We start from the raw sequence: 56,002 nt of genomic DNA, 5'->3' as shown, positions 1-56,002 counted from the left end.
TGCACGTCGGGATCCTGGGCCAGTTCGGCGCCGATCCTGTTCAGGAGGGTGACGGAGCCCATCATCTCCGCATAGGCGGCGGCCGAGAGGGCATCCTTCTTGAAGGCGGCCGAATAGACGCCGACGCCGAGCGCCTTCGTCAGGATCAGCGCATCGCCTGCCCGCGCGCCGCTGTTGCGGCGAACCTCGCCGGGCTTCGCCGTTCCGATCACCGCGAGGCCATAGACCGGCTCGGGGCAGTCGATGGAATGGCCGCCCGCCACCGGGATTCCCGCCTCGGCGCAGATCGCCGCGCCTCCTTTGAGAATCTCGCGGATGGTCGCAGGCGCAATCTTGCCCAGCGGCATGCCGAGGATCGCGAGCGCCATGATCGGACGGCCGCCCATCGCATAGACGTCCGAAATGGCGTTGGTGGCCGCGATGCGCCCGAAATCGAACGGATCGTCCACCATCGGCATGAAGAAGTCCGTGGTCGCGATGATGCAGGTCTCGTCGTTCAACTGCCAGACGGCCGCGTCATCCGCCGTTTCGGTGCCGACGAGGAGGTTTTGAAACGGTCCGGCCGTCGGCTGCTCCGAAAGGAGCTGCTGGAGAACGGCCGGCGCCAGCTTGCAGCCGCAACCGCCGCCATGGGACAAATGACTGAGCCGAACGTCTTGCGTGACCATCTGAATCCTCCGCTCTCCGGGTGATGGTTCCAGAGCTTCGCGGATTATGCAAATGCCAGGGCGCCAGTCGGCGGCTCCCCGCCGGGCTCGTTCGGGTGAAGAACTTGCATTCCGATGCCGAGATGTCCCTAATGCAGGACCAAGACGCACGTCCAAGAAGGCGCTCGAGCGGATCGACCGGAGAGGAGCGTATGATGCCGGGTGATCACACCAAGTCCGAGACGCTGATCGTCGCGCCGAGGAGCAGCGGGCCGCAGGCTCCGGATGGCGAGCTGAGCCATTCCACGGCGGTGGACATCCCGGCGACCGTGATCTCCTTCGAGGGACGCGATCCGCTCGACATCGCGAGAGCCATTCCCTCGGAGGTGCCGGTCAACCTGGTCTATGGTGGCATCCCGTTTGCCGTCATGATGACGACGCCGTCGGATCTGGAGGATTTCGCGGTGGGCTTCAGCCTGACCGAGGGCGTCATCCGGGAGCCGGAGGACATCCGCGGGATCCGCATCGAACCCGAGGAGAACGGCCTTCGGCTCGCGATCGAGCTGAAGCCGAACAGGCTGCATGAGCACCTCGCGCGCAAACGCGCCCTGTCGGGGCGAACGGGCTGCGGATTATGCGGAATCGACGATCTGAAGGCCTTGCCGCAGGCCCGCGCTCCGGAAGGGCGGGCGCCGGTCGTCGCGGTGTCGGCCATACGCTCGGCTCTTCTGCGCCTCGATCGCGAGCAGGCGCTCAACGAACGCACGCGAGCCGTGCATGCGGCCGCCTGGGCCGATCTCGACGGAACGATCCGGTGCGTGCGCGAGGATGTCGGCCGGCACAATGCCCTCGACAAGCTCATCGGCGCGGCCTGCCGGGCCGGCACAGAGCCGGACAGCGGTTTCATCCTCGTCACGAGCCGCTGTTCCTTCGAGCTGGTGGAGAAGGCGGCCGCCTTCGGCGCACGGACCCTCGTGGCGATCTCGGCGCCGACCTCCCTTGCCGTCGAGCGGGCCCGGCGCCTCGACATCGCGCTCATCGGCATCGCCCGCCGTGACTCCATGACCGTTTTTCACGGACTCGATCGGATCGCGTCCTGAAGAAAGGTGCCCGGCCTGTTCCCGAACATAGCGGTGGAGGAAGACATCTGCGTCGTCTCATCCTTGAGGCCGCCGAGACGCTCATAGGACGCGGTGCCAGATCGCTTTCGGCTACGGGGCCTCAAGCTTGGGCTGAAAGAAATAAAGAGCTAATCCGGAAAGGTCTGGCCGGAATGAGTGTCAAGGCACAACCCTGACAAAGTTGTCGGGTCTTTTCAAGCATCTCTGACAGCTTCTCGGTCTTGGCACTCAAACTATTTCGGTACTCCGCAGGCATTGCGCCTATCAACAGTCCCTTGGGGAACTCCCATGATCCCACAATGCAGTTCGCTTCCAGGTATCTCGGGCTACAGCAAGCAGGATTCGAAGGCGTTATGGGCACGGTGGGCTTCTATGCCATTCGCCATTGCGTTGGGTGCATTGGCATTCTCTTCGCACGGATTCGCATCCGACGCCGCCGGCACAGCAGCGTTCCGCCCGTTCGAAACTGGATCTGGTCAGAGGGAATATCATGCACAACTGGTCTCCGATCCGGCAGAACAGAGCCCTGCAGCGTCTCGGCACAATGGTTCATCACAGAAGGACTGGGCCACCCTTCTCAAGCTCATGGTGTCCGGCCCTGAGAGAACCGAGCTCGCAGCCAATGTTGGGGAGTTGCTGCAGCGGGGGGATTTGACCGGAGCGCAACAGATGCTCTCCGCCGCTGTCGAGGCAGGAACGTTCGCCGTTGCCATCGTTGACAGCATTCGAGATCCGGAAGTGCAGAGGACGTTGCAGGCCATAGCCCGCGAGCGCAGGGGCGTTTCCTTGGAGACGGGCGTTCATACCGGCGATGCGGACGTCGATGGAGCCGAGGAAAGAGAGCCCGGCGATGCTGCCGAACGGGAGAGAGTTCGTGCGGAAGCAGCACTGCAGGAGTTGCACGCTGCACAGGAGCAACTCACGGCTCTCAGGGAAAAGGAGGCTAGAGCATCAGCGCTGGAGCAGGCCTTGGAGCAGGAAAAGGAACGAACGGCCTCGGCCACGCAGGATCTGGACCACGCGCGAAAGCAACTTGCAGCAATGGCGGAACAAGTCACAAGAGCCGCTGACGAAAGGGACGAGCGTGTCCGAGAGGTGGAAGCGGCCAAAGCTGCATTGGTTGACCTGACCATAAGATTGAGGGCAGCGCAGGAGCAACTTGCGATCTTGATGGAAAGCCCCGCGGTGACAGGCGCATCGAGCGCAGATCTCGAGCGGGAAAACGATGCGGCAGACCTTGCTGCCCGCGAGATAGCGGCACTGAAAGAGCAACTTGTCACGCTCCGGACAGGCCAAGTTGACAACAGCCGACTGATAAACTCAGTCGCTCAGGAGAAATCGCGAGCAGATGCCGTATCCCAGCAGTTGGGTACCCTGCAGGACCAGCTCTCTGCTCTCCGGGCGAGAGAGGCCAAGATCCAGGATGAGCTCAAGCAAGAGAGAGAAAGCAGCGCTTCGTTGACACGCAGGCTGGTGGACACCCAGCGAGAGCTTGCCTCTCAGACCATCAGGGCAGCAAGTGTTGCTGAAGCCCAGGGTAGGCTTCGCCAGGAGAGGGAGAGGACCGCTGCTGCACTCCGTGAGGTGGATGCGCTAAAACGACAAATCGCAGACTTGGGAGCCAGCGCAAAGTTCAAGCCCGCTGCATTGCCTGTCCGAACCACCCCTGTCCCTCCATCCTCGGGGCGCGCGAAACCAGATCGCGGCGCCGATAGAGAGGATGCCGTGCCTCAGCGCCAGTCCCGGCAGGCGGCTCTGCCGCCGCAAGACCAGACGCGGAGCAGGTTGCCCGATGAAGCAGCTGCGCAGGCCCGTCGCCCCAGCGTGCTACAAAAATCTGGAACTGAAGAGGCGGGCAGGCGATCCTCCGGCAGTCTCAGGTCGAGTGCCGCATCAGGGAAAGGCGCCGTGACCAAGCTCAAGCGCCCCTCTCGCGTACTGGCCCGGGAGAATTCCGCCACGGAGGTCCTCATCCCGGATTTGCCTGCAAGCCTACGCCCTGCTGGCGAGCTCTGGTTGTTCTTCTAGCGCTCAGAAAATTGAGTGGCGGCGTCGTATGGTTCGATTGCTTGCCAAAAATTGTACTTTGCGTCGGCACAACGGTTGAGCAGGCCGAGTACATCCATCGGAGCTGCGAAGTGGAGACTGCATGTTTCGGATAGCGCTTATTTCCATCACCGCGCTGGCATTCATTTCAGGAGCCCCCGGTTTTGCCAAAGAGGGCGGTGGCAAAGGGGGTGGTGGAGGCAAGGGTAGCCAAGGCAACGGGAACGGTGGGGGAAACAGCCGCGGCAGTGAGAAGAGCGGCGGCGCTGGTCGCGGGAACGACAATGCTGGTAAAAAGGGTGGCCCAGATGCAGGACGCCAGAACAGCGGCGCCGATACCGGAAACACGACCGGCGCAAAGAATGGTGGCTTGGGTGACGCCGGTTTGGGCAGCGGAGGCAGCCTGAGTGGCACGAGCAGCACTGCGCCTGGTGGAGGGGCAGGCGGATCCACGGGCGGCCTAAGTGGAGGCAATCAGCCTACCGGCAACAGCAGCAAAGGTGGCATTGGCATCAGCGGTGGAGACACCAGCAGGCCTCGCGACGCAATCAGCAGCAGTCTGGGCGTCAGACGTGACGCTGCACCAGCGCCCGCACCCAATCCAGCAGCATCCGAAAAGACGCCTTTTGGAAGTCTACCTTCAGTTCGAAGAGCTCCGGTCACGGTCTTATCCGCACCAATCATTCTCCGGCGGGAGTTGAATGCAGGAGATTCCGAGCCACGCCTGCCGGCCTCTCTTGCCCCTGTTATCGACGGCTTAAACTACGCTGTGGCGAGCTTCGGACAGCCGCTCATGCCACAGCCTGGTGTTCCATCCCATGTTGTCCAACTCTGCCGCACCTCTGTCGTCAGAGCGGCGCTTCCTTATGGAGCCGTGCGGGTGGATGCAGCGAGCGCCGGCAGATTGAGCCGCACACGTGATGGGGGAGCTACGGCCCCCATTGAGGTCCGGGTCGAATATGCTCGCGCGAATGCGCGGCAAGTACGCCAATCCCGCATCGCGTGCCAACTCAGCGCGGAAGGATTGGTTGTTGCCTTCAGGGAGTGATGTCTGCCGAAATAGATTAAGACCCGATATCCAGCTCGTCGAGATCGCTCTGCGGGCGCTGTCCCCGGCATCGACGATCCTTACACGGCGCTCGCGGTTGTCAACCAGCTCGGTGCCGCGCTCGAGGACATCTTCCAACGCTCACTGCCGCCCGTCGTCCTTAGAGATGATGCGGGCGAGGCGCGCATCATTGCCCAGCGCTCGGACCAGCAAGGACTGGTCAAGCTGAACGCCTTCGACTTAGTGGTCACGGTGGCTCTCGGTTCGACGCTTGCCCCGATTCCAGGATCTGGTGAAGAGCGAGCCCACCCTGGTCGCGCATCGGGGGCGGTTTCTTGACGGTGCTCTGCGTATGCAACGAATGACCCGGGATGAGGTCATGGGGACGCTACGGGGCAATGGCGTCTCGGATGCCGCTCAGGTGGCGGCAGTCGTTCTGGAGACAGATGGATCCATCAGCGTCATCAGGACTACGGATCAGGATGCCTCCGCATCGACCCTGTCAAGCGTGCGAAAGCCGTGATCCGGCTGCCGATGGTGGTGGTCGCATGACTTACCGTTGCAATTCATGCTGCGAGCGTTTGCGGGTCAGGGCCGGCGAGGTCCAGTGTTGCCCTCCGAAGACGTTCCTGACAAGGCCAACCGGGCCAGTTTGGTCGCCATCCTGCGGATCTCATCCTCGGCGTAGTCGCTTGCCTCGGTCTGGGGTTTCATAGCGGAGGGTTCCGACAAACGACCATCCTCGATCCGGAAGCTGAAGGAGCGCCCGTCTGGCGTGTCAATGTCTCCCGCTCTTCAGTGAGACTGAACGACACATCGTAGGCGGGTACCCGGCGATATCTCGTACGCTGGCCGGTAGTGTGGACCAAAAGGAAAAACAGCCTGCTCCGAAACCGACCAACCACTGATGCGTTAACCTACGGAAGCTTTGCCGGACGTCGGTCATGCGACTAAGTCCACAAGCGCAAGGAGACGCTGTGGTTACCCTATCTCGTCCAGGTGTTCTGAGGCCGCTGCACCCTGTTCATGCGATTCTTCTAGCTTTTCCGCTCCCGCTGTTCGCGGGTGCGTTGATCAGCGACTTCGCTTACTGGGCGACCTTTCACATTCAATGGGCCAATTTCTCGTCCTGGCTCATTGCCGGAGGCCTAGTTGGCGGCGGCTTCGCGATGCTCTGGGCATTGATCAATCTTTTCCGCCGGGGACCGGCGCACAAGGGGCGGATGATCGTCTATTTCGTCGTGCTGCTCGTCATGTGGGGGCTCGGCTTCGTCAACGCCCTCGTCCACGCGAAGGATGCCTGGGCGACCATGCCGGAAGGCCTTTATCTGTCGGCGATCACGACGCTTCTGGCCGTCGTTGCCGCCTGGATCGGCTATTCCGGTTTTCATGCAGGAGAGGTGAGATGATCCGCTCGACCCTCCTCGTCAGCGCCCTGACCATTGCCCTCTCCGCCTGCAACAGCGAGGCCGCACCGCCGCAATTCGGACCCGACCCGAACCTGCCCGAGCCGGAGCGCGGTCTGCTGCCCAGCATGAAGATTCCGAGACCGGCGAACTGGGGCAACGATCTGCCGAAGGTCCCACAGGGATACAAGATCCAAGCCATCGCCACGGATCTCAAGATCCCGCGCCAGACCCTGGTGCTTCCCAATGGCGATATTCTGGTGGCGGAAGGGTCGGGCGGCTACGCACCGAACCTGCGCCCCAAGGACATCATTGCAGGCTTCATCAAAAGTCTCGGCAAAAGCTCGGTCAAAGGCGGCAATCGTCTGACCTTGCTGCGCGACGCGGATGGCGACGGCACTTACGAAATGCAAGGTGTCTTCGCCGATAATCTCAACGCACCTTATGGGCTCGTGCTGATCAACAACGTCATCTACGTCGCCAACCAGGATGCGCTGGTGCGCTTCGACTATCGGGACGGCGACACCAAAGCGAGCGGCCCTCCGACAAAGGTCGCCGACCTGCCTGCCGTGATCAATCATCACTGGACGAAGGCGATGACCGCCAGCGCGGACGGGCGCTTTCTTTATGTCGGCATCGGCTCCAACAGCAACATCACCGAGCGCGGGATGGATGCTGAGGAAGACCGGGCCATGATCTGGCAGATCGATGCGCAGACGGGTGCGCACAAGCCCTATGCGACCGGCCTTCGCAACCCCACGGCGCTGACCATTCAGCCGGGTTCGGGGCAGCTTTGGGCGGTCGTGAACGAGCGGGACGAAATCGGTCCTGACCTCGTTCCCGACTACCTGACGTCGGTGAAGGAAGGCGGCTTCTACGGATGGCCCTACAGCTACTGGGGCCAGAATGTCGATCCGCGTGCGCAGCCGCAGGACCCCGAAAAGGTCGCCGCAGCCATTCGCCCGGATTACGCCCTGGGATCGCATGTGGCGGCGCTTGGCGTGGCCTTCTCGATACCTGCCATGGGTCCCGAGTTTGCCGAAGGCGTATTCGTGGGTCAGCACGGCAGCTGGAACCGCAGCGTTCCGGTGGGCTACAAGGTGATCTTCGTCCCATTCCGCGACGGTCGTCCTGCCGGCGATCCGATCGATTTCGTGTCCGGCTTCCTGGTCGACGACGGCAACACGCGGGGTCGCCCCGTCGGCGTGACAGTGGACCCGCGCGGGGCCCTGATCGTAGCAGACGACCTGTCGAACACGATCTGGAGGGTTACGAAAAACTAGAAGCACCAAACCAAAAGGGTATTCACCTCGGGGGCCATTCGGTATTCATCATCTCAGGAACGCAACGTCTCCCGAAGGATCGAGCAGCCGGTGCCATATAAAATCGACGGCGGTTTCGGCGGTGGCTGGTTCCTGTCGGACTTCAACTCCAGAAACCCCGCCGCGCAGGCATGACTGCATGCTGCCTAAGTGATCCCCTTCAAGGAAGTGTTCTTCTGACTGGGCTCTCCATTGTCTTTCCGGATGATGCTGATCCTGCCATCACCTTCGATGTAAGCTCTCTTCACCTCGGAGCAGTGCTCGATACCCTGTTGGCGAAGTTGGCTGTTCAACTCCTCGGTCGTGATCATCTCCTGGCGCATGTTTCGGAAGAGCATCTCGCCATCCTTGATCAGCAGGAGCGGCGGCGGCCGTGTCAACCGCTGGAAAGCGGGAAACCGGAAGCCAAGCCAATCGACGGCATAGTTCCAGAAGACGATGGTCACCACCAGGATTGCGCCCTCCGTGATCGATCTATACTCGCTCGCCATCGCATTCTGCGCAGCGTCGGCGATGAGAACGACGACGAGCAGGTCGGCAATGCCGATCACTCCCGATTGTCGCTTAAGGAAGAATCTAAGAATCAGGAACAGCATGATGTATGTGATCGTCCCGCGAAGGATGATCTCAGGGATGGGGTGCACCGGGACGAACAGTTCTTGCCAGTTGAACATTCTGGAAACTTACCTCGTTAGGTCTATGCGCAGGCTGGAAGAATGACGGCCGGTACGCCATGCCAGAGGATTACGACAAGCGATAGACCATTGATCAGAACACCTGACTCGTTCAGGAAAGTATCCGTCGCCGAGGCCGGATGGTCCCGCTGTTGCCGCTCCTGACGAAGCGAGACGATCAGCAGGATGGCAGCGGCAGCGAGAGCTGTAAGGGTCGCCAAGAGGATCGTTATTTGAACGGCGCCCATGCCGAGAAGCGCCGTATCCGCCCATCCACGGCCGCACAAGGTCGATGTCACGCCGTAGATGATCGTGAACTGGATCGCCCAGGCGATCAGGCCGCCAAGCGTCAGACAAACCTGCGCTGTCCGCCGTCCGGTCATGCTAGGCACCCCCGGTCAGCCGAGGAAATCCATGGATCATCAGGAGGCCGGCCAGTCCCTGACCCACAGTGTAGTACCAGAACAGCATGCTGTTATCGAAGGTCGTCCGGCGCACGCTGTCGAGCTTGCCAGCCAGCCAACGGGCAATGGTGTAGAGCCCCATGATCAGGGTCGTCAGAACGAAGAAGATCTGCAGAGACAGGATCGCATAGACGGCGGCCCCATAGGCGTGGGCGGATGGGCTCAGGCCCGCTTGCCATTGCGCCCTCAGGTCGATTGCGGACGCGCCGGCGAGGAGAAGCATCGCTGCGCCGATCAGGATCGGAACGGAGCGCGGGCTCCGCCGGTCATCCCCCTTCAGCAACCAACTGGCGCGCGCGATCAGGATTGCGCTACCGACGTAGAGAACGGTGGACAGCGATGGCCATATCCATTGTGGAAGTTCGACGCCTCGAGGCGGCCACGCCCCCGGGTTCACGAGCCACAGGAAGAGATAGGAGAAGATCAGGCAGGTGAAGACCATGCCTGAGACCACCATGAGGACGATCATCGCCCACCAGGAGTGGTTCATAGGGCCCGTGACATAGACCGGGATCACGATGCCGCCGCCGATATCGGCGGGTGGGCGAACGGGCCCGGGGTCGGTCTCCCAGAGCCACCAGATCACGCATCCGACGGCAAGAACGCCGCAGATGATCGAGGTGAACACGAATTTGACGGTCAGGAGCAGGAAAAAGGCCGCCGTGAACACCGCGGCGAGCACCGGCTGCCAACCTGGTCCAGGGATCTGGAGAATGTACTGGGGCCGCGCATCGAAGGGACTCGTCACCAAGGCCTCACGCCCGCCTGTCGCCGTCCCGGGCAGGTAATAGCGGCCATCCTCCACGTCCTTCGGCAGATTGGGCTGGTCCCACAGGGGATCACGGCTGACGACGCTCGGGATGCTGCGCGTCGCATAATTGCCGTTCGGCAGCCATTCAAGCGTCCCAGCGTTCCACACGTTGCCGGCATTGTCCTCACTCGCGAAGCGGAAGTTGCGGGCCATGTCGAACAGGAAGACCGCGACGCCCGCGGCGATCATGAAGGCCCCGATGGTGGAGACGAGATTGAGCGCGTCCCACCCCATGCCGACCGGATAGGTATAGACCCTGCGGGGCATGCCGATCAGCCCGGTGATGTGCATCGGCAGGAAGGTCACGTTGACGCCAAGGAACATGAGACCGAAGACCCAGCGCCCGAGCCGCTCCGAGAGCGCCCGTTTGCTTGCCACGGGCACCCAGTAGTAGATGGCGGCGAAGAGCGGGAACACCATGCCGCCGATGAGCACGTAGTGCAGATGCGCCACCACGAAATAGCTGTCGTGCGCCTGCCAATCGAAGGGCGCCATGGCGACCATCACGCCGGTCAGCCCGCCGAGGGTGAAGATGAACAGGAAGCCGATGACGAACAGCGACGGCGTCGTCAGCCTCATGCGTCCGGATGCGATGGTCGCAATCCAAGCGAAGACCTGGATGCCGCTCGGCACCGCTACCGCCGTGCTGGCGGCTGAGAAGAAACTCAGGGACATCTTCGGCAGACCCGTTGCGAACATGTGATGCACCCAGAGCCCGAAGGAGAGAAAGCCCGTCGCAATGAGGGCGAGCACCACGAGGCGGTATCCCACGAGCGGTGTCTGCGCCATGGCCGGCACGATCATCGACACCATGCCGGTCGCCGGCAGGAAAATGATGTAAACTTCCGGGTGGCCGAAGAACCAGAACAGATGCTGCCACAGGAGCGGGTCTCCACCCCTCTCGGCGATGAAGAACGGCCAGTCGAACGCGCGCTCCATCTCGAGCAGCAGCGTGCCGAGGATGATCGCCGGGAAGCCGATCACGATCATGACGGCGAAGACCAGCATGGCCCAGGAATAGACCGGCAGCTTGTCGAGGCTCATGCCGACCGCGCGGGTCTTCATGACGCCGACGATGATCTCGATGGCCCCCGCGATGGCGGAGATCTCGATGAAGCCGATGCCGAGGAGCCACCAATCGGCATTCTCGGCCGGCGAGTATTTGGTGCTGGTGAGCGGCGGATACATGAACCAGCCGCCATCCGGCGACAGGCCGACGAAGATTGTGCCGAAGAACACGAGGCCACCGACGAAGTAAGCCCAGAACGCATAAGCCGACAGGCGCGGAAATGGCAGGTCGCGCGCAGCCTGCATGTTCGGCAGGAGATAGACACTCGCCGCCTCCACGGCCGGGACGGCGAAGAGGAACATCATCACCGTGCCGTGCATGGTGAAGAGCTGGTTGTAGAGATCGTGGCTGACGAAATCGCTCTCCGGCGCCGCCAGCTGGACGCGCATGATCAGCGCGAGGATCCCGGCCAGGATGAAGAACAGGAAAGCCGTGCCCACATACCACAGGCCCACATAGGTATTGTTGACCGCCGTGATGAAGCTGAGGCCGCGCGGCGCCTTCCAGGCCTTCTTGAGCGCCTCGAACTCGCCTTCCGGCCGCGGGAGCGGGTTGGGAAGCTCCGCCTCCTGGCGCTCGAAGGATTTCGGGAGCTCGGGTGCGTTCATTTCAAGCTCTCCAGATATCCGGCCATCGCCCGCAGATCCTCGCCGGTGAGCGAGCCATAAGAGGGCATCTTCGCACCCGGCTTGATCTGCTGCACGTTGGCGATCCAGCCCGCAAGCGTGCCGACATTGTTCGGGAACTGCCCCGCACCGATAGTGCGCCGGCTGCCCACATGGGTCAGGTCTGGCCCGAACTGCCCGTTGGCCTCGGTGCCCCGCACCATATGGCAGGAGCCGCAGCCGCCGGCACGGAACAGGTCGCGGCCCCTTGCCAAGTGCGGGATCGCCGGCTCTTGGGCAGGCTGTGCCTGAGACTGGCGCCACACCTCAAACTCCGTGGGCTCCAGCACCATCACGTCGAAGGCCATGCGCGCATGCTGAGCGCCGCAGAATTCGGCGCATATGCCGCGATAGAGGCCAGGACGCTCCGCCGTGAAGTTGAAGCGGTTGATACGTCCCGGGATCATGTCGATCTTGCCGCCGAGATTTGGAATCCAGAAACTATGGATCACGTCGGCGGCCGTGACGGAGACAGTGATCGGTCGCCCGATCGGAACGATGAGTTCGTTTGCCGTTGAAAACTCCGCCTGATCGCCCTCGGCCGGATAGCGAACCCGCCACCAGTACTGTTCGCCTGTCACTTCGATCTGCAGTGCGCCGGGTTGCGGGACGTCGGTATCCCGCATGACGACGAGGCCATAGGGGAGAAGCAGCGAGAGAACGACGATCGGGAAAGCGAGCCCGCCATAAACGATAGTCCTGCGGGTTCCGAGCCAAGCACGGCGCTCAGGCGGAGCAAAGACCGCATAGAGCAGAAGGGCCGTCACGAAAACGAAAATGAGGGTTGCGCCCACCGTCATGACGATTGTGAGCCGATAGAGATCCCACGCATCGCCTCCAGCCGGATCAAGGGCCGACTGCACGCCGCCGCAGCCTGCGACAGGAACAGTCCACAGAAACATGCCTGCGCACCTCGCAACGGAGTTCCACCGCCATCGCAGGCGCATCAGGGTCGATTCGTGGTCCATCCGCCCTAGGTCATCTCTGCACGCGATGAATGGAAAAGCTTGGCCGTGAGACTTGGTTCCCGAAAGGCGTTCCCGAACAGGCCCATCAAGACCAAACTAGGCCCCGCCGCAGGATTGGCCACCATCCTGTTCGACATCCCTGCTTTCGCTCATGGGGCAGCACGTCACGAGGCAAGCGATCTCTGGCATGCATGGCATGCGGACCCGCTGATTTCGGTTCCGTTGCTCGCATCGGGTCTGCTTTTCATCCGCGGGGTCTGGCATCTGCGGCGGCGCGTCGGGCGATTTCCACCCGGCTTTGGCATGCGGCAGATTGTCTGCTTCGTCTTAGGAGTGGTCCTGCTCGTCATCGCGCTCCTCTCGCCGCTTGAGGCGCTGTCCTCAATCCTTCTCTCGGCCCACATGGTGCAGCACATCCTGCTGATCGCAGTCGCGCCGCCGCTTCTCGTTCTCGGCAAGCCTGAGGTTGCGTGGCTCTGGGCGCTGCCGCCCACTTGGCGGCGTGGTGTCGCGCGCCACGGCCCGCTGCGATTCATGCTCGCGATCCTGTCGCCCTGTGCGAGGCCCATCCCGGCAGCTCTGATCCACATGGCGACCCTGTGGGTCTGGCACAGCCCGATGCTGTTCGATGCGGCGGTCGCCTCAGACGGGCTGCACTGGCTGGAGCATGTCCTGTTCTTTGGCACAGCGCTGCTGTTCTGGCGGGCCATCATCAAGGCCCATTCCGGTCGGGAGGCGGCCGCTGCCGCGCTGATCGCCTGCTTCATCACCCTGCTCCAGAGCGGCCTCCTGAGCGCCCTTCTCAGCTTCGCGCGGGAAGCGCTGTATCATGCGCCAGACACGACGGATTGGGGTCTGACGGCTCTGGAAGATCAGCAACTGGCAGGAGCCATCATGTCCCTTCCCATGTGCGCGCTCTATCTCGCGGCAGGGCTCATCATGGCGCTTCGCCTCCTGACGCCGCGCGGATCGGAACGGGTGCGGCCTTCGCCGGTTGCCATGACAGATGTCCTGAAGCCAAGCCGATGATCTTTCGCTCTATCCTCGCCCTGATGCCGATTGTCCTGACGGGACTTGCCGCATGCAGCGACACGCAGGACCAATCCTCGCGCCTCGCGATTGCAGGCGGTGAGCCGGAGCAGGGCCATGCGCTCATTCAAGCCTATGGCTGCGGCACCTGCCATACGATCGAGAATGTCCGAGGAGCGCGAGGCAAGGTGGGGCCGGGCCTGGAGGAATACGCGCAGCAGCATCTCCTCGCCGGCTTCCTGCCGAATACGCCGCAGAACCTGATCGCCTGGCTGATGGACCCTGTCGCCCTGAAGCCCACAACCGGCATGCCCGCGCAGGGATTGACCGAGGCGGAGGCTCGGCACATCGCCGCCTATCTCTATTCCCTTGGGCGCGACGGGATGCGTGTGTATCCGCCCGACCCGCCTCTGCCCCTCCGCGGCGGGGATGAGGTGGCAGCGGACATCCCGGATGCTCCGGTCGTTCCCTCGGAAAACGATGTCCGCACCCGCCGCCTCGTTCCCGATCCCGATGGAAGTGAGCCGAAGAGCTAGGGCTCTTCCGCAGCCTCATCGATATAGGTCGGACGAGCGCGCATGACGGCCGCATAGACACCGACCCAGAGAGCGGCAACCGCGAGGATCAACCCGAGAGCGAACCAGGAAAGGCCCCCGCGCGGCTGCAGCACCCAGATCATATGCGTGGTATGATGCAGGAGCGCCAGCGCGCTGCCGATGAGCATCGCCATGCGGCTCACGCCGGAGGGCACGAGGATGACGATGGCGGCAAGCATCAGCACATAAGACGTTCCGAGGAGGGCCAGGCTGCTGTCGTCCGAGCGCTCCAGATACCACGCGACCTCGTGCGGCAAGTTCGCGAGCCAGACGATCAGGAACTGCGCAAACCATGTCCAGGCCGTCAGCAGCAGCAGGGTCAGCAAGGCACGCTCAAGGCTTGCCATGCGCCTGGGAGACGCGGGCTCCCTCTTGAGGAGCGTGATCAGGATCGCGCTCGCAAGGGCTGCGAGAGCCTGCCCCAGTCCGAATGCGAATCCAAACAGGCTCGACCACCAATGCGGCTCCCGTGAGAGCACCCAATCATAGGCCGAGAAGGTCATGACCGGCGTCAGCAGCGCGAGACCTATGGCGCTGGCGCGTCGCAGGTGGCGAGTGTGCGTCAACCAATATGCAAATCCTATGCAGATCAGAAGATACGCGGCGCTCCGGATCATGAAGAGGCCGGGGCTCAGATAAGTCGCCCGTGCAGAAGGAAGATCGAGTGGGCGGCCAGCCCAAGGGAAAAGTTCGCCGAGACCAAAGGCCAGTACGAGTCCTAGCAGAAGAAGCAGGGGAAGCGTCAAGGCGGCAGCCTCCGCTTCGGCACGCACCGGCGCGAGCCAGTGCTCGTTCATGAGATGTCCGACCATCAGCACCACGAGGCTGCCCATCCCGATGCCTGCAAGGACAACGAAGACGATGTAGAGGGCTTCCATTGCGCTCATGGTTCAGCCCCTTCCTGTCCTGACGCAGCCCCGATGCCACGCTCCTGCAGTTCCTTCACATAGTGGGCGATCGCCCAACGGCCTTCAGGCGGAACACGGTCGGCATAGGGAAACATCCGTCCTCTGCCCTGGGTGATCACCTGCACGATCTGCGCGGGCGTCAGGACCCGGAGGCGCTCCTCGTGATAGGAAGGAGGCGGGGCGAAGCCTTTTGAGACGACGGGGCCATCGCCACGCCCGCTTACGCCGTGGCAGGGGGAGCAGAAAGCCTTGAACTGCTCTTCCCCGCGGGCGAGCAGAGCCGGCGTACGCTCCGGCCCCGGAAGTGCGAGCGCAGCAACCTGCGCGGACGTTCCTCTCGGGACCGTACCGGGAGGAACGGGCACGTAGCCTCGCTGGACCGTGCGCGTCGAAGCAACGGCATCCCGCTCCTCGGTTCCGGTGTCGCAGGCGGCCAGCAGAACAAGGCTCGCGATGGCTGTCGCTAGTCGCACGCCGGAACCTCCTGTACGGCCAGGGGCGAGAGCGCTCCGAAGAACGCGTGCACGGTTGCACTGTCGAACATCGGATCGTCCTGCATGATGCAGAGGAAGAACCGGTCCTCCGACGCGCGTTCAAACCCCGGAAACGCGAAGACCGGATGGTGCAGGCGCGGCAGTCGCAGGATCAGGAGAAGGCCGATCAGGGTTGCTGCGCCCGCCCAGAGGATGGCGACGATCAATGACGCGGGAATGTAAGCTGGCCAGCTGTGAAGGGGTCGCCCGCCCACATTCAACGGATAGTCGACAGCATTCATCCAGTATTGCGAGCCGTACTGAATGGCTGCTCCGACGAGGCCGGCGACGAGCGCAATCCAGGGGATCATACCTGTGCGGACACCGAGTTCCCTGGCGAGGTCTGCCAAGGGAAAGGGACTGAACGCATCGAGCTTCGTATAGCCCGCGCGCTTGGCAGCCCTGACCGCCTCCATGAGGGCCTCAGGGCTCTTGAACTCCGCCATGATGCCATAGGATTGCTGTGTCATGAGGATTTCTCCTCGTGCTCGTCATGGCGTGTCTCGAACATGGAGATCACGGGCAGAAAGCGGACGAAGAGCAGCAGAAGAGCTACGAACAACCCAACCGTTCCCAGGAAGAGGCCTGTTTCCGGCAGCGTCGGGCTGTAGCTGCGCCCGATGGATGGGAGATAGTCGGTCTGGAGGCCGCCGACGATAATGGAGAAACGGTCGAACCAGATGCCGATTCCGATGGAGACTCCGACGAAGACTCCACTCACGGTGCTCAACCGGGCGCTCCTGAACCAGAACAACTGCGGGATCAAGATCGAGTAGACGATTGCCGTCCAGTAGAGCCCCGCATACTCGCCTGTCATGCGGGTGAAGGTCGCCTTCCGCGCCAGTCCTCCCGACAGGAGGGCCGCGGCGATCTCGTCGATGTAGAGATAGCCGGAGACCAGAGCGCTTGCGAGCACCAGCTTGCCCAAAAGGTCGATGTCTCCCTCGTCGATGTAGCGCCCGAGCCGCAGGCCCCAGCGGAGGAGCACCGCGACGAGGAGCACGATGGAGAGGCCCTGCGCTAAGCCTGTCGCCACGAAGTGGAGCGGCTGGCGCGTTTCGTGCCAGTCGGGCACCAGGGTCACCGCAAATTCGAAGGCGACGGTGCTCTGCATGATCAGGATCAGGGGCAGCACCAGGATGGCCACGAGACGGTAGGCGCGCTGGTGATAGGCCCAATGGCGCACGGAGCCGCGCCAACCGAGCGCGAAGACGCCATAGATTCGCTGCACGCTCGGGCGCCTGGCACGGTCGCGAAGCGTCGCCAGATCGGGGATCAAGCCCACGTACCACAGCAGGCTCGTGACGATCACATGAGTGCTGATGGCCCAGAAATCCCAGGTCAGGGTGCTGCGAAACTGCGGCCAGACCTCGAAAGTCGCCGGGTAGGGAAATGTCCAATAGAACAGCCAGGGGCGCCCGAGATGAAAGATCGGAAAGATTCCGGCGCAGATGACCGCAAAGAGAGCAACGCCCTCCGCAAAACGGTTGACCGCCGTGCGCAGATCGTGACGCCGCAGGACCAGGATGGCGGCAAAGAGGCTCGCGCCGTTGGCGATGCCGATCCACCAGGCATAGTTGATGAGATCGAAGCCCCAGACGTAGGGGATGTTCACGCCCCAGACGCCGACGCCGATGATGGTGACGGAAATCAGCGTGTAGCCGAGGAGCGCGACAAGCCCGCCAGCGAACAGAAGCGCAAGCCACCACGCCCAGCCAAAGTGCGGAGAGAGTGGGACATCGGCCACCCGGCTCGTCGCTGCATGGGCGTCGCTGCTCATTTGCCTATCCGTTCCCCTTCGGGTCTTCGACACGCGCGAGATAGGTGGTGCGCGGCTGGGTGTTCAGCGATCCCAGCAGCGCATAATTGCGTGGACTCTGTTTGAGGCGGCTCACGGCGCTGGCGGGATCGTTGATGTCACCAAACACAATAGCCTGCGTCGGACAGGCCTGTTGGCAGGCGGTCATTACCTCGCCGTCAGCCAGACGCCGATCCTCCACGCGGGCATTCGCGCGCGCTTCCCCAATTCGCTGGACGCAGAAGGTGCATTTTTCCATCACGCCGCGATCGCGAACGGTCACCTGCGGGTTCATGGCCTCGAAAGGGGCCGAGACCTCGGTGGCTTGATAGTCGACGAAATTGAAGCGCCGCACCTTGTAGGGGCAGTTGTTCGAGCAGGTTCGTGTGCCGATGCAGCGATTATAGACCATGTCGTTGAGCCCTTCCGAGGAATGCACCGTCGCGTTGACAGGACAGACGACCTCGCAAGGGGCCTTCTCGCAATGCATGCACAGGACCGGCTGGAAATAGACATCCGGCGTTGCGGGGTCGCCGGCATAATATCTGTCAACCCGAAGCCAGTGCATCTCGCGCCCTTTCGCGACCTCCTCAGGACCGACGACGGCAATATTGTTCTCAGCTTGGCAGGAGATTACGCAGGCATTGCAGCCGATGCAGGCGTCGAGATCGATGGCCATGCCCCAGGCATGCTCCTTGTAGGGCCATTCGGGATAAACGGATGGATGTGCAGGCTCAGGAGGCACGGCCTCACCGGGCGCCACCACGCGCACGATATCGCGTCCCTGCAGCGAATGGTGCTGCTGCGTTGAGATGATCGCGACCTTTTCGCCCACACGCCGCATCTCCCCGACCGCCAGCCATAGGGCCTTCGAAGAGCGAACGGTATAAGCGTCGAAGCCGATCCCGTTGCCGATCCGGCCAGCCAGTCGGCGACCATAGCCGAGAGGCAGCGTCACGGCGCCAGGGACATGGCCCGGCAGCACCCACACAGGCGCTCGCACGACGCGCCCGTTGACTGACAGGTCGACGGCATCACCCGAGGCGAGCCCGAAGAGTTCCGCCGTTTCCGGAGCAATCAGGGCGGCATTGCCCCAGACCTGCTTCGTGAGCGGTTTCGGCAATTCCTGCAGCCAGCCATTGTTGGCATAGGAGCCATCCCATACGGACGGATCGGGCGCGAACAGAACATCGATTCCCGAGGATGGGACCGGTGCAGCGGGTTCCAGTCTCCAGTCCGGCCGGATTGCGACATCAACGCTTGGGGCCGCGGAGCCATCGATTACGCCGTCTTCCAGAGATCGTGCCCAGCGTTCGTCGAAGGCCTCGCCCCAGGCCTCGCGCCATGTGGCCTGGACGAGTCCGCGTCCATCCACGGTTTGCCCTGCCATGAGGCCGAGGAGCTCTTCCGCGCTCAAGCCCGGCTTCAGCCGTATCGTCGTCGGCTGACGTAACCCGACCGTTCCGTCGAAGGCCCGCAGGTCACCCCAGCTTTCGAGCGGATGGCTCTCAGGGATATGCCAGTGACAGACGGCAGCCGTCTCATCCCGGTGTTGACCGAGATGCAGGGACAGCGGAACACGTTGCACGAGCGCGGCGAGGTCGATGTCGGCCGGCGCGGTGTAGACGGGGTTTCCGCCCAGGATGACGAGACGCGACACCTGCCCGGCGCTGATCGCCGCTGCCAAATCATCCAGCGACCGGACCTCGCCACCCAGGGTGCGCAGGGGCTCGATGGCGCGTATTGTTGCGCCGAAAGCTCCGAGCCGCGCATTGATGACGAGCGCGAGGGCATGAACGCGGGCGGGTTGCTCGCGTCCTGCTGCAACGAGGCTGCGGGGCGCGGTGCGGCGCAGCGCATCGGCCAGAGCGGGAATGGCGGGATGGGATCCCGATGGCGCAGCCCCCGTATCGAGAGTTGCTGCGAGTGCCTCGGCGAAGGCCTCGAAGTCTCTCGGTCGGAGCGGGATTCGCTCGTCCGCACGGGTGCCCACGAGGCTCATGCGCGTTTCAACAGCGAATAGCCGGGGAAGACCTCGCTCCAGAATCCGCCGTCGCGCCTGATAATCGGCTGCGTAGCGGATGTGGCCCGGCTCCTCAGCAAAGAGATCTCCCCCGAGGGTGACGATGACATCGGCCTGCGTCAGATCATAGACCAGCTCCACGTTGCGTCCGAATACGGCCATGGCCGCAGCCTGGTGGTTGCCGTCGTCGAGCGGTGAGAACACATGCCATTGCGCATGCGGGAAGAGCTGTCGGGCCTGCCCGACCAGCCTGTGCAGACTCGGCGAAGAGGTCGGCGGCATCAGGATGTGGAGCCCTCTACCCTCGTCGACCACGAGTTCGTTGCGCACGGGGCGGATGAAGTTCGTCAACTCCTCCCAAGTCCGCGGCCGATCACCTTGCAGCGGAGTATCCGATCGGTCCGGATCGTAGAGCGACAAGATCTCGGCCTGCGCGAACACATCGGTCGCGCCGAGGCTCGCGGGGTGGAGCCGATTTCCCTCGATCTTGATCGGGCGGCCTTCCTGCGCCTTGACGAGCACGCCCCTGCCATAGCCGTTCAGGGGCAGCGAGGTGGCGATCGTCACCGGCACACCCGGCACATAGCCTGGCATGTTGTGGCTCTGCGACAGGAGCGGTGCCCTTGAGCTGGCATCGCTGCCGTTGCAAGCCGCCAAGCCTCCCAACGCCAGAGAGGCGCCCATCAGCCTCAGCAGCGTGCGCCGATCAACGTGGGACGCCTGCATGATGTCGGGAAACTCGGCCTCGATGTACCGACGCACCTCCGGCACATCCGCGAGCTCCTCGAGGCTGCGCCAGAGACGCGGGCCCTCCTCTGACGCGAGACGGGCCCTCACGGCTTCGAAATCGATTGTCGTTCCCTCGCTCATCGAACCTACCGGTGACATGTATTGCAGCTGGTGAGCCGTCGGGAAGCCTCCCGGTAGAACTCGCGAATGTCTTCGGGCAGTCCATCGCCATGAGGCTGGTAGCCCATGGCGAACACTGCCTCGTGAGGACGAAGGTTCGGCACCGGATCGCGATGGCAGTCCAGGCACCACCCCATGGAGAGTGTCTGGGCCTTCACCGTCTTCGGCATCTGGTCCACACGACCGTGACAGGTTTCGCAGGCGACGCCCTTCGTCACATGAGCCGCGTGATGGAAATAGGCATAGTCCGGCAGGCGGTGAACGGACGCCCACTGGATCGGCTGACCGAGCGCGAAACTCGAACGCACAGGTTCGAGAACGCTCGCTCCCACCCAGACCTGGGAATGGCAGGACATACAGGTCTGGGCCGATGGCATACCCGCATCGGCCGCGTGTTCGACAGTTGAATGGCAGTAGCGGCAGTCGATGCTGAGTTCGCCCGCATGAAGATCATGCCGGAATGGGACTGGCTGAGGCGCGGGCTTGCCGACGTTCCAGGTGCTATCGGCGCGTGCCCATAGATAAGCGGTCACGCCCGATCCCAGGAGTCCAAGCCCCGTGAGCACGATGACCACCCGGAACAGGGTGGTGGCTGCCGGTGTGAAAAGCTGCGCCATCGGCTGTGCTGCGCACCCCTCATGTGTCGGGTCCGGTGCCCGAGGTGAAGCTTCGCTGTTGAACAATCGATTTGGAGCTGGATCGTTCCCTAACGCCTTAGATCCCTTCTGGCTCAAAGCCTGTTATCAGACTTGGCAACCTGTGCCCGACCGGTCGGTCAATCAGGGTAGCATCGCTATTGGAGTTGCCCGGCCTGTCGCCCGCCCAGGCTTTCGATCAACCCCATGCTCTTCGAGGTCGAAGCCACCGTTGTTCTAGAATAGGGCGGTTTCAGATCAGGGTTCGAGTTGCCGAATCCTCGTGAGGGCGTGTAAGTACGTGCCCTTGCGAAGATGAAGGTCGGTTTATGCAAGAACAAGCCTCAGTCAAGAATCAGCCGCTCGCCGGTCGTCGTGAGTGGATCGGGCTCTGCGTCCTGTCGATCGCCTGTCTGATATACTCAATGGACTTGTCCGTTCTCTTTCTGGCGATGCCTGCCATCGTTGCAGATCTCGATCCATCGGCATCGGAACTTCTCTGGATTAACGACATCTATGGCTTCATGGTCGCGGGCTTCCTCGTGACGATGGGAACGCTTGGCGATCGGATCGGTCGTCGGCGTGTGCTGCTCATCGGTGCCTTCGCTTTCGGTCTGGCGTCCGCACTGGCCGCCTTTTCAAGCACGGCTCAGCAGCTCATCGTTGCTCGCGCGTTGCTTGGGATCGCCGGCGCGACCATTGCTCCGTCGACACTGTCTCTGGTGGTTAATCTCTTTCAGAACGAAGCCGAGCGAAACCGGGCGATCAGCATTTGGGGCACCGCCTTCGCCTTGGGCGGGCTGGCGGGGCCACTGCTCGGCGGGGTGCTGCTGCAACACTTTCATTGGGGTTCGGTGTTCCTGATCAACATCCCAATTATGCTCGCGCTGCTGGTCGCAGGTCCCTTCCTGTTGCCAGAATACAAGAATGAGGGCGGCGAAAGGCTTGATCTGCTCAGTGTGGCGTTGTCACTTGGGACCGTACTGCCCGTCATCTACGGCTTCAAACATATGGCAGCCGATGGCTTTGCGCCGCGTCAGCTGCTTGCGATTGCTGCCGGCATGCTGGTGGGTGTGCTGTTCGTGCGCCGCCAGAAAAGCCTCGCGCATCCGCTGATTGACCTCCGCCTGTTCCGCATCCCCGCATTCACCGCCTCGCTGATCGTCAATCTGGCTGGTGTGTTTTTCGTGTTCGGTGTGTTCCTGTTTCAGAACCTGTTTCTGCAACTGGTTCTTGGCCTATCACCGCTTGAAGCGGCCTTGTGGTCTGTGCCATCCGCACTCGTCTTCACGATCATGTCGTTTCAGTCGCACCGTTTCACGAACCGACTTGGGCCGATCAAGACCGTCCTTCTTGGGCTGCTCGTCAATGCCGTCGGCGTATCTGTGATGGCAGCCGCCGCCTACGCCGAGAGCTTGGTCGGCGTTCTTACGGCAAGCATGCTGGTTGGCCTCGGCTTCGTGCCGGTTATCCTCACCACGACGGGTCTGATCGTGGGGACTGCGCCACCGGAGCAGGCAGGTTCGGCCTCCGCAATTTCCGAGACAAGCGCAGAGTTCGGCGGAGCACTTGGCGTTGCTCTTCTTGGAAGCCTTGGGACGCTTGTCTACCGCATGACGATGGAAGGCGTGGACCTGAGTGGGCTGACCACGGCTCAGCAGCTAGCAGTCTCCAACACGCTCGCTGGCGCGGTTGAGACTGCCAAGGCGTTGGGTGGAGCTACACCTGCATGGTTGGAAGTAGCACGAAGCGGCTTTTCGCTGGGCTTTGCAGCTTGTTGTGCTCTCGCATCTGTCACGCTGCTCGGTTTGGCAGCTCTTGCTCACAAGATTTATTCTAGAGCTCATATTGATGGGAACGCTGCGATGCATCGCTAGGCGTCACTTGAGGCATCCAAAGCTTACTTCTTCGCATATGTCATGAGGAGCCAGGGCGTACAAAAGTAAGCCACACCTTCCTGCCACGCCACAACCGGGCTAGGCGGTAACGGAGGCAAAGTTGGCGCCTGAAATGCCTCATTCGACTCTGAATATGGGCGCTTCAGAGAACAGTCATCCTGAAAAATGTCTGAAGGATATCGCGCCTTGCGAATACTAGCGCAGAGCGCAAAAGACTGCGACTTCAGGGACTTGGATAATGGCGGTGGACGGAGTCATCTGCGAACCTGTCTCTGCTATCCCCTTCCCTGATACGTCATGAAATACAGGGATTCCTGCTCAATATGAGTTCGCCCCGATAAGCAGGCATGTAGAATTCCGAGCAATAACAGTGCGTTGGAGGCAAGTTCCCTACGGATAAAAACAGGGAATTTCTTTGGTGAACAGCGAGATAACTCTGCCAAAGAAAGAAACTGAAGTGTGTTCCACTAGCAAACAAAGGGGATCGGGAGAGTAATTGTGCAGGTCCAGCCTCCGAGTCTTCACTGCCGCGGCAGTTCTGGCGCTAAAGTACACTCACAATTGCATTTCCAACTGATCGTTTGAAGACGCCTCGCAAGTCATTCTATTAACCAAGAGGAGAGGGAGTGCTTACCCGCAGCCGGCGAAAGTGCATTGTAAGCAAAGACGTTAGTGTCTCGGCCGGCTATGAGAGGCCTACACTGACGCTCGAAATTAGATCTCAGATGAAGCAGCTCATATGGCAGCCGAGGAAAGCTGCACTGATTTGGCAAACAAGCTGTAGCTATGCCTCGCATAACTTCAACGAGAAGAATTATTTTATTTACATACGAAAACTAAGGATTAGATCTAAGCATGGCTTTAGGAGGCGCTAGGTCAGAAACCTCAAGCGAGTAAAGCCTTGCTCAGATCCATGCTGCTTCGGCCGCGATGGGAAGGGGAGGGCAGAAGTTGCTTGCTGGGCGTTCACGACAGCAGGCGAGGGAGGGCCGCTCAGGGTCGAGAAGCAGACCTTCACACGGCCAAGTCGGAGGGCAGTCCGTGGCCCGTAAGAAACGTTCCGGCTACGCAGGAACGACTTGGCTCCTGCCGGATGGTGGAGCGAGCTGGGCGACCTAGATCAACCCCTGTTGCATTAGCCTTCTGGCTTGGAGAGATCTGCCGCATGATGCCCAGGTCTGTGAGATTTCCATTCACGCTTGCTCCGGCCGTGGTTCTCGCGCTCGGTATCCTGCTGCTGGGCGCGCTGGAGCTCCTGCAAGGCTATAGGGACACCGCAAGGCGCGGCGAGCAGGACGCTCACAACCTTGCCGCCGTGCTCGCCGAGCAAACCGAGCGGACCTTCCAGGCCGTCGACTTTACCCTCCTTGGCATCCGTGATGCCCTGATGGCTGCCCCCGGCCTGCCCGACTACGATCCCCTCTTCCGGGAGGCGCTGAAGGAGCGGCTCAAGGCCCTGCCGTATGTTGGCGCCCTCTACGTCGTTGGACCGGACGGGTTCATCACGCACACTACCGACTATCCCCCCAGGTCAAGACCAAGCGTGGCAGACCGGCCCTACTTCAAGGCCCATCAGGAGAATCCCGACCTCGGGTTGCATGTCGGGCAGCCGCTGCGCAGCCGCGCGGTCGGGGTCTGGTTTGTCAGCTTCAGCCGAAGAATTAATCGGCCTGACGGCAGCTTCGGCGGTGTCGTCGCGTCCGCCGTCGAGCCGCGCTACTTCGAGCGGTTCTACCAGGGACTGTCTGTCGGGGAGAACGGCACCATCGCGCTCCTGATGCGCGACGGCACCCTTCTGGCCCGCAGCCCGGCCTCCGAGGATGCCATCGGCAAGTCCTTCGGCTCCGCCGGACCCCTTTACACCTATCTTTCGCACAGCCCGCAGGGGGTCTACTGGGGAACGAGCCCGATCGATGCCACGACCCGCGTCATCGGGTACCGCGCCCTTGGCACCATGCCGGCCGTCGTCCTGGTAGGCTTGACGCAGCAAACCGTCTTCCAGCCTTGGCACGAGCACGCGACCGTGGTGTCCATCAGTGCAGCCATCCTTCTGGGTCTCATCGGTGTCCTCATCTTCCTTGTCCAGCAAAGCCGTCGGCGTGAGCGGGCCGAGCAGGCGCGGCTCAGCCGCGTTCAGCGGCTCGAGGGACTCGGGCGCATTGCCGGCGGCATCGCGCACGATCTCGGGAACACCATCAGGATCATGCAGTCGACATTCCTGCTCCTGAAGCCCTCCCTGGCTCAACATCCGGATGCTCTGTCCCTGGTCAACGATGCCGACCATGCCCTCAAGAGCGCACGGGCCATGATCGAGCGTCTGCTGGCCTTCGCGCGGCGGCAGGACCTTCGGCCCGAGCTGACCGTGATCGACGAGCGGATCGCAGGATTCGTCCCGATCCTGCGGCAGGCCGCCGGCCCCCGGATCGCGCTCGACCTCAAGCTGAACTGCAAGGGCAGCGCAGCCCGCCTCGATCCGGTGCAGCTCGAGGCGGCGCTGCTCAATCTGGTGCTCAATGCCCAGGATGCCATGCCGGACGGCGGCACCATCACCCTGGCGACCGAAACCACCGGCCCGTCTCCCAATCCGGCGGAATTCCCCGGCAAGTCCATGCCGGACGGGCGGTGGGTTCGGATCACCGTGACGGACACCGGCATCGGAATGCCCGTGTCCGTGCTGGAGCGGGCCTTTGATCCCTTCTTCACCACCAAGGGGCAAGGCAACGGGCTCGGCCTCAGCCAGGTACTAGGCTTCGTCCAGCAGAGTGCCGGCGACGTGGAGCTTGACAGCCAGGAGGGCCGGGGCACGACGGTGTGTCTCCTGTTCCCGGCTGTGCCCGTGGGGGAGCAGGTTGAGGAAGGCCCCTTGGCAGGGACGGCTATGAGTTAGAATGGCCATCCTCCCAAAGACGGGAGACGGCACTCAGGAAAATCCTGAGCTGCTGCTCGGGTCCGGACCCGATGGGGCCGATGCAGCGGAGGAGGTAGGGATTGTTGGATCCCATGAGGGCACCATGACCGTGAAACTTCTTGTTGCCGACGACCACGCCATCGTGCGCCGGGGCTTGCGATTTCTGCTGGAGGCCCAAGCCGGCTGGCAGGTCTGCGCTGAGGCCGAGAATGGCCAAGTGGCGGTTGATCTGGCCGCCGAGCACCGACCGCAGGTGGCCATCCTCGATTACTCCCTGCCGGGGCTGAACGGCCTCGAAGCGACCCGGCACATCCGCCTCGCCAGCCCGGGCACCGAGGTTCTGATCTACACGATGCACAACAATGAGGACGTCATCCGCGACGTGCTGCGGGCCGGCGCGCGCAGCTATCTGCTCAAGACGGAGGACGATGCCGAGGTCGTCCGGGCGGTGCACGCGCTACTGCGGAAGCAGCCCTATTTCTCGCCGCGGGTCTCGGAGACCCTGCTCGACACCTTCCTGACCAGCGACAAGGTGGTGGCCTCACAAATCCTGACTTCCCGCGAGCGGGAGGTAATCCAGCTCGTGGCGGAGGGGAAGAGCAACCGCGACATCGCCGACCGCTGGAAGGTCAGCGTCAAGACAGTCGAGAGCCACCGGACCGCGGCGATGCGCAAGCTGAACCTGCGCTCCGGTGTCGAGCTTGCCCTCTATGCCGTGCGCAACAAGCTGATCGAACCCTGACCCCTGTGCCAGAGGTAGGGCAATCCTGACCCTCTCCTCGGGTCCTCACCTGATTCCAATCCAGGGGACGATGGGGTTTCCTGCACACCGCTGACGACCTAGAGGCGGCGCGCGAACGGCCATGTATCCAATCGGCTGGTAGCTGGACCTTCAGAGGCCTTCAAAGGCATCAGGCCAAGAAATCCTAGTCTGCGGGGCGCCCGGTGCAGCTCAAGAAGGGAACAGGGCCATGTGGATTGGCAAGCGCCTGATCAGCCTCTGGCGAAGGGCAGTGGTCCGGATAGACAACGTGATCATCGGTTGGGCCATCGACGGTATGGAGGAAAGGGCCGGAGGGACGGACATCCGCCCCCGACCTTCAGGAGAACACAATGAACGCAATGCTCGGGACTACAGGATTTCCCATCGGCCTCGCCGGAGTCGGGATGAGCCCTGACGACATCGAACAGCGCATCATCCGTGCCTACGTCCAGCTTGCTTACACGCTGGAGATCGATGGCTCCCACACCGTGGCGGTTGCACGATTTGGGGCACTAGAGGCGCGGCTGACCGAAGTTCCGGAAGCGCAAAGGCTGCCGGGTTTGCCATGGTTCTGGCTGGAGCTTTACTCTCATGCACAGCAGACTGTTATTGACAGTTGCGGCTGCACCGAGCTCGACGAACCCGAACTGGCGCAGGCAGTGGAACTCATCGTCAAGGCGCAGCAGCAGGTTTACAACCTGCACTAGAAGCATGTGTCCCGCCGACTTTTATTGGTTCCTTTGACCACGCCTATTTCCACCCTTTTCATAGAAATCATATCACCGGGAGCATAGGGGCAGGACGAAACCCGTGGAGCGAAATCGAACCAGTAGGCGCAGTTAAGCCACCTACGTTTATTTTAATAACCAAATAATTTTCCCATTTCCGGCCGGCCTTTTAGATCGACTACAAATCCCAGTTTCCGGCTCCGTAGGGGCAATGTTGAGTAGCGGTGCCGGAGTCCCGCCCGCCTTCAAGGGTGCCAACACGAGCATCTTTGGCGGGCGGGACACCATCGTCACTTCAATGACCTGAGGTAAGCCTGCCAGCGCCTTTGCGGTCGTCCTCCCCTTCATGGTGCAGCCCGACGCGAACCGCGCCGCGCCGCAGGTCGGGAAAGGCATGCTTGAGGGCGTTGGTGATCGCCTCGCCGGCAATCAGGGCCACGTTGATGGCCCGATCAACATCCAACGTGATGTCGTCCGCGTCGCTCATGAGTTCGATGCGCTGATCCTCCGGGCTCCGAAGATGGCCGAAGTTCCGGCATAGCTCCGTTAGATACGCGGCCATATCGACCGACTGCACGTCGTTGCTGTCCTGCCGGTAGAGGAGCTCGTGAATGCGGGCGAGATGGTCGAGCCGCTGGATGGCGTTCTCCAGGGCTTCCGAGACGCCGGGATTGCCCTGGCGGACCATCTGAAGGCGCAGCATCGAGATCGCCATGGCGATGCTGTTCTTGGCCCGGTGGTTGACCTCGTGCAGCAGCACGTTTCTTTGGCCCAGAAGCTTGTCCTTCTCACGGATGCTCTCCGTCAGGACCCCTTCCAGGGCATGTCGGCGGTCGAGTTCGTTCTGGAGTTCCTGGGTGCGTTCCTTGACGCGGCTTTCCAAAACCTCGTTCAGGCGCTGGGTGCGCTGCTCGGCCCTGATACGGCGGGTGATGTCCCAGAACGAGGCGAAGTGCTGGATCACGCGGCCCTGGTCGTCGTGAACAGGGCTGACGAACTGTGCCGCCCAGACCTGCCGGCCGCTTTTGGCCCGAAGCTGAACCTCAAGGTTGAGAGGCTTGTCTGCCATCATGGCAGCCCGGATGTGCCGCTCCACCTCAGGATCGGTGTCAGGACCGGTGAGAAAAAATAGTTCTGGCCGAGGACCTCCTCGCGGGAGTGCCCGAACAGGTCGATGAAGGATTGATTGACGTAAACGATGGGATTGCCATCGACCGTGGGATCGGTGACCACCATGGGCATGCGGGTGGCCTCGACCGCAGCGACGAACGGGCCGCCGCCGCGCTGGAAGGAACTCACCCGCTCTTCGGCTCGCCCCTGAAGGATGTCAGCGGGTGTCGGGTCAAGCGTCAATTAATTTTGCTCCCGTGCGGTTCAGCTACGATGTCTTCTTGCCGCCGGCCAGTTTGGCTGGAACGCTGCCCTTGCCTTGGCTCACGAAGGGAGAGGCTGGGATCGGGTTCCTGGGCTTGTCCTGCTTCGGCTTCTTCGCTTCGCGGTTGCCGCGCTTTTCGCCTCTGGCCAAAGCTTATCTCCATTGTCAGTTGGGGCTTCGGAAAGATCGTCTTAGTCGTGGGGTGGCTTGTCGAGCAGATGATCGAAGTCGGCCAGTACCCGGTCGATCAGCCTGCGGCGACGCAGGTCGGATGCGTCCAAACTCCGCGCAAGCAGACCCAGCAGGTAGCGCGCCTTTTCGACAGCCTCGGGCCAGTCGGTGGCGGGTGCAGCCGCAAGCAGATCTTCCAGTTCCGCTTGTCTTGCGTGGAGTGCGGCCTGATCGGCCTCGACCTCGGACCGCAGCCGGCGAAGGTCGGTGGCCTTCTGGGCCGCCATGCCGCGATGCGCATCAAGATTGGTTGGTTGATCAACCATGGTGAGCCTCCTGCGGGTTGGGAGGTGAACCTGTTGCCGGCGATGGAATCTCGTTCATCCATTTGCCTCCACCCTGGTCGTTGTCAGGTTCGCTCCGTCAGCAGCCGCGCCAACATTCTGGCCTGTTGCGTACTCTCGCCCATAGGCTCGGGCGCAACGAGATGCCAAGCGTGGGCTCGAAGGGCCCAGGCGACGTTGGAGAGGCTGCCGAGCGGCTCATGCGGCCATGCTGGCTCGCCTGTTGGCGTCAGGATCATAAATTGTCGTGACGCCTTCCGGCCGACGCGCGCAACGTAAAGGGTCTCTTGGCCTTGACGAAGCAGAGCGACAGGATCGTAAATTTGCGATCCGCGAAAGAAGGCGTCTGCACTTGTCAAATCGTTCACGCCTGTGCCGTGATCTCGCTCTCGCGCACGGCGCGCTCGCCGAAGCCGGACGACTTGATGCGGTAAGAGACCTCACCCGTCTGATCGGCCGGCATGAGGCGCGTGACCTCATAGATGCCGCTTGTCGTTGCGCGCTTGTCCGAGAAGTTCGGATGGGTGATGCGGACCAATTGACGGACTTTGTACTTGTGAGACATTCTTTTCTCCTGGAGCCCAACTGTTGTCGGGTAGGGCAAGGCGGATAACCGCTGCCGGGGGTGATTGCAGGCGCAAACAGAAAAGCCGCCCCACGGGGGAGCGGCTTCAAGACCAAGCGGCACAGGCCTGTGTCCTGAGCCGGTCATCAGCGATTACGCCGTTTCGATGTTGTTAACGGCGATCTTGCCGGAGCGGCGGTCTTCCGCCGTGTCGAAGGAAACCTTCTGGCCTTCGACGAGATTGCGCATGCCGGCGCGCTCAAGGGCGGTGGCATGAACGAACACGTCCTTGCTGCCATCGTTCGGCTGGATGAAGCCGAAGCCCTTCATGTCGTTGTAGAACTTAACTGTGCCCGTAATCATTGGGGTAGCCTTTCGCGATTGTTGCAGATGCACGTGAGGGAAGGCGCGCAAAAGCACGGCCTCAACTCGGTTTGTCGATGTAATGGTAAGAAAGTCCGAACGTGCGCCTGGCGATACCAAAAGCGAAACGACCCGATTGTCCGGCCAAAATCCGATAATATCTATATAGGTCTCTTCCAGGTTGATAACAAGTGCCGTGTGTCTTTCCCGTTGATTTAGACAAGTCTTGGCTGTTTTCGACGAAATTCAAAGACAGAACTGTGCTGAGCAAGGGTGCGGGGCTTCAGTATCGATCAAACCCATCCCGTGAACGGTCGCCCACTGCCGCAGGCCTCAACATCCGGGAGAACGACGGCGGCTTGCGATGGGCCTTAAGGATGGGCGACGCTATCCATTGGACTGGGGAGAGACATGCGACACGGAAGCGGTACCGCCACGTGCGCCCGCAGCCCTTCCGGTTCGTAGGAGATCATGGCGCACGCACCGATCTGATTGCTCAGTACACCTCAAGATCTGGGAGCCAAAGCCCTTCCGAATCGGCGGGCTGATGGCCGGACGGCTCCGCTCAATCCAGTCGATAGTGAGCTTGGAATGGTCGGATTCTTTCATAAGTGCCCATGGGACCGGGACGGATCCGCCCAGCACAGACAATGCCCCGTACCTGACCGCGTTCGAAGTCAGCTCATGAATGGCCATTCCTAGTGGAATGGCTGCATCCGTTGTGTACACCGCCGCCGGCAGGGCATCGAGCAGTTGGCGTAAGCGACGGTCGCGTGCCCGATCCCGAAGTCGTGCATCGCCCGGACTGTTACCCTTACGGGCCGATCCACCACGTGAACCGTTTGAGTGCTCATCGAACACCCGGTCGAACTCCGACCCAAAGAGCGTAAGGTGGAGATCCTTGTTTGGCATGAAGGCGCCATCAGCCGGGCCTCACCGGGCTGCTGAATAATCCTTGATAAAGAACCGCCACTGGAAAGGTTCCCGGTGCCTGACCCGTCACGGTTTTCGGGAGACGAGTGGCTTGGGGAGCTGACAAGCCTTGATGCCACCACACGACAGAGCAATTCGGCTATCGCGCATGTCCGGATGGAGCCATGGTGAAGGGCAAATGCGGAGCATGCCCCGAGTGCCCGCTTCGAAGAGCTTGATTGATGAACCGATCGCACCGGTCGAGCGTATGTCTTAGTGGGACCGTCTGGTCGGGTGAGGCTTAATCGGCGTCAGGTCTCCCAGGAGCACTCTATGTGGCTGTATCAACTCCTCACGCGGCTGGTGTTCTGCGCCGTCAGCATCGCCTTGATGGTCGTTGCGGGCGGCCTCATCGTCTTTGCCGGCCTGCAACAGGTCTCCGCCTTCAGCGCGCCGGAACAGGATATTGGCCGAGCACTTCTTGACTTGGTCGGCTACATGGTAATCGCCATCGCTGTCTTTGAGGTCGCCAAGTACATTCTTGAAGAAGAGGTCATCGACCCCGCTCAGATGCGGAATGCTGGCCAAGCGCGGCGCAGCATTACCAAGTTCGTTTCCACCATCAGCATCGCGGTATTCCTGGAGGCACTGGTGGCCGTCTTCCAGACAAGTAAGGGGCAGGACATGTCGATGATGCTCTACCCCACGCTCCTGCTGTTTGGCGGGGTTGCCATGGTTGTCGGGTTGGGCGTGTATCAGCGGCTCAGTACAGCCGCTGAGGGAGTGGTGCGGAGTTCGCCACAGGCCGCGGCTGAGGAACAGGCGGAGCTAGACAAGTTCTAGCTTACAGCCTTGTGATATCTCCACATCGAGCACGCCGATCATGACTGGCGTAATAGCTATATTTCTCTGGACCCGCTTGGCGGCCCAGTGCTTTGCTATGCTCGGGGCTTCGCAAAAGCCGCATCCTCCATCCAAGGCAAAGCCGGTTCTCTACTACTTCAACGTCCGGACCGGGGGCGGCGTGATCGAGGATCCCGAAGGGCAGGTATATTCTGACCTTCAGGCTATGCGAGTTGCTGTCACCGCTAAGGTTCGCGACATGATCGCAGAAGGGGATCAAAAGGGCGAGGATCTCCGAAGCTGGCGCATCAAGATCATGGACAGAGCCAATCAGCCTGTCTTGACGATGATGTTCTCGGAAGCGCTGGATCCCAAGGCCGGGTGGTTAGGCTGAGCGGGTCAACCGCCTCAGGGTAGCTGTGTCGCAGGGAGTGTGACCGGTATGCATAAAGGTTTTTCTCGGAACCGCTCAGGATGTTGTCAACGCCATCCGGAAAGCAGTGAGGCGCCTGGAAGGGCAACCCGCTCCGGCATCGCAGGTTTAGCTTAGCGGCCGGCGGGGCTATGGCGATGGGGAAATCCGTCCTCGATCAGAAGGTGGTCGAGCACTAATCCCGAGCGACGTCCTCCTCTAAGGGACGAACACGAGGAACATGAACGTCGCAAAGATCACGAGATGGACGAAGCCGTTGAGAATGTTGGTCCGCCCGGTACCGAAGGTGAGAAGGCTCGCGACAGCCGTGAGCATGAGCAGCACGGTGTCCTCGCCATCAAGCCCCAACACGAGGTCCTTCTGGAGCCTGAAGTTGACCGCTACAACCGTGGGAATCGTCAGGCTGATGGTGGCCAGTGACGAGCCGAGGGCCAGATTGAGGCTCTTCTGCAGCTGATTTTCCTGCGCCGCCCGAACCGCCGCGACGCTCTCCGGCAGCAGAACCAGCAGGGCCACAACGACCCCTACGACGGCCTCAGGAGCGCCAACGAGCGTCGTGCCCGCCTGCACGACAGCAGCGAACATCTTCGAGAGCAGGATGACGGCGCTGAGCGACAGGACGAGCAGAGCCGCGCTCACCAGAACTGCGCGGTTTCGAGGCACCTCCGAGCTTGCGCCCAGACCCTCTGTGTCGAGCACGAGGAAGTAATCCCTGTCGCGCACAGTTTGGATGTAGAGGAACACGCCATAGAGAGCCAGGGTGATCAGGGTCACGAAGATGAGTTGGCTGGGCGAATAGAACGGCCCGAGGCGTGCCTGCGTGTAGTTCGGCAGAACGAGGGTGAGGGTTGCGAGCACGATAAGAACGACGAGGTAGGCACTTGCGCCCGTCACCCGAAAGCCTTGTTCGCGATAACGCAGCCCACCGAGCAGGATACATAGGCCGACGAGGCCATTGCTAACGATCATGATTACCGAAAACACCGTGTCACGAGCAAGCACCGGGCTGCTCTCGCTGCTCAGCATGATGGAGGCGATGAGTGCAACCTCGATCACTGTGACGGCAACGGTGAGGACCAGGGTGCCGTAGGGCTCTCCCGTGCGGCGCGCGATAACCTCGGCATGGTGGACCGCCGCGAACACGGTGCCGATCAGGAGAGGGATCAGTGCGGCGGCGAAAAGGATCCCAATCCGCGAGGAGATGGTGTCACCGTAAGCTTTCGCCTTTGACCTGATCCAGACCTTTGCTGAGTGTTTTGAGCAGCGAACACCCAGTCTCGGCCGTCGAAAGCACGCAAAGTCCACGTGGCATTGTCTCTCTGGCTTTGCGCCTGCGACGCAGGTTAGGCACCTTGCTTGGTCGCAATCCAGATCGTGTGTCTTGCGCCCCTACGTGCTCCATTGGCGCGAGCGCTGACCTCATCCACACGAAATCCCGCCTTGTGCAGGCGCTGGGTAAAGGCTCTATTCGGTGCGGACGACCAAACAGCAAAGACACCACCAGGAGTCAGTGCTGTCCGAACAGAGCTAAGTCCGGATAATTCGTAGAGGCTGTCATTGGCCTTGCGTGTCAGACCCTCGGGTCCGTTGTCGACATCCAACAGGATCACATCGTAAGCGGATCGGCTCGATCTTATCAGGCTACCGACATCCCCTTCGACGATGGTGACGCGGGGATCGGCAAGGCTATCGCCGAATACTTCGGCCATGGGACCTCGCGCCCATGTCACAACAGCCGGTAGTAGTTCAGCCACAGTGACCTGAGCATCAGGCCCGAGTTCGGCGAGCGCAGCACGAAGCGTAAAGCCCATCCCCAGTCCCCCAATAAGGACCTGCGGCTTCTGACACTGACGAATTCTCGAACAAGTTAACTGAGCAAGCGCCTCCTCGGAACCGCTGAGGCGGCTATTCATCAACTCGTTGCTGCCCAACATGATGGAGAACTCGGCCCCACGCTTCTTGAGGCGCAACTCGCCCCAGCTACCGGGGATCTTTGCCGTGTCAAGGAGGACCCAAGGGATCATGATCAGCTCTTCAGAAAGCGCTACTGACTTTAATTTTACTTGCCGAGCAAATGGTCGAAGTCGGCCAGTACGTGGTTGATCAGCTTGCGGCGGCGTAGATCGCTTGCATCCAGCGGTCTCATTCACACGAGACCGCTGGATGCAACCCGCTACTTCCGTGCTTTGCGGGCCGCGTAACGAGCATCACGAGCGGCCTTGCGCTCGGCCCCCAGCCTGATTTCGTTCTCTGTCTTTTCGGCAGCCGCACGCTTGTCTTGCTCGGCTTGTTCAGCCGCAAGGGCCTCACGCTCCGCGGCAATGCGGGCGTTCTCGGCAAGGCGTTGGGCTTCCCGCTCTGCTGCACGAGCATCCCGCGCGGCGCTCACGGCCGTCCGAGCAGCCCGCCGTTCCGCAACCGCAGGGTCATCTGGACCGGGCCTCTGACGGAACTTGGCCGCCATCGCCTGCTTTGCGTCCCTGGCGGCATTCAGCCGTTCGCCAAAATCTTTCTGTTTCATTCCGCTCATTGATCTCAATACGTCTGCCTCATCTGATCTGTGCCGATTATCGGACACGCCTGATGCTGGTGATGGTGCCTTCCGGCAGGGAGCCTTGCTCTTGCTGGGCTTGGGCAATCACGCCGACGGCCCAGGTATCGTTCGCCTTCGCAGGATCGTCGATCCACAGATAGGCCGTGCGCCCATCGTCATAGTTCACCATGAACATGACCGATTTTGACGGAGTTGATTTTCGAAACGTGTTCATCGCTTCCTCGTCAGTCTGACCATCATTCGATGGAGCTTTGCAAAGAAGAAGCCGCCCACAGGGGAGCGGCTCCGTAGACGGCGCTCAAGGTTGGCGCCCAAACATCCTTACGCCTTCTGGATGTTGTTGACGGCGATCTTGCCGGAGCGGCGGTCCTCAGCCGTGTCAAAGGAGACCTTCTGGCCTTCAACAAGGTTGCGCATGCCGGCGCGCTCGAGGGCGGTGGCGTGGACGAACACGTCCTTGTCGCCGTTATCCGGCTGGATGAAGCCAAAGCCCTTCATGTCGTTGTAGAATTTCACAGTGCCCATGATCATGGGGGTAACCTTTCGCGGTTGATGCAGATGCACGTGAGCCAAGGCACGCGAAAGCGCGACCTCAGTCTCGGGTTCGTCGATGTTTGGAAAGAGTGTCTGAACGTGCGCCTGGCAGAGCCAACAGCGAAACGGCCCGATTGTCCGGCCAAAGTCGATAATAAAAATATAGGGATTGGCGGGATTTTTACAAGAGGAAGGATCGGGATTGCTCGAAGAGCATGGGACAGAAGGATTTGCTTCCCTATTTTGCTTTCCGATAACGCTAGGACAATCTCTGACGACGAGCCCGGGATCTTCCGATCTCACCGGCAATGACTATGATCGCAGGGAGGACTTGCCCTGTGCCAAGCATCAGCTGGGGCAAGCCCAGCTCCGCTCCCCGGGCGGCGGGGAGCGGCTCACGCTAGACGGGTGAGCGCGTAATCTCCTTGATCAGAACGCGGGGGCGGCCGGCTCTCTCGGCGAGGGCGTTGTCCTGCTCCTCGAGGGCTTTCCGGGCCGGCTCATCGCCGTCGAGCCCACCCAGAAGGGAGCGCGGGACGCGCCAGTTCGAGCTGCGGGAGCCATGCTCGTGGAGAACGTCGAAGAGGGCATAGCCGCTCTCTAGGAGCTTTGACTTTTTGCGGGCCAATGGTCAGGTTCCTTTGCATGGCTGTACGCACCAGGATGCCTCATAGGCCAAAACGCAGAGGCCGCCCCAAGTCGGAGCGGCCTCTCTCGCGAAATGAATGACCAGAGGGTTCGATCAGGCTGTCTTCAGGTTTCCTGCCGATTCCTTGCCCGTGCGGCGATCGGTTTCGATGTCGTAGGAGACCTTCTGGCCCTCGGCCAGGCTACGCAGGCCGGCGCGCTCCAGCGCGGTTGCATGGACGAAAACGTCCTTGCCACCGTTGTCAGGCTGAATGAAGCCATAGCCCTTTGTTTCGTTGTACCACTTCACCGTACCTGTCGCCATGGGGAACTCCTTTCCCATTTGATAAGCAACCTAAGCCAAGATGCGTCAGCGGCTTGGCTGGATGAGTATCGATACTTGGGGAGATCGCCCGTGCAGGTGCACGGAAGGGCACAGCAGCTCAGTCGTCAGCCAGTCTCGATCTCGGGACAATAGGACGGCTTCGTAGCCGCTACAAGGCATTGATCCGGTCTGCCTACACTGACCGCCAAGTTGTACATGCCGGAAAGTCGGCTGATAGCACATCCGAGACGTTGCGGCTTGGTCTGCTTCAACGCTCAAAAGCCGACCTTCGTTGAGCAGACGGAATGTGAAAGTTTGACCTGAAGCGGCCCCTTGCCTCAATGCCCGGAGCTTCGGCTGACGATCGACATGATCGTCTCGAAAAGCTCGTCCTGTGCCTGTCGAGCCGTAATCTCGCCGGTGACGGCGGCATGGGACAGGGCGTCGGCGGCTCCAAGCATGGCCCAGAAGGCGGCCTGCGCAACACCTCGCGGCCCGGTGAAAGCAGTCAGCGCCCTGCGGCACCTTTCAATGAAGGCCACTTGGTACTCCCGTTTCACCGCTTCCATCTCGGGCGAGCCCACTAAGGCGGCCAGCACGCCCGGCATCTCGCGCCCTTGCTCAAGGACGCATTCGACATAGGAGGTGGCGATAACCCTGGCTGTCCCTTCCAACGTCGGCTCGCTGGACCCAAGTGCTGCGTCGAAGATTGCCGTCTGTCGGGTGTCGAAATCCCTGTAGAGCGCGATCAGCAGGCCGTCGCGTGTGCCGAAATGATCATAGACGACCGGCTTGGTGACATCGGCCTCATCCGACAGCCTCGGGAGGGTCAAGGCGTCGGTGCCTTCCTCGCGCACCAGCCGCCAGGCCGCATCCAGGAGTTGGCGATGCCGCTCCTCCCGGGACAAGCGGCGGCGTGGCCTGAGCTTGGAAGCCTGTTCTCTCGTGCGGGCGGTTGACATGCTTATATACCATTAGTAACTTACTAAAAGTATATTAGCTTTAGCTCTAAGCTGCAATCACTTACCAGGAGTGTTGCCATGCACGCCCTCATCGTCGTTGCGCATCCCGATCCCAAGTCACTCACCCACAGTGTCGCCGACCATCTTGCCGAGGGCGTGTCCTCCTCCGGCCATACGTTCGAAATCGCGGATCTTGCGGCGGAAGGATTCGATCCGCGGTTCACGGCAGCCGACGTCGCTCTCTTTCGCAGGGAGGCGCCACCCCCCGCTGATGTTGCCGCCGAGCAGGCGAGGATCGATCGGGCCGACGCGCTCGTGCTGGTCTATCCCGTGTACTGGTGGTCGATGCCTGGCCTGCTCAAGGGATGGATCGATCGTGTGTTTGCCAATGGCTGGGCCTACGATGAGGGCCCGGATGGCAAGATCGTAAAGAAACTTCGCCACCTTCGGGTTCACCTCGTTGCCATTGGCGGCGCCGATCTGCGAACTTATGCCCGTCACGGCTACTTCGGCGCCATGAGAACACAGATCGATCACGGGATCTTTGATTACTGCGGCGCACCCATTGGGGCGTCAGAGCTCCTTGTCCCAGCGGAAACGCAGAATCCATGTTCTCATCCCGATGCTGCGTATGCCGTCGGCCGCAACCTCTTCAAGGCATCAAAGCGACGCGAGGCTCCCGAGGCGGCATAAGCGCGTAGTCCACAGGGCTGCCGACCCACCACGAACGCGATCTCGTCGCTCCCAGCAGCATCAGCCCCTCCGGCGTGGTCAGGGTCGCCACGCCTCCGGCCGCTGCCCGCTTGCACATCGCCCGCCGGCTGAAGGCACGAAAAGCCCCGCCCTTCGTTGGAACGGCCGGGCTTTGATGGAGCCTTCGGTAGCAAAGACCACCAGAAGCCTTTCAACCTGCTAAATTCGCGTACTTTTTGGTCGCGAAAATTCCGGTTACGTCCGACTCAGCCACCGGAGATGATCCTGGAAGGTGATCCAACAGCGGCCGCTCGTCAGGACGTAAGCCAGACTCAGTCCAGGGGAACGAAGGCAGGGTTCCACACGATTTCCCAGACGTGCCCGTCGGGATCCTGGAAGTATCCTGCGTAACCGCCCCAAAACGTGTCGTGGGCTGGCTTCAGAATCTTAGCTCCAGCCTTGCGGGCCTGCTCCATGACCTGGTCCACCTCGTCCTTGCGGGTCACGTTGTGCCCGATCGTGAAACCCGTCGGGCATGGAGGTGTCTTTGGCAGTCCCGTGTCGTGGGCGACATCGTCACGCGCCCACACGGCCAGCTTCACCTGGGACTGAAGGTCGAAGAAGGCTACCGCTCCGTGCTCGAACTCCTTGCCAACGATGCCTTCGGTCGGCAGCCCAAGACCATCGCGGTAGAACGCAACAGCCCGTTCCAGATCATCGACCCCAAGCGTCAACACCGAGATGCGTGGTCTCATTCGTCCTCCGTTCTATGCTCTGACAGCCACAACGGGCCACAGCATGGCTGTGCCAGACGGAGCCGTCTTGAACAAAACGGCCACTCAGTCCATCAACTGGCGCACGAACTCGCCTGCCGTCATCCCACAGAGGGACTGGACCTCGCGCGCGAGGTGGGCCTGATCGGCATACCCGGCGCGGAGCGCGAGACAGGCCAGACCCTCATCCGCTTGCGTTCGCGCGAGAGCCTGGACTCTCTGGAAGCGCAGGATCCGGTCGAGGGTTTTCGGGCCGTAGCCGAAAAGCTCATCGCATTGGCGGCGCAAGGTTCTCTCGCTGACCCCGAGCCGTTCGCGCAGCGCCTTGATCTTGCGCCCTTCGACACTCGCGCCAGCCTTGAGAAACCTGAAGATCATCGTTGCCTCTTGGCGTGGGTGCTCCATCCTCAGTGCCTCGACGGCCAGAAGTTCCTGCAGGACGCGGAGCTTATCTCTCGTCGAAGACGCTGCTGCGATCCTGTCCGCGACGCGGTCGGCCCTGCTCCCCCAGAACTCTGCCATCGGAACTTCCCGCCCGATGATCTCCGTTAGAGGCCGGCCTAACCACTTGGCTGCGGCCCCGGGCATGAAGCGAATGCCGAGAACGATGGAGCCGGGTCTCAGTTCCGGGGTCGCTGCGGTGATGTCGGGACCTACCACCGTGAACCGATCGTCCCGCCAGAGGAGATCGACACAACCGTCGGGAACGACGGCAACAGGTCCTGAATGGTCCGGGGAGATTGAACTCATCCACACGCACTGGAAATGCGGGAGCAGCCGGGGGATCGGATGAGCCTCGACGTATCGCCCGGCCCGGCTGGCCAGGATCGGCGCGTGTTCACGCGGCATGGCAGATCAACCCTCCTGAGCGGTTCCGGGCCATCGGCAACATGCCATTCGGGGCGATCACCTTCAATGGGCTGAATGGAGTTCCGAGACACCCCAAGGGACGGGATCAAATCTGGTGGCCTTTGCTACCGAATGCCGCGAATGCCTGCGCCTCACGGGGTGCAGGCCTGGGCGATCGAGAGACTGTTCTCGTAGAGGCGGTGCCGGGTGATGCGACCGTTCTCGACGGTGAGGTGCAGCGCGAACGGCCCCTCGAAGGACTTTCCCGTCGCGCGGACGGTCCCTGACACGTGCCCCATCAGGACCGCCTCGGCGCCGTCGACGAGGAAGGTGTCGACAGAGGCACGCGCATCCTTGGGCACGGTGTATTCCATCAATTCAGTGAACTGGGCAGCGCATTCGGCGGCGGTGGAGCGCGGGCGGATCCACGGAGCGGCAGGGTTCTCGGCGAGCACCCAGTCGACCTCGTCGGCGAAAAGCGCAACGAGCCGCTCGGTGTCCCCGGCCAGTCGGGCGGCAAGGAACTCCTGCACGACGGCTCGGGTGGTCTCGGCGACGGAGCTCGGGGTGGCGGCGGCGGACGTGACGGTCATGGTGCTCTCCTGGTTTCAGCGGCCGGAACTCGGCCGCAGATCGTTGATGGGCTTGATCCTGCCGGGGCAAAGGAGAGCGGTCGATTACCTCTGGGGTAATAAACGCCAAACAGTGCTTGCTCCACTGCAGGTAGCCGCCGGCAGGCTCGCCCAGCCACGCGTCGACCGTGCTTCAATCGAGGGACGGAAAAGCACGGCAATCGATAGCAAAGACCGCCAAATCAGGTGTGCCTTCGTCCGAGATCCACTCTGCGTGAGATCCCGATGGCCTTGAGGAATGCTTCATCGTGGCTGACGACCAGTAGGGCGCCGTCATAAGCCTGCAATCCCGCTTCAACAGCCGCGATGGAGTCGATGTCCAGATGGTTGGTCGGCTCGTCGAGGATCAGGAGTGAGGGCGGGGTCGGCCCGCCCAGCACGCAGGTCAGGCCCGCCCGCAGCATTTGCCCGCCGCTGAGGGTAGACACGACTTGGAGCGCCGCATCGGCCCGGAACATGAACCGGGCGAGGGCTGTACGGCAGGCATTCTCATCCGCCTTCGGATTGATCCGCCGGAAATTGTCCCGGATCGAAGTCGACGGATCGAGAAGGCTCACCTGCTGGTCGAACACCGCGAAATCCGTCATGACCCGCACGGTTCCGGTCCAGGGCCGCAACTGCCCGGTGACGAGCGCCAAAAACGTCGTCTTGCCGGAACCGTTCGGGCCGACAATGGCGATGCGCTCCGGTCCGGTGACGGCAAGGGAGAGATCCCTGATGATGGGCTGACCCGGCTCGTACCCGACGCTCACGGAGTCGATCGTCAGGACGGACCTGCCGGATGGCAGTTTCGTCGGCGCAAGAACGACGGAGAGGGGTTGAAGGACCTCGATGCGCTCGCGGGCCGATGCTGCTGCCTCGAGAGCCCGCGTGCGACGCCGCTCGGCGACGCGGGCCGTCTCGCCACCCGTGTCCTCGCTCCGGTCTTTCCGCATGCCTGCGAGAATCCGGGGCATGTCCCCCCTGGCACCCTTCCTCTGCCCGGCACGATCCTTGCGCGCCTTCCTCTCGGCTGTTTCCTGCGCCTTCCGGTCGATCTCCTCGACGCGTTTCTCGGCGTCCGCCAGATCGCGCCGGGCGGCGGCGAGCTCAAGGGCCTTTCGCTCACGGTACTCGCTCCAGTTGCCGCCGTAGCGAGTGGCTCCCAGCGATGTCAGCTCGACGATGGCGTCCATGGCTTCGAGCAGCTCCCGGTCATGGCTGACCGTGATCGCGCCGCCCCGCCAGTTGGCGAGAAGATCGATCACCGCCGTGCGCCCCTCGCGGTCGAGGTTGTTCGTCGGCTCGTCCAGCAGCAGGAAGTCAGGCTCCGCGAAGATGAGCGCGGCAAGGCGGGCCCGTGTGCATTGTCCGCCCGATATCGCGGTCAGGCGGGTCTCAGGTTCCACGTCGAGCCCGACGCGGGCGAGCGCGGCGGCAACGCGGGCCTCCAGGGTCCAATCGGCATCGGCAAGTTCTTCGGCAGTGGCCGCGCCGCTCTCGGCCCGGCGAAGAAGCGCCAGCGCTTCGGCAATGCCGAAGAGGTCGGCAACGGTTTCGCCCGGGTCGACCTGAACGGCTTGGCGGAGGATGCCCAGCGTGCCGTTGACCGCGACCGTGCCAGAATGCGGCCGCAGCTCGCCGGAGATCAGCTTGAGGAGCGTGGTCTTCCCAACGCCGTTGCGACCGACGAGACCCGCTCGTTCCAGGCCGAACGCCAGATCGAGGTCGGACAGGAGAGCACGCCCGTCAGGCGTGGACCATGAAAGCTTGGAGAGGATGATGGAGGCAGGCATGGAGGCGGATCTTCCCGGTGGCAATGCAGATTGGCAGTGCTGTCGGGTTGAAATCCATCGGTGCTCACATCCTGTTCTACATGACGCATCCTGATGAGTTGTGCATCACCCGACTGATTTACAGTGACTACCAGCCTGCTGCAAGCTCCCTAGAGGACGGCAGTGCCATCAATGGTCTGGTGGTCTCTGCTGCCGAATGCCCGGTAGTTTCCGTTTTGAGAGATCCTGTCGGCTGGACGCTTCAATCCCGACCATCCGTGAATTGAACGAGATCCCACAGATTGCCGTACAGATCCTCGAACACGGCGACGGTGCCGTAGGGAGCCTGCTTTGGCTCGCGAACGAACTTGATGCTCTGCTCAACCATCGCAGCGTAATCCCTCTGAAAGTCATCGGTCCGAAGGAACAGGAAGACGCGGCCCCCCGCCTGGTTGCCGATGAATGTCTCCTGGTGAGGAGTGGAGGCGCGTGCCAGAAGCAAGGACGTCGTTCCATCGCCTTGAGGGCGCACGACAACCCAGCGCTTGTCCTGCTCCGGCTGGTACGTGTCCTCGACCAGCTCAAAGCGGAGCTTGTTGACGTAAAAGTCGATGGCCTCGTCGTAGTCGCGAACCACGAGAGCAATATGCGCGATACTCTGCTTCAAACCGACCTCCTGTGTAAGATAGACCCTGCTGAAACATGCTGTTGTCACCTCGGCTCAGGCATTCTGGGCAGCAGCAGAAGCAAGCCGACGGACAAGGCATGAATCGCGCAGGTCACTATACCAAGGGCCCACAAACCCTGGTTGATCAAAGGCGCGGCTATGATCGTGCCCAAACTGGTCATCGCCAGGATGAAGAAAACGATCAGAGCCGAGCCGCGAGCGCTGTTGGGGCCGGACGCAACGATCCCGCGGTAGAACCCGAGCGGGCCACGAAGTCCCAGACCCACGTTCATCGGCAGGAATAATGCCGGGAGCAGCGCACTGTCGCTCCCGCCGGCGAGAGCATAGGCCAGGATCGTTGCGGCGCTGGCCAGAGCCATGGCCGTCCCGAAGAAGATGATGCGCTCGGTGCCCCACCGCTCGGCGAAGCGTGACGTCAGATTGGCCGCAACGATAAATCCGAGGACGCCGCACACCTGCATGGCAATGAAATCACCCAGTGTGCCGCCCATGGTCCCGACGATCACGGCCGGGGCGCCGAAGACAAAGACAACGAGGCCGGCCAATGTCATTGCCTGTGATAGGGCATACCGCATGAATACCGGGTCCAGAAGGAGCGCACGATAGCTGCCCTGTGCACCAGCCGCTTTCGACTGCTGCGGCAGCCCGAGCACGAAGATCAGCACTGCCGTGACAGTTGCCACGACTCCAAGAACCTGGAATGAGCTTTGCCATCCGAACCTGACGAGCAGAAAGACGCCGAGGATGGGCGCGAGAGCAGGAACGAGGGACTCGACGCTGCCGAGAAAGCCAATGGCACGAACACCAGCCTTTTCGCTGAAGATCTGCCGGATGATGGCAGGCCCGAAGACAGGTGCGGCTGCCGATGCGGTGCCCTGCACGAAGCGCAGCACGATCAGCGCCCAAATACTCGGTGAGAGGGCGCAAGCCACCGATGCGATCGCAAAAACAACGAGCGAGGATACGACCAGGGTTCGCGGGGTCAGGCGATCTGCCAGCGCCCCGAAGAGCAAGAGCCCCATGGCCGTCCCCGCAACATAGGACGCCAGCACGAGCTGAGCGGTAGCCTCGCTTGTCGCAAAGATCGCCGGCAGCGCAGGCACCGCGGGCAGGATGAGGTCGGTTCCTGCCAGGGACATGACTGCGCAGAGCATCAGTAGGACGAAGATGGTACGACGACGGGAGCCGCTTACCGGGCCTTCCCGCCGATCTTGAAGAGATGCGAGCATGATGGAAACTGTCTTTGATGTCAGGGAGGCCGCTTGATGCATCGTCTCCGGGCGGGAGAGGACGGCCAAGCCGAGTCCCGCTGCTATCCGGAGACGCACATAGGGAACGCGCCCGCCGGGCGACCGGCGAACGGAACATCGGCGGCAGCAATGTTCTGCATCAAAAACATTAGGATCAAATACCGGGTTCCAAGCAACGAGACAAGCCTCTTTCAGTCATGGCGCCTTTGGCCGGGCTCACGCCTTGTGTTGACGAGATGACTCTTTGGCATACCCCATCTCGAGATGCCTCCAGTCCTTAGGCCAAGCGCTGACGGATTGATTGGTGGCCTCGTTAGTTGGTGATGCCGTTCTGAGGTGCAATCATGTTAGGGGCCGCTCCTCGACGGATGCAATCCTTAACAGAGCGTAAATGCACTCGAAGTATTCCATGCTTTCAGCTCATGGGCGGGTCGGCGTCGCTGCACTTTCTGTCGGTCCGATCCGCTCTAGATTGAATTGAGCCAGCGTGATCTTCGATGCTGGCAGTTCTCTTCACCTTCGGTCGCTCTTTGTGAGCGGGCCCATTTTCGAGCTGCAGTTTGCGGCGGGCCGATGCTTGCTTTGGTCACAGGAAGAAAGGTGCATTCCTTTGCTGGTACTAATCCTATTTGGCCTTGCCCGGTGGTCGCGCCGCCACGGAACGGCGCAGACAATGTCTGAGCGAGCTTTCGTTCCACTGTCGGATGTTGGGATCGAGCAGACTGACCTTCAAGTTGTCGCTCGCTCCAAGCCCGATGTGTAATCAGAACAGCAGGAGACCGGTTTGATGCAAATCTCATGGAAGCTGACCCGCGATGCCATCCCTGACGCCCTCTGGCAGGCTCAGGATCTCACCGCATTGGATGGTGATCAGGTCATTGGCCGGGTCTACCAAATCGAACATGGTCCCGGCGAAGGGTTGTGGCACTGGGCCCTGACAGGAGCCCCTCAGAGCTCGTGCTCCACATCCGATGTATCAGGGCACGAGCGGGAGCGGGGCAGGGCGGGCCGACGCCTGCTTGAGGCTTATCGGCTTCTCCATCAGTCACACACTCGCGGAGCAGCCTGAGGAGAACAAGGCTGGACCAAACGTCGGGCCCGGCGCTGCGTATTCCATCTGCCGCAGCGCTGGCCGCTGTCGGAACTCGGTGTTGCGGACATGGGTTATCGTCTGTCTGCTTGTGTACCGCGGGCCAAAAGCAGGACAGGACGGGTGGAGAACCCACCCGATAACCGTTCATCGCATCTGGCGTTCCACCTCGGCGACCTTCATGCGGTCATCGACCAGATCGCCGATGGGGCCGAGATCAAAGGTTCTCAGCGCTCTTCAATCGAAGCGACCCTGTTAGCCCTTCCCAGCTTCTATCGCCGTCGCGTCGTGCTCGCCCTCCAGAGCCGAAAGGCCTTCACTACGGATCCGGAGCTCCAGACTGCCCGCACAATCCTGCTCGAACAGGCGGCAAAGCTGTGGGCCCAGGCCGAGGCCGCACCGGTTCAGCCCATAGGCCTCTCTCTTTCTCTGGCTTCGGATCTGCCAGTCGCCGCAAAGGCATCGACCACGTAACGCCAGCTTCTCCTGGATTTGCCCAATCGACCTTGTTCCCACGAGCGATCTTGTCGGATCAGTTCACTGAGAGCGCTGTCTCGCACCCGCCTCCATCTCGCCCCTCGTGTGATGGATTTTGCGACGGCTCTCGTCGCCCGATGCGGGCTCGGCTATGAGCTCCCTGGAAAGGGTGAGTGTACGCTTCCACCGCAATCCCCTTCGACGAATGTCAAGCTGTTGGCCGACGGCGATTGCCTCCTATAACTGGAGGACGCGCAACAAACGAATGGCTTCGCATGCGACGCTGGAAACGGGCAATCTGGTACGGGCGCCTGGGACTGATCGTGGCCGCTTTTGCCTTGATCAGCGGGATTGTGGCTGCACCTCTCCTCCAGCGAATCTGGTCTCCGCAGGGCATCACTCCACGCGTGATGATCACCGATAAACTCGCAGCTATGGTGCGGCCAAGCGCGAGATCATGCCGAGTGTCGAACATCGGCAGCATCGGGTCTGAACAATCGAGCGGAGAGCAGCCATCAGCCCACCCGACGACGCGAGCGCATCATGAAACGCTCCAAGTCAGCCGGACAGGCGCAGCACTTCCTCTCGGTTCATGATCAGATGGCAAACCTCTTCCGCCGCTCTACCAGCTCTACTGCCGCTGATCATCGCTGTGCACGCGCTCGGGCCTTTCAAATTTGGGCTGAGGTGACTGGCATCGCGGGTGCCGCCTGATCCTGACCTGAACCATGGATCAGTGCGTCTCTCACCAACAACTTGACGGCGCCCTCTGCACAGCTTCGCTGCTGAACATGGCGTCAGTTGCCGATCCGCACCGTCAAAGTGCCCAGCTTGTCAATTGAGCCCACCAGTTCGTTGCCCGGCCCCACCGGTCCGACGCCCGCGGGCGTGCCGGTTAGGATGATGTCGCCCGGCTGCAGCGTGAAGTACTTGGAGAGATTGGCGATGATCTCCGGCACCTTCCAGATCATCAGCCGGAGGTCCGAGTCCTGCTTCGTCTCACCATCAACTGTTAGGCGGATGGGGCCCTCCAGTACGTGCCCAACCTGCTCGACCGGGTGAATAGGTCCGCAGGGGCAGGAGTGATCGAAGGCTTTGCCTGCTTCCCACGGCAGGCCGCTCTTGCCCAAGTCCATCTGGAGATCGCGCCGTGTCATATCGAGGCCGATCCCGTAGCCGTAGATGTGATCGAGCGCATCGGCCACAGGGATGTCGCGGCCGCCCTTCTTGAGCGCCACCACCAGTTCGAGTTCGTAGTGATAATTGCTCGTCATGGGCGGGTAGGGGATCGTGGTCCCATCCGGAACGATGCTGTCAGCGGGCTTCTGGAAAAAGATCGGCGGGTCGCGGGTCTCGTCGCCACCCATTTCGCGCACATGCGCGACGTAGTTCCGACCGACGCAATAGATGCGGCGCACCGGGTATTTCTGAGGTGTTCCCGCGACCGGCAAAAGAGCGCGAGCTGGCGGCGTGATCACGCACGCTTCCGTGTCCATGTTGATGTTCCTCCCAGGACGCACCTGCTTCCGAGGTGTCGCTCTTCAGCATCCACATTTCTGGCGCGCTCGCAAGAAAATGTATTTTCCAAAGGTGTGTTGTGACCGTCATTCCTTCTGATAAGCAACTGGGCTTCTTCGCAGCCGCAGCAATTTACTCGCGCTGCACAAGGAAATGCTCAAGATTACCTGTTGGCCGGCAGCAATCAGGCAGCAACATGTCTTATTCCGACAAGTCTTGCTTTGCATTTCAGCATACATTTTTTGACAAGATGCTGAGACTCATACATCATCAATCGTTGCGTCGAGCAGAGGCGCCGCCAAAAAGAAGAAACAGCAACATAGTGTAGGAGAGGAAACACTGATGAAGATGAGCAAGGCCCTTGGTTTAGCTGTCACGCTCGCGCTCGCCCCTTGGGCAATGGGCGCGGCTCACGCACAGAATGCGCCCACGAAGATCACGGTCGTCCTTCCGAACCCGTCAGCCGTCAACAACTTCCCCCTTCATGTCGCTATCGGCGAGAAGATGTTCGAGAAGGAGGGACTCGACGTAAAGGTCGAGGCGGTGGATGGCTCCTCGCAGGTTCTGCAAGCGATGTCGGCCGGTCAGGCCCAAATCGGCCAACCCGGACCAGCGCCCGTTATGGCCGCTCGGGCCCGCGGCGTCGACGTGGTCTTCATCTACAACCACTTTGCCAAATCGGTCTTTGGCCTCGTCGTCCAGGAAAAGTCACCGATCAAGACCCCGGCTGATCTCAAGGGAGCGGTCATCGGCGTTGGCACGGCCGACGGGGCCGAGGTCGGCTTCACCCGCGCGATCCTGACCGACCTGAACATGACCGAAGGCAAGGACTACACCTTCCTGCCGGTCGGCGACGGCGGCTTGGCGGCGGCGGCGTTCCTGCGCGGTGACATCAAGGCCTATGCGGCGGCCGTCAGCGATGCGGCGATCATGGAGACGAGGGGCATCGACCTGCGGGAGATCACGCCGCCCCAGTATCTGAGCTACTTCGGCAACGGCTACGCCGCCATGAAGTCGTTCATCGACCAGAACCCGCAGGCCGTCGAGAAGTTCGGTCGCGTCCTGGTCCAGGCAACCGAGTTCAGCTTGAAGCCGGAGAATAAGGCCAAGGTGTTGCAGCACGCTAAGGCAGGCAACCCGCAGGAGGGTGAGGACACGAAGCTGGCGACCGCCCTGTTCGAGCAGGTCAAAGACCGGATCACGCCAGCGGACAAAGCAAAGGGCTGGGGCTACCAACCGCCGGAGCACTGGGAGCTCTGGCACAAGAGCGCCGTCGCCTCGGGTGTCCTCAAGGCGCCGCTGCCGGACCTCAAGGCCGCCTACACCAACCAGTTCGTCGACGCCTGGAACAAGGGCGCCAAGTGATGGCTGTGCTCTCCATGTCTGGACAACCCGTTGCACCGGTCGGCCTGATGGGCCGGCCGGTGTACGAACTGCGCGGCGTCAGCAAGACATTCGCCAAGCGCAACGTGCAGGCGCTCGACAAGGTCGATCTGACGCTGCGGGAAGGCACCTTCTCGGCCATCATCGGGCCGAGCGGGTGCGGGAAGTCGACCCTGCTCAAGATCATGGCCGGCCTGCAACCACCATCCAGTGGCAGCGTCATCCTGGAAGGCAAGCCGGTGATGGGACCACGCCGGGACATCGGCATGATGTTCCAGCAGGCGACCCTGTTCCCGTGGCGGACGACCCTTGAGAACATCGTGCTGCCGATTGAGATCCGCGACGGCAAGGCGGCGGCGCGGGCCAAGTACGACCAGGCGCGCCAGCTCCTGGACCTAGTAGGCCTGAACGGCTTCGAGAGCGTCTATCCGAGCGAGTTGTCCGGCGGCATGGCGCAGCGGGCGGCAATCTGCCGGATGCTGATCACCGAGCCGGCGGTCCTGCTGCTCGACGAACCGTTCAGTGCCCTCGACGAACTGAGCCGCGACTTCATGAACATGGAATTGCAGCGCATCTGCCTAGAGCGAAACGCGACGACCTTCCTGGTCACCCACTCGATCCCGGAGGCGGTGATCCTGTCCGACGTGGTCTACGTCATGTCGCCTCGGCCGGGACGCTTCGTCGAGGCCATCACCGTCGACCTGCCCCGGCCCCGCACCCTGGACATGATGACCGATCCGCGCTTCGGCGCGCTCGTCCATCGCATCCGCAGCCATCTCGACAAGGGAGCGTTCCAATGACGCAAGCGCAAAGCACCGCAGCCGCGCCCCTGATGCCGGAACAGACGGTCTGGAGCGAGCACGTCTCATGGATCGACCGGGTTCCGCGCTGGGTGTCGATGGTTGCCCTGATGGTGGGTTTTCTCGCCGTCTGGCAGCTTGTCTACCTGATCGAGCTGGTCTCACCGATCATCCTGCCCTCACCCCTTGAAACCATCGAGGACCTGTTTGTGGTCGGCCGCAATCTCCTGACCGGCGACTACATGCTTAAGGCCTTGTGGGTGACGACGCAGGAGGTGCTTCTCGGCTTCATCATCGCGGTGGTGTTCGGGTTCGCCCTCGGTGTGCTCGTGGGCGAGACCTCCTTTGGTGAGCGGGCGGTGATGCCGTACCTCGTGGCCATCAACACCATGCCGAAGGTGGCCTTTGCGCCGCTCTTCGTTTCCTGGTTGGGGTTCGGCATTGCGTCCAAAGTGGCGCTCGCGGCATTCATCGCGTTCTTTCCGGTGATTGTTGGAACGGCGGCAGGCTTGCATGCCGCCGATCAGAACGCCCGCATGCTGTTCAAGACCATGGGGGCCAGCCGCTGGCAGACCCTCGTGCAGCTGAAGCTTCCCATCGGCATGCCCCACTTCTTTGCGGGGCTGAAGAACGCTGCGGTTCTGACCGTCGTCGGCGCGGTGGTGGGCGAGTTTCTCGGCGGTGGCAAGGGCTTCGGCGAGTTGATCCGTGTGGCGGCCGCGCAGCTCGACACGCCGCGCGTGTTCTCGCTGATCATCTACCTGAGCCTGCTCGGGCTGGCGACGTTCTGGGTGGTGGCCTGGGCCCAGCGCCGGTTCGTCTTTTGGCACAAGGAAACCGTCACAGAGGAGACTCTTGGGCAATAAGGTGCCGGAGCGGCGTCCTGGCGGTTGACCGCGGTCCCGTGCCAGGACATTCCGCTTCGACCCCAACTTTGCGCAGGTTGCGTCATGAACAAGATTGAAAAAATAACGGCGGCAACCTCCGTCTACGAGCGGCTCCGGCAGGACATCCTCCATGGCGACTTGCGGCCAGGACAGAAGCTCCTGATCGATTTCGTCTCCGAGCGCTACGGGGTAGGGCTCAATCCGGTCCGGGAGGCGCTCAACCGCCTCTCATCTGAGGGGTTGGTCGAGCGAAAGGATCAGCGCGGCTTTTTCGTGCCGTCGGTCAGCATCGAGGGCTGGCGCGAGCTGGTGAAGACCCGCTGCTGGCTGGAGGGCAAGGCCCTCGAAGAGTCCATCCAGAATGGCGATCAGGCGTGGGAGGAGCGCATCGTCGTGGCTTTCCACCACCTGTCGCGCACGCCCTGGAAGCTGTCCGAGCAGGACACCAGCACCAACCCGGCCTGGGAGGAGCGGCATCGGGCGTTTCACCTCGCCCTCGTTGCCGCGTGCGGCTCCTCGATCCTGATCGGGATCTGCAAGGACCTGATGGATCAGGCGCAGCGATACCGTTTCATCTCGGTCGCCTCCTCGCACCGCTACCGCAACACCGTGGAGGAGCACCGCGGGATCATGGAGGCCGTGCTCGACCGCAAGACGGAACTGGCCGTCGAGCGGCTCGTCGAGCATTACCAGACCACCCTCCGGCACATCGAGGACCAGATCCAGCCCTCATCCAAGATCAAGTTCAATCCACCGTTGGGATGAAGCAACCAAACAGTGTCCTGGCGGGCGGCCCTTCTATCGCCATTCATCCCGATTCCACCCCCACAGGCTCAAAGGAGCAAAGAAGTCCCATGAAGCTGCTGCGCTACGGCTTACCCGGCCAAGAGAAACCCGCCCTCCTCGATCAGGATGGCACCATCCGTGACCTCTCCGGCATCGTTCCGGACATCGCAGGTGACGTCCTTTCGTCTGCGGGCCTTGAGCGGCTGCGCGGCATCGATCCCGCCACGCTGCCGCGCGTGGACGGCGGGCAACGCATCGGTCCCTGCGTCGGGCAAGTGGGCAAGTTCATCTGCATCGGCCTCAACTACTCCGACCATGCAGCCGAATCCGGCATGGCCGTGCCGCCCGAGCCCGTGATCTTCATGAAGGCGACCAGCGCCATCTGCGGTCCCAACGACGGCATCGAGATCCCGCGCGGGGCCGAAAAGACCGATTGGGAGGTTGAGCTCGGCATCGTGATCGGCAAGGCCGCCAAGTACGTGGACGAGGCGCAGGCGCTTGAGCATGTTGCCGGCTACTGCGTCGTCAACGACGTCTCCGAGCGCTCCTTCCAGACCGAGCGCTCCGGGCAGTGGACCAAGGGAAAGAGCGCCGACACCTTCGGCCCTCTCGGTCCCTGGCTCGTCACGCGCGACGAAGTGCCCGATCCCCAGAACCTTCGCATGTGGCTTGAGGTGGATGGCAAGCGCTTCCAGGACGGCAGCACTGAGACCATGGTATACGGGGCCGCGTTCGTGGTCAGTTACCTCAGCCAGTTCATGAGCCTTCAGCCGGGAGACGTGATCGCGACCGGCACGCCGCCTGGCGTCGGCATGGGCCAGAAGCCGCCGGTGTATCTGCGCCCGGGCAACCGCGTCCGGCTCGGCATCGAAGGCCTCGGGCAGCAGGAGCAGCTCGTCAGGAGCTGGAATGGGCAGAGCTAGGCTTCTGAGAGCAAACGCATGAAGGGGTGTCTCGGCTGAGCCGGGAGACCCTTCCAGATAACTCTTAGCGCAAGAAAAGAGCACGCGAAGGATCGGGAGACGTCAATGAAGATCGGGATCATCGGATTGGGGCGCATGGGCGCGGCCCTTGCCACACGGCTTCAGGGCTGTGGCCACGACCTCGTGGTCTGGAACCGCACTCCGGACAAGGCGAAGGGACTTGTTGAGGCCGGCGCGGTCTTGGCGGACTCGCCGGCGGCCGCCGGCGAACAATCCGAAGCGATCATCACGTGCCTTCTTGATGAAGACGCCCTGGAGGCCGTGTTCGGGGGCAACCAGGGCGTCCTGGCTGCCGATGTGTCAGGCAAGCTCTTCATCGAGATGAGCACGGTTCAGCCCAGGACCCAACGAGCCCTGGCTGCCAGGATCACCGCGAAAGGCGGAGTCTATGTGGAATGCCCGGTGAGCGGCTCCACCGGGCCGGCCCGCGAGGGGCGGCTGATCGGCCTTGCCGGCGGCGCCCCGGAGGATGTGGCCCGGGCCCGCCCGATCCTTGAGCAGCTCTGCCGCCGGATCGAACACGCCGGGCCGGTCGGATCAGGGGCGAGCCTGAAGCTCGCCGTCAACCTGCCGCTGGTGGTTTATTACCAGGCCCTGGGCGAGGCCTATTCGCTCTGCCGCCATCTCGGCCTCGATCCGGAGCGGATCGTTGACCTGTTCTCCGACACGTCCGGCGGCGCCAACATTCTCAAGGCACGTGGGGGCATGATCGCCAATGGAATGCGCGGCGACGATCCCCAGCCGGTGACCTTTGACGTGGACTCGTTCCGCAAGGATCTGCGGACCATGATTGCGGAGGGGCAGGAGCTGGGCCTCTCACTTCCGGTCGTCGAGCGGACCCTCTCGGTTTACGATGAGGCCAGTCAGCAGGGCTGGGGCTCCCGGGATGGAACGAGCCTTGCCGGATACTGGTCGAGCCGCTCGACGGAGAAAGCATCAGGAGAGAGCATCTGATCCACCCATTGTCTGCTGTTCGGTCATGATGGGAGCAGTCGGCGCGGCTTTGTCGCAAATGCGGTTTTTACTTGCCTATGCTGGTGAGTTCACGCCGGCCGACTGCCGTGAAATCAATGACTTGACACCTCTGCCATGACCAGAAATGACGCTGTAAAACACCTCTACTTTGAGTTTGCCACAGAACCGCGCTGCGAGGACCGCTGAAGAATCGGCGGCCGAGCATGCGCGCCGTTGGCTCTTTTGCAAATTCGGAGCAATGGCGAGAAAGCAGCAGATCTTTATGACATGCTCAGGCAGCGAGCAGATCGAACTGTTCGGCCAATGACGGCTGCGGATTGGAGGCGTACTTCCCCTGCTGCTTACGCATCATATGGATCATCTCTATGCCACCCAGGATCACACGAGCCGTGACCGCAGACTGGAGCCCGAGCATGGACCTCACCCGCCGCTTGATGGCCCGATGATCCTGCTCAATCCGGTTATTCAGATAGCGGCTCTACCAGGTCCTGATTGTCTTAAGCCAGCGCTTCGATCGATCCTGTAGACGGCTCTCTACATCACACAACAGCATCGCTTCTCGAGTGGTTTGGCTGCCGTCGATCACGAATTCTCTCAGGCCGGCCATTCCGCTTAAGTGCCTTGCGCATGAACTGCCTGGCGGCAGTCAGATTGCGCTGTTCGCTGATCCAGAATCCGACCGTATCACCGTTGCTGTCGATGGCTCGGTAAAGATACCGCGCTCGGCCATCCACTCAAGATTTCTCAAGCCCAGATTATAGGCCAAGTACCAGCGGACGCACAGCAGGATCACTGAGCGATCAATGTGACGGCCTTTGGATAGCTGAACCCCCGGAGTTGACCCGCAGGCTTAGGCTGAACTGAGTTGCTGAGCGGTTTGCGACAGAGCCTATGGAGTCGCCTGCACACAGGTTGCGCCCCACCTGATGCCATATTCCGTTATCTTATTGCGACAAATCTGCTCCGAACTCTTCCCATTTGCACAATCATCTCTTTGTGACGGAATGGAAGATTTACATATGCCCTGGGCATTCGTACCTAAAAGCCGGCGGGACACTGCTTCTTGGACAGCAGGGCTCACCATCTCGCGTCATGAAACGATACTCCGCTACAAGGCAGGTGCAATGGCAGCAGGGGCAAAGTCAGGTATGGGGCACTCAGTCGAACACGCCAGGAGACACAGCCGAACGGCAGCAGGGGCAGGGCCTGCTGATGCTATGCTCCGAACGATCCCGCAATCTGCTGGGCCGCGCATCGCAACGGCCCGCGGCAGTGCCGTGCATTCTATCCGGCCTCCAAGCGAGCAGACGTTTCGCGCTGTAGAACACTGCGCAGCCGTTATGCTCGCTCCCTCTCCCCAGATGGAATCGGCTTTTGCCAGCGACAGAATGCACAGGTTTGACGCGCCAACCGGGTTGCTGGTCATCAGCCCAGCCCAGATCGAGAGCCGATCCATATGGAAATCGATGCGTGAGAACATCACGATCGCCCTGCCGCCCAAGACGCTGTTGGAATTGGCCGAGCAGGAGCTTGATCGAGGCACCTTGCACCTCGAGCCGGTTCCGTTCGGAACCATAGACCAGAAGGCGCTGTCTTTTGCACAAATGTTAAAGACAGAACTATCACAGAGAGAGGTAGCCAACGAACTTTATGTGGATGCCCTAATCACCTTGTTCGGCATCCATCTTCTTCGCACGTACGCGGGTTCTTCCAAGCCTTTGGAAACCCCGAAGGGCTCATTGCCCCAGTACAAGGCGAAAAGGGTTCAGGAGTATCTGCAAGCTAACTTTTGCCAGAAGGTATCAGTTGCCGAGCTTGCTGCCGTTTGCGGCCTTTCGCCGGGGCATTTCATCCAGGCATTCACAAAAACCTTTCAGCTCTCGCCGCACCAGTATTTGATCAACCTCCGTCTTGCGGCCGCTGAACGATTGCTTGGTGAAACTGACCTTCCGATAGCGGCGATTGCTTATGCCAGCGGCTTTTCGAGCCAAAGCCATCTCACCACCACCATGCGCAAGTACAAGAACCTGACGCCTGCTCAAGTGCGTGGCGTCAAATAGAACGTCGTTCGGTCAAACTCAAAGCTGGGGATGAATTTGTACTCGCAGGGAGATCTCTCCGTTCGCGATCTTATGAAATTTGCCGTCACGACCCATTTCGGCCTCAAAGGGTCAGACAAACGCGTCCTTACGATTTTGAAAAGATCTGAGGATTCTGAAAGACGACAGGACGATGTTCTGTGCAAACCGAACTCAGCCTAGTTCCAACCCTTTTGAGGTGGGGTCGTGTCACGCAAGTCTGAATCCAAAGACGTTCTGTAAAGGTGGATTGGCCTCCGAGGCATGCCCCAGAACATCGAAATAGCTCCTACAGCTGGCTGGCTCTATGCCGATCCCCTACGCCAATGATCAGGCAAGCCACAACTTGTGCCGGGTAAGGATGCATCGGCAACAGGTGCTGACGGGCATATGCCTGCCGATGTCGGTCACGATCGGCGGTGAAATCGACATGAGCACATGCATACGCCCCATGGGCGCATATGCAGATTGGCGCAACAAGCCAGAATTTCCAGACAGGTCGCAGACATGAAAGCAGCAGTAGTTCTTAAGGCCCAGGATACGGCAACCCGTACTATCGACGGAGACCATATCACGCTCGAGGCGCCAAGCGTGGTCCAGTTGCAAGTTGGGCCGGAGCAGGTTGCTCGGTTCGAACGGAAAGGAAATGATCTGTTGCTGATCCTCGAGGACGGCACAGTTCTGGTGATCGAGAATTTTTTCGTCCTGACCGCTGGCGAGCGCAATGACCTTGTGTTCGAGGACGGGAACGGCGTCACTTGGTGGGCACAATACGGCGATGACTGGACCGGATTTGATATTGCCGAGATCAACGACGATGTCATGGTCAAGCCGCTTCCTCCGGTGCCACTTTCTCCGGCGTTGCTGGCGGGGTTAGGGCTTTTGGCGGGTGGCGCTGTCTTGGCTGGGGGCGGCTCCGGCTCTTCGTCCAGCACGCCGACCAACACACCCCCGAACACACCTCCGGTTGTGGCGCCGGAGCGCGAAACGGTATCGGAGGACACCCCGGTCAGGGGCAATGTGCTGGCCAATGACAGCGACCCCGATGGTGACCCGCTGACGGTGACCTCGTTCGAGGTCGGCGGGACATCCTATACTCCAGGCCAGACCGCTACGATTCCTGGCGTGGGCACGATCACGCTCGGCAGCGACGGCAGCTACGTCTTCACGCCCGTTCCCGACTGGAACGGCACGATTCCGACCATCACCTACACAGTGAGCGACGGCAATAACGGTGGTGCGACGACGAGCACGCTGGACATCGAGGTCACGCCGCTTGATGACACACCAGTGGCTATCGGCACGATTGCCGATCAGGCCAATGAGGATGCGCAGGGCATCACGCCGCTTGACGTTTCGACCTTCTTCTCCGACCCAGATGGCGACACGCTGACCTACAGCGCCAGCAA

At 61.6% G+C, this 56,002-nt stretch carries 57 protein-coding genes and 2 pseudogenes (1 of these 59 cut by a window edge); 26 read left to right on the top strand and 33 right to left on the bottom strand.

The window, feature by feature from the left end; all coding sequences use genetic code 11:
• On the bottom strand, positions 1–668 hold the 5' portion of the coding sequence (gene selD / locus E4K09_RS22695) for a selenide, water dikinase SelD (protein WP_134499966.1). 379 nt of this gene lie to the left of the window's left edge; only the first 668 of its 1,047 coding nucleotides appear in the window; it begins with the start codon at positions 666–668; the stop codon falls past the left edge of the window.
• Between the two features lie 194 nt (positions 669–862).
• Here selD and fdhD point away from each other — a divergent pair, with 194 nt between their 5' ends.
• From fdhD to E4K09_RS22665, 6 genes are all read left to right on the top strand, one after another.
• A complete protein-coding gene (gene fdhD / locus E4K09_RS22690) occupies positions 863–1,747 on the top strand; it encodes a formate dehydrogenase accessory sulfurtransferase FdhD (protein ID WP_134499965.1) in 885 nt (294 codons plus the stop codon).
• A gap of 393 nt (positions 1,748–2,140) precedes the next feature.
• Entirely contained in the window at positions 2,141–3,796 is a 1,656-nt protein-coding gene (locus tag E4K09_RS22685) for a coiled-coil domain-containing protein (protein ID WP_134499964.1), read from the top strand.
• Between the two features lie 1,081 nt (positions 3,797–4,877).
• Positions 4,878–5,201, top strand: a complete 324-nt coding sequence (locus E4K09_RS31155) for a DUF2254 family protein (protein ID WP_425293875.1) — start codon at positions 4,878–4,880, stop codon at positions 5,199–5,201.
• Positions 5,155–5,385: a YetF domain-containing protein gene (locus E4K09_RS30470; protein WP_166802457.1), complete on the top strand. Its 231-nt coding sequence runs from the start codon at positions 5,155–5,157 to the stop codon at positions 5,383–5,385. Before E4K09_RS31155 ends, E4K09_RS30470 begins: the two co-directional genes overlap by 47 nt.
• Positions 5,386–5,806: 421 nt before the next feature.
• Entirely contained in the window at positions 5,807–6,271 is a 465-nt protein-coding gene (locus tag E4K09_RS22670) for a DUF2231 domain-containing protein (RefSeq protein WP_342211365.1), read from the top strand.
• Entirely contained in the window at positions 6,268–7,551 is a 1,284-nt protein-coding gene (locus E4K09_RS22665; protein WP_134499961.1) for a PQQ-dependent sugar dehydrogenase, read from the top strand. The genes E4K09_RS22670 and E4K09_RS22665 overlap by 4 nt, the downstream gene beginning before the upstream one ends.
• 185 nt (positions 7,552–7,736) lie before the next feature.
• Here E4K09_RS22665 and E4K09_RS22660 read toward each other — a convergent pair whose 3' ends face one another.
• From E4K09_RS22660 to coxB, 4 genes are read right to left on the bottom strand one after another with little or no spacing between them, the layout of a single operon-like run.
• Entirely contained in the window at positions 7,737–8,264 is a 528-nt protein-coding gene (locus tag E4K09_RS22660; RefSeq protein ID WP_134499960.1) for a DUF421 domain-containing protein, read from the bottom strand.
• A 23-nt stretch (positions 8,265–8,287) separates the two neighbouring features.
• Positions 8,288–8,647 (bottom strand): hypothetical protein, encoded by a 360-nt coding sequence (locus E4K09_RS22655; protein WP_134499959.1) that lies wholly within the window; start codon positions 8,645–8,647, stop codon positions 8,288–8,290.
• A 1-nt stretch (position 8,648) separates the two neighbouring features.
• Complete coding sequence (locus E4K09_RS22650) at positions 8,649–11,216, bottom strand: cbb3-type cytochrome c oxidase subunit I (protein WP_134499958.1); 2,568 nt, start codon at positions 11,214–11,216, stop codon at positions 8,649–8,651.
• Positions 11,213–12,175 carry a cytochrome c oxidase subunit II gene (coxB, locus tag E4K09_RS22645; protein ID WP_244610642.1) on the bottom strand — a complete coding sequence of 321 codons (963 nt, stop codon included), beginning with the start codon at positions 12,173–12,175 and terminating at the stop codon, positions 11,213–11,215. Before coxB ends, E4K09_RS22650 begins: the two co-directional genes overlap by 4 nt.
• 111 nt (positions 12,176–12,286) lie before the next feature.
• Here coxB and E4K09_RS22640 point away from each other — a divergent pair, with 111 nt between their 5' ends.
• Both E4K09_RS22640 and E4K09_RS22635 read left to right on the top strand, forming a co-directional pair.
• Positions 12,287–13,270: a cytochrome c oxidase assembly protein gene (locus E4K09_RS22640; RefSeq protein WP_166802456.1), complete on the top strand. Its 984-nt coding sequence runs from the start codon at positions 12,287–12,289 to the stop codon at positions 13,268–13,270.
• Complete coding sequence (locus E4K09_RS22635) at positions 13,267–13,806, top strand: c-type cytochrome (RefSeq protein WP_204985772.1); 540 nt, start codon at positions 13,267–13,269, stop codon at positions 13,804–13,806. Before E4K09_RS22640 ends, E4K09_RS22635 begins: the two co-directional genes overlap by 4 nt.
• Here E4K09_RS22635 and E4K09_RS22630 read toward each other — a convergent pair.
• The 6 genes from E4K09_RS22630 to E4K09_RS22605 are packed head-to-tail and all read right to left on the bottom strand — an operon-like array spanning position 13,803 to position 20,654.
• The gene (locus tag E4K09_RS22630; RefSeq protein WP_134499955.1) at positions 13,803–14,753 is read right to left on the bottom strand and encodes a hypothetical protein; all 951 of its coding nucleotides are present in this window, start codon (positions 14,751–14,753) and stop codon (positions 13,803–13,805) included. The genes E4K09_RS22635 and E4K09_RS22630 overlap by 4 nt on opposite strands.
• Entirely contained in the window at positions 14,750–15,247 is a 498-nt protein-coding gene (locus E4K09_RS22625) for a c-type cytochrome (RefSeq protein ID WP_166802455.1), read from the bottom strand. The genes E4K09_RS22630 and E4K09_RS22625 overlap by 4 nt, the downstream gene beginning before the upstream one ends.
• Complete coding sequence (locus tag E4K09_RS22620; RefSeq protein ID WP_134499953.1) at positions 15,238–15,777, bottom strand: DUF3341 domain-containing protein; 540 nt, start codon at positions 15,775–15,777, stop codon at positions 15,238–15,240. Before E4K09_RS22620 ends, E4K09_RS22625 begins: the two co-directional genes overlap by 10 nt.
• Entirely contained in the window at positions 15,774–17,087 is a 1,314-nt protein-coding gene (gene nrfD, locus E4K09_RS22615; protein WP_134499952.1) for an NrfD/PsrC family molybdoenzyme membrane anchor subunit, read from the bottom strand. The genes E4K09_RS22620 and nrfD overlap by 4 nt, the downstream gene beginning before the upstream one ends.
• Before the next feature lie 4 nt (positions 17,088–17,091).
• Positions 17,092–19,998, bottom strand: a complete 2,907-nt coding sequence (locus E4K09_RS22610) for a TAT-variant-translocated molybdopterin oxidoreductase (RefSeq protein WP_134499951.1) — start codon at positions 19,996–19,998, stop codon at positions 17,092–17,094.
• 5 nt (positions 19,999–20,003) lie between these two features.
• Positions 20,004–20,654 (bottom strand): cytochrome c3 family protein, encoded by a 651-nt coding sequence (locus E4K09_RS22605; RefSeq protein WP_134499950.1) that lies wholly within the window; start codon positions 20,652–20,654, stop codon positions 20,004–20,006.
• A gap of 347 nt (positions 20,655–21,001) precedes the next feature.
• Here E4K09_RS22605 and E4K09_RS22600 point away from each other — a divergent pair, with 347 nt between their 5' ends.
• From E4K09_RS22600 to E4K09_RS22585, 4 genes are all read left to right on the top strand, one after another.
• Positions 21,002–22,549 carry an MFS transporter gene (locus E4K09_RS22600; protein ID WP_134499949.1) on the top strand — a complete coding sequence of 516 codons (1,548 nt, stop codon included), beginning with the start codon at positions 21,002–21,004 and terminating at the stop codon, positions 22,547–22,549.
• Between the two features lie 1,186 nt (positions 22,550–23,735).
• Entirely contained in the window at positions 23,736–25,457 is a 1,722-nt protein-coding gene (locus tag E4K09_RS22595) for a hybrid sensor histidine kinase/response regulator (protein WP_166802454.1), read from the top strand.
• Between the two features lie 124 nt (positions 25,458–25,581).
• Entirely contained in the window at positions 25,582–26,220 is a 639-nt protein-coding gene (locus E4K09_RS22590) for a response regulator (RefSeq protein WP_134499947.1), read from the top strand.
• 371 nt (positions 26,221–26,591) lie between these two features.
• Entirely contained in the window at positions 26,592–26,948 is a 357-nt protein-coding gene (locus E4K09_RS22585; RefSeq protein ID WP_134499946.1) for a hypothetical protein, read from the top strand.
• A gap of 316 nt (positions 26,949–27,264) precedes the next feature.
• Here E4K09_RS22585 and E4K09_RS30775 read toward each other — a convergent pair whose 3' ends face one another.
• From E4K09_RS30775 to E4K09_RS22560, 6 genes are all read right to left on the bottom strand, one after another.
• Positions 27,265–28,038 (bottom strand): PAS domain-containing sensor histidine kinase, encoded by a 774-nt coding sequence (locus E4K09_RS30775; protein ID WP_134499945.1) that lies wholly within the window; start codon positions 28,036–28,038, stop codon positions 27,265–27,267.
• Positions 28,038–28,322: a PAS domain-containing protein gene (locus E4K09_RS30770; protein WP_134499944.1), complete on the bottom strand. Its 285-nt coding sequence runs from the start codon at positions 28,320–28,322 to the stop codon at positions 28,038–28,040. The genes E4K09_RS30775 and E4K09_RS30770 overlap by 1 nt, the downstream gene beginning before the upstream one ends.
• 25 nt (positions 28,323–28,347) lie before the next feature.
• Positions 28,348–28,494, bottom strand: a complete 147-nt coding sequence (locus tag E4K09_RS29360) for a hypothetical protein (RefSeq protein ID WP_166802452.1) — start codon at positions 28,492–28,494, stop codon at positions 28,348–28,350.
• A gap of 41 nt (positions 28,495–28,535) precedes the next feature.
• Positions 28,536–28,841, bottom strand: a complete 306-nt coding sequence (locus E4K09_RS22570) for a hypothetical protein (RefSeq protein ID WP_134499943.1) — start codon at positions 28,839–28,841, stop codon at positions 28,536–28,538.
• 382 nt (positions 28,842–29,223) lie between these two features.
• Positions 29,224–29,424 carry a hypothetical protein gene (locus tag E4K09_RS22565; RefSeq protein WP_134499942.1) on the bottom strand — a complete coding sequence of 67 codons (201 nt, stop codon included), beginning with the start codon at positions 29,422–29,424 and terminating at the stop codon, positions 29,224–29,226.
• A gap of 153 nt (positions 29,425–29,577) precedes the next feature.
• Positions 29,578–29,787, bottom strand: a complete 210-nt coding sequence (locus E4K09_RS22560; RefSeq protein WP_134499941.1) for a cold-shock protein — start codon at positions 29,785–29,787, stop codon at positions 29,578–29,580.
• A 1,245-nt stretch (positions 29,788–31,032) separates the two neighbouring features.
• Here E4K09_RS22560 and E4K09_RS22555 point away from each other — a divergent pair.
• Positions 31,033–31,542 (top strand): GNAT family acetyltransferase, encoded by a 510-nt coding sequence (locus tag E4K09_RS22555; RefSeq protein WP_134499940.1) that lies wholly within the window; start codon positions 31,033–31,035, stop codon positions 31,540–31,542.
• A gap of 76 nt (positions 31,543–31,618) precedes the next feature.
• On the top strand, positions 31,619–31,936 hold the full coding sequence (locus tag E4K09_RS22550; RefSeq protein WP_134499939.1) for a DUF6894 family protein: 318 nt from the start codon (positions 31,619–31,621) through the stop codon (positions 31,934–31,936).
• Positions 31,937–32,173: 237 nt separating this feature from the next.
• On the opposite strand, the gene E4K09_RS22545 is transcribed toward E4K09_RS22550, so the two are convergent.
• The 8 genes from E4K09_RS22545 to E4K09_RS22510 form a co-directional block, all read right to left on the bottom strand.
• Positions 32,174–33,211 carry a calcium:cation antiporter gene (locus tag E4K09_RS22545; RefSeq protein WP_244610652.1) on the bottom strand — a complete coding sequence of 346 codons (1,038 nt, stop codon included), beginning with the start codon at positions 33,209–33,211 and terminating at the stop codon, positions 32,174–32,176.
• A 107-nt stretch (positions 33,212–33,318) separates the two neighbouring features.
• Positions 33,319–33,999 (bottom strand): spermine/spermidine synthase domain-containing protein, encoded by a 681-nt coding sequence (locus E4K09_RS22540; RefSeq protein ID WP_134499938.1) that lies wholly within the window; start codon positions 33,997–33,999, stop codon positions 33,319–33,321.
• Positions 34,000–34,148: 149 nt separating this feature from the next.
• A complete protein-coding gene (locus E4K09_RS22535) occupies positions 34,149–34,496 on the bottom strand; it encodes a DUF6481 family protein (protein WP_425293873.1) in 348 nt (115 codons plus the stop codon).
• Between the two features lie 46 nt (positions 34,497–34,542).
• Entirely contained in the window at positions 34,543–34,743 is a 201-nt protein-coding gene (locus tag E4K09_RS22530) for a hypothetical protein (RefSeq protein ID WP_134499936.1), read from the bottom strand.
• A gap of 107 nt (positions 34,744–34,850) precedes the next feature.
• Positions 34,851–35,060, bottom strand: coding sequence for a cold-shock protein (locus E4K09_RS22525; protein ID WP_134499935.1), 210 nt, complete (start codon positions 35,058–35,060; stop codon positions 34,851–34,853).
• A gap of 403 nt (positions 35,061–35,463) precedes the next feature.
• Complete coding sequence (locus E4K09_RS22520) at positions 35,464–35,691, bottom strand: hypothetical protein (RefSeq protein WP_134499934.1); 228 nt, start codon at positions 35,689–35,691, stop codon at positions 35,464–35,466.
• A 114-nt stretch (positions 35,692–35,805) separates the two neighbouring features.
• Positions 35,806–36,015: a cold-shock protein gene (locus E4K09_RS22515; RefSeq protein ID WP_134499933.1), complete on the bottom strand. Its 210-nt coding sequence runs from the start codon at positions 36,013–36,015 to the stop codon at positions 35,806–35,808.
• A 338-nt stretch (positions 36,016–36,353) separates the two neighbouring features.
• Positions 36,354–36,977: a TetR/AcrR family transcriptional regulator gene (locus E4K09_RS22510; protein WP_134499932.1), complete on the bottom strand. Its 624-nt coding sequence runs from the start codon at positions 36,975–36,977 to the stop codon at positions 36,354–36,356.
• 78 nt (positions 36,978–37,055) lie between these two features.
• On the opposite strand from E4K09_RS22510, the gene E4K09_RS22505 reads away from it, so the two are divergent.
• Positions 37,056–37,670: an NAD(P)H-dependent oxidoreductase gene (locus E4K09_RS22505; protein ID WP_134499931.1), complete on the top strand. Its 615-nt coding sequence runs from the start codon at positions 37,056–37,058 to the stop codon at positions 37,668–37,670.
• A 332-nt stretch (positions 37,671–38,002) separates the two neighbouring features.
• Here E4K09_RS22505 and E4K09_RS22500 read toward each other — a convergent pair whose 3' ends face one another.
• The 4 genes from E4K09_RS22500 to E4K09_RS22485 form a co-directional block, all read right to left on the bottom strand.
• Positions 38,003–38,425, bottom strand: coding sequence for a VOC family protein (locus E4K09_RS22500; RefSeq protein WP_134499930.1), 423 nt, complete (start codon positions 38,423–38,425; stop codon positions 38,003–38,005).
• Positions 38,426–38,509: 84 nt separating this feature from the next.
• Positions 38,510–39,292, bottom strand: a complete 783-nt coding sequence (locus tag E4K09_RS22495) for a helix-turn-helix domain-containing protein (RefSeq protein ID WP_134499929.1) — start codon at positions 39,290–39,292, stop codon at positions 38,510–38,512.
• A gap of 152 nt (positions 39,293–39,444) precedes the next feature.
• On the bottom strand, positions 39,445–39,885 hold the full coding sequence (locus E4K09_RS22490; protein WP_134499928.1) for a nuclear transport factor 2 family protein: 441 nt from the start codon (positions 39,883–39,885) through the stop codon (positions 39,445–39,447).
• 221 nt (positions 39,886–40,106) lie between these two features.
• Complete coding sequence (locus E4K09_RS22485) at positions 40,107–41,699, bottom strand: ABC-F family ATP-binding cassette domain-containing protein (protein ID WP_134499927.1); 1,593 nt, start codon at positions 41,697–41,699, stop codon at positions 40,107–40,109.
• Between the two features lie 17 nt (positions 41,700–41,716).
• On the opposite strand from E4K09_RS22485, the gene E4K09_RS29355 reads away from it, so the two are divergent.
• Positions 41,717–41,965 (top strand): hypothetical protein, encoded by a 249-nt coding sequence (locus E4K09_RS29355; RefSeq protein ID WP_166802450.1) that lies wholly within the window; start codon positions 41,717–41,719, stop codon positions 41,963–41,965.
• Here E4K09_RS29355 and E4K09_RS22480 read toward each other — a convergent pair.
• Together E4K09_RS22480 and E4K09_RS22475 are read right to left on the bottom strand one after the other, a co-directional pair.
• On the bottom strand, positions 41,941–42,345 hold the full coding sequence (locus E4K09_RS22480; RefSeq protein WP_134499926.1) for a VOC family protein: 405 nt from the start codon (positions 42,343–42,345) through the stop codon (positions 41,941–41,943). The genes E4K09_RS29355 and E4K09_RS22480 overlap by 25 nt on opposite strands.
• 44 nt (positions 42,346–42,389) lie before the next feature.
• Positions 42,390–43,520, bottom strand: a complete 1,131-nt coding sequence (locus tag E4K09_RS22475) for an MFS transporter (protein WP_280177490.1) — start codon at positions 43,518–43,520, stop codon at positions 42,390–42,392.
• A gap of 1,309 nt (positions 43,521–44,829) precedes the next feature.
• On the opposite strand from E4K09_RS22475, the gene E4K09_RS22470 reads away from it, so the two are divergent.
• Entirely contained in the window at positions 44,830–45,180 is a 351-nt protein-coding gene (locus tag E4K09_RS22470) for a hypothetical protein (RefSeq protein WP_134499924.1), read from the top strand.
• Between the two features lie 392 nt (positions 45,181–45,572).
• Positions 45,573–45,897 (top strand): annotated as a pseudogene (locus E4K09_RS22465) (DDE-type integrase/transposase/recombinase); the annotation flags it as partial.
• Positions 45,898–45,980: 83 nt separating this feature from the next.
• Here E4K09_RS22465 and E4K09_RS22460 read toward each other — a convergent pair.
• Positions 45,981–46,679, bottom strand: a complete 699-nt coding sequence (locus E4K09_RS22460) for a fumarylacetoacetate hydrolase family protein (RefSeq protein WP_134499923.1) — start codon at positions 46,677–46,679, stop codon at positions 45,981–45,983.
• A 364-nt stretch (positions 46,680–47,043) separates the two neighbouring features.
• Between E4K09_RS22460 and E4K09_RS22455 the strand changes: the two genes are divergently transcribed.
• From E4K09_RS22455 to E4K09_RS22430, 6 genes are all read left to right on the top strand, one after another.
• Positions 47,044–48,066 carry an ABC transporter substrate-binding protein gene (locus E4K09_RS22455; protein WP_134499922.1) on the top strand — a complete coding sequence of 341 codons (1,023 nt, stop codon included), beginning with the start codon at positions 47,044–47,046 and terminating at the stop codon, positions 48,064–48,066.
• Entirely contained in the window at positions 48,066–48,884 is an 819-nt protein-coding gene (locus tag E4K09_RS22450; RefSeq protein ID WP_244610641.1) for an ABC transporter ATP-binding protein, read from the top strand. The genes E4K09_RS22455 and E4K09_RS22450 overlap by 1 nt, the downstream gene beginning before the upstream one ends.
• Positions 48,881–49,750: an ABC transporter permease gene (locus E4K09_RS22445; protein WP_134499921.1), complete on the top strand. Its 870-nt coding sequence runs from the start codon at positions 48,881–48,883 to the stop codon at positions 49,748–49,750. The genes E4K09_RS22450 and E4K09_RS22445 overlap by 4 nt, the downstream gene beginning before the upstream one ends.
• Positions 49,751–49,834: 84 nt before the next feature.
• Positions 49,835–50,536: a GntR family transcriptional regulator gene (locus tag E4K09_RS22440; protein WP_134499920.1), complete on the top strand. Its 702-nt coding sequence runs from the start codon at positions 49,835–49,837 to the stop codon at positions 50,534–50,536.
• A gap of 89 nt (positions 50,537–50,625) precedes the next feature.
• Positions 50,626–51,480: an ureidoglycolate lyase gene (locus E4K09_RS22435; protein WP_134499919.1), complete on the top strand. Its 855-nt coding sequence runs from the start codon at positions 50,626–50,628 to the stop codon at positions 51,478–51,480.
• A 57-nt stretch (positions 51,481–51,537) separates the two neighbouring features.
• On the top strand, positions 51,538–52,494 hold the full coding sequence (locus E4K09_RS22430) for an NAD(P)-dependent oxidoreductase (protein ID WP_280177489.1): 957 nt from the start codon (positions 51,538–51,540) through the stop codon (positions 52,492–52,494).
• A gap of 292 nt (positions 52,495–52,786) precedes the next feature.
• Here the strand turns inward: E4K09_RS22430 and E4K09_RS22425 are convergent.
• Positions 52,787–53,320: pseudogene (locus E4K09_RS22425) on the bottom strand (IS6 family transposase).
• Between the two features lie 661 nt (positions 53,321–53,981).
• Between E4K09_RS22425 and E4K09_RS22420 the strand changes: the two are divergent.
• Positions 53,982–54,575, top strand: a complete 594-nt coding sequence (locus E4K09_RS22420) for a helix-turn-helix domain-containing protein (protein ID WP_244610640.1) — start codon at positions 53,982–53,984, stop codon at positions 54,573–54,575.
• A gap of 525 nt (positions 54,576–55,100) precedes the next feature.
• A partial coding sequence (locus E4K09_RS22415) for a BapA/Bap/LapF family prefix-like domain-containing protein (RefSeq protein ID WP_166802449.1) occupies positions 55,101–56,002 on the top strand: 902 nt, incomplete at its 3' end.

Origin of the sequence: Microvirga pakistanensis (assembly GCF_004458765.1) — a bacterium.
GTDB classification, from domain to species: domain Bacteria; phylum Pseudomonadota; class Alphaproteobacteria; order Rhizobiales; family Beijerinckiaceae; genus Microvirga; species Microvirga pakistanensis.
The sequence above is the reverse complement of the archived record's forward strand: the minus strand, read 5'-3'. Positions and strand labels throughout refer to the sequence as shown.

Coding starts and splice junctions, on each gene's coding strand:
- E4K09_RS22555 (WP_134499940.1), top strand. CDS start 31,033: ATGTGGCTGTATCAACTCCTCACGCGGCTGGTGTTCTGCGCCGTCAGC.
- E4K09_RS22450 (WP_244610641.1), top strand. CDS start 48,066: ATGGCTGTGCTCTCCATGTCTGGACAACCCGTTGCACCGGTCGGCCTG.
- E4K09_RS22600 (WP_134499949.1), top strand. CDS start 21,002: ATGCAAGAACAAGCCTCAGTCAAGAATCAGCCGCTCGCCGGTCGTCGT.
- E4K09_RS22445 (WP_134499921.1), top strand. CDS start 48,881: ATGACGCAAGCGCAAAGCACCGCAGCCGCGCCCCTGATGCCGGAACAG.
- E4K09_RS22585 (WP_134499946.1), top strand. CDS start 26,592: ATGAACGCAATGCTCGGGACTACAGGATTTCCCATCGGCCTCGCCGGA.
- E4K09_RS22475 (WP_280177490.1), bottom strand. CDS start 43,520: ATGCTCTGCGCAGTCATGTCCCTGGCAGGAACCGACCTCATCCTGCCC.
- E4K09_RS22660 (WP_134499960.1), bottom strand. CDS start 8,264: ATGTTCAACTGGCAAGAACTGTTCGTCCCGGTGCACCCCATCCCTGAG.
- E4K09_RS22635 (WP_204985772.1), top strand. CDS start 13,267: ATGATCTTTCGCTCTATCCTCGCCCTGATGCCGATTGTCCTGACGGGA.
- E4K09_RS22590 (WP_134499947.1), top strand. CDS start 25,582: ATGACCGTGAAACTTCTTGTTGCCGACGACCACGCCATCGTGCGCCGG.
- E4K09_RS22525 (WP_134499935.1), bottom strand. CDS start 35,060: ATGATCATGGGCACTGTGAAATTCTACAACGACATGAAGGGCTTTGGC.
- E4K09_RS22495 (WP_134499929.1), bottom strand. CDS start 39,292: ATGCCGCGTGAACACGCGCCGATCCTGGCCAGCCGGGCCGGGCGATAC.
- nrfD (WP_134499952.1), bottom strand. CDS start 17,087: ATGAGCAGCGACGCCCATGCAGCGACGAGCCGGGTGGCCGATGTCCCA.
- E4K09_RS22670 (WP_342211365.1), top strand. CDS start 5,807: ATGCGACTAAGTCCACAAGCGCAAGGAGACGCTGTGGTTACCCTATCT.
- E4K09_RS22570 (WP_134499943.1), bottom strand. CDS start 28,841: ATGGTTGATCAACCAACCAATCTTGATGCGCATCGCGGCATGGCGGCC.
- E4K09_RS22650 (WP_134499958.1), bottom strand. CDS start 11,216: ATGAACGCACCCGAGCTCCCGAAATCCTTCGAGCGCCAGGAGGCGGAG.
- E4K09_RS22620 (WP_134499953.1), bottom strand. CDS start 15,777: ATGACACAGCAATCCTATGGCATCATGGCGGAGTTCAAGAGCCCTGAG.
- E4K09_RS22460 (WP_134499923.1), bottom strand. CDS start 46,679: ATGGACACGGAAGCGTGCGTGATCACGCCGCCAGCTCGCGCTCTTTTG.
- E4K09_RS22605 (WP_134499950.1), bottom strand. CDS start 20,654: ATGGCGCAGCTTTTCACACCGGCAGCCACCACCCTGTTCCGGGTGGTC.
- E4K09_RS22565 (WP_134499942.1), bottom strand. CDS start 29,424: ATGTCTCACAAGTACAAAGTCCGTCAATTGGTCCGCATCACCCATCCG.
- E4K09_RS22455 (WP_134499922.1), top strand. CDS start 47,044: ATGAAGATGAGCAAGGCCCTTGGTTTAGCTGTCACGCTCGCGCTCGCC.
- E4K09_RS30775 (WP_134499945.1), bottom strand. CDS start 28,038: ATGGCAGACAAGCCTCTCAACCTTGAGGTTCAGCTTCGGGCCAAAAGC.
- E4K09_RS22685 (WP_134499964.1), top strand. CDS start 2,141: ATGCCATTCGCCATTGCGTTGGGTGCATTGGCATTCTCTTCGCACGGA.
- fdhD (WP_134499965.1), top strand. CDS start 863: ATGCCGGGTGATCACACCAAGTCCGAGACGCTGATCGTCGCGCCGAGG.
- E4K09_RS22420 (WP_244610640.1), top strand. CDS start 53,982: ATGCGTGAGAACATCACGATCGCCCTGCCGCCCAAGACGCTGTTGGAA.
- E4K09_RS22630 (WP_134499955.1), bottom strand. CDS start 14,753: ATGAGCGCAATGGAAGCCCTCTACATCGTCTTCGTTGTCCTTGCAGGC.
- E4K09_RS22560 (WP_134499941.1), bottom strand. CDS start 29,787: ATGATTACGGGCACAGTTAAGTTCTACAACGACATGAAGGGCTTCGGC.
- E4K09_RS22655 (WP_134499959.1), bottom strand. CDS start 8,647: ATGACCGGACGGCGGACAGCGCAGGTTTGTCTGACGCTTGGCGGCCTG.
- E4K09_RS22490 (WP_134499928.1), bottom strand. CDS start 39,885: ATGACCGTCACGTCCGCCGCCGCCACCCCGAGCTCCGTCGCCGAGACC.
- E4K09_RS22610 (WP_134499951.1), bottom strand. CDS start 19,998: ATGAGCGAGGGAACGACAATCGATTTCGAAGCCGTGAGGGCCCGTCTC.
- E4K09_RS22530 (WP_134499936.1), bottom strand. CDS start 34,743: ATGAACACGTTTCGAAAATCAACTCCGTCAAAATCGGTCATGTTCATG.
- E4K09_RS22665 (WP_134499961.1), top strand. CDS start 6,268: ATGATCCGCTCGACCCTCCTCGTCAGCGCCCTGACCATTGCCCTCTCC.
- E4K09_RS22500 (WP_134499930.1), bottom strand. CDS start 38,425: ATGAGACCACGCATCTCGGTGTTGACGCTTGGGGTCGATGATCTGGAA.
- E4K09_RS22440 (WP_134499920.1), top strand. CDS start 49,835: ATGAACAAGATTGAAAAAATAACGGCGGCAACCTCCGTCTACGAGCGG.
- E4K09_RS22515 (WP_134499933.1), bottom strand. CDS start 36,015: ATGGCGACAGGTACGGTGAAGTGGTACAACGAAACAAAGGGCTATGGC.
- E4K09_RS22510 (WP_134499932.1), bottom strand. CDS start 36,977: ATGTCAACCGCCCGCACGAGAGAACAGGCTTCCAAGCTCAGGCCACGC.
- E4K09_RS22540 (WP_134499938.1), bottom strand. CDS start 33,999: ATGATCCCTTGGGTCCTCCTTGACACGGCAAAGATCCCCGGTAGCTGG.
- E4K09_RS22505 (WP_134499931.1), top strand. CDS start 37,056: ATGCACGCCCTCATCGTCGTTGCGCATCCCGATCCCAAGTCACTCACC.
- coxB (WP_244610642.1), bottom strand. CDS start 12,175: ATGTTTCTGTGGACTGTTCCTGTCGCAGGCTGCGGCGGCGTGCAGTCG.
- E4K09_RS22435 (WP_134499919.1), top strand. CDS start 50,626: ATGAAGCTGCTGCGCTACGGCTTACCCGGCCAAGAGAAACCCGCCCTC.
- E4K09_RS22595 (WP_166802454.1), top strand. CDS start 23,736: ATGATGCCCAGGTCTGTGAGATTTCCATTCACGCTTGCTCCGGCCGTG.
- E4K09_RS22535 (WP_425293873.1), bottom strand. CDS start 34,496: ATGAAACAGAAAGATTTTGGCGAACGGCTGAATGCCGCCAGGGACGCA.
- E4K09_RS22485 (WP_134499927.1), bottom strand. CDS start 41,699: ATGCCTGCCTCCATCATCCTCTCCAAGCTTTCATGGTCCACGCCTGAC.